The sequence below is a fragment of the Variovorax sp. J31P179 genome (assembly GCF_030316985.1).
In the GTDB taxonomy this organism is placed as follows: Bacteria; Pseudomonadota; Gammaproteobacteria; order Burkholderiales; family Burkholderiaceae_C; genus Variovorax; species Variovorax ginsengisoli_B.
The window spans coordinates 1-55,136 of sequence record NZ_JASZYL010000007.1 but is presented as its reverse complement, the minus strand read 5'-3'; the positions used below and the strand labels follow the sequence as shown (position 1 = coordinate 55,136).

Genomic DNA, 55,136 nt, shown 5'->3' with positions numbered 1-55,136 from the left:
GCGAGGCCAGCGTCGCCCAGAGGGCGATCGCGGCGAGGGCATGGAGGGTCGACGACATGGCCGCCGAGCTTAAGCGCTGCGATCGTCGCGAATCGACGGGACGTCGTCGCGCGACGAGGGTTCGAGGCTTCAGCGCGCGCTGCCCGAACGCCGCATCGCTGCCGTCAGCGCCGACGGCGATCGATAGCCTGTTCTGCGGGCGGCTTCCGCGACGCCGATGCCGCGATCGCGCAACTGGCGCGCATGCAGCAGCCGTTGCGCGCGCAGCCAGTGCATCGCGCTCACGCCCTGTTCGTCGCGGCAGCGCTGCGCGAACTGGCTCGGGCTCAGGCAAGTGACGGCTGCGAGATCCGCGACGCCGAGCGGGCGATGCCAGCGGCTGCGCGCCCAGTCCGACAGACCCTGCCAGTCGATCGCGCGACGGCGGCCATTCGGCACGATCGGCCCCCAGGCTTCGAGCAGCAGTGCCGGTGCATGGTGCAGGGCGGAGGCCGAGGTCGAGGGCGCTGAAACGCACAGCGCCAGATAGCGCGCCAGCGCCAGCAGTTGCGGTGCCAGCGGCGCGCGGCCGGCGCATTGCGCCCACAGGTCCTGGGCGGTGTCGAGGATGAGGCAGCGGCTGCCGTCCTTCGATTCGAAATCGTGCCGGTCGCCGGGCGTCACCACCCAGCCCTCGCCAGCGCCGACGCGGCGGCCCCGGCCTTCGACTTCCAGGTCGAGCACGCCGTCAATGCCGATCAGAACCTGGAAATGGTCGTGCGCGTGGCTGCCGCGCGAGGCGCCGTAGCGCCGCAGCGAAAGTCCCAGCGATGTGGAGTCCGGGGTGTCCATGGAAGTCGACGGATTTTCTCCCGCGCATGCGGCCCGGTCACCCCAGCCGCAGCAGCAGCGCCGAGGCGCCGCACACCAACAGGAACGGGATGCTCAGGCGATGGAATTCGCGCAGCCCGTTCGGCACCTTCGCCAGCCGCAGCGCGATCAGGTTGGCGAGCGAGCCCAGCACGCAGCCGAAGCCGCCGACGCTGACGCCCGCGGCCAGGGCCGGCAGGTCGTGCACGAAGGGATCGAGCACGATCGTGGCGGGCACGTTGCTGATGAACTGCGAGGTGAAGATCGCCGCCAGGTAGGCGCGCCAGCCCTCGCCGATCGGCAGGCCGCCGAGCAGGGTCGCCACCGCCGGCAGTTCGGCCAGCTGCCGCAGGTCCACGAACATCAGCGCGATGATGGCCAGCAACGCCCAGTCGACGCCCAGCAGCACCCGCGGGCGCAGCAGCAGGAAGGCGCCGAAGACCACGCCGAGGCCGGCCAGAAGCCAGTGGCGGTCGAGCGCGATCACGAAGCCGACGAACAGCAGGCCCGACAGCGCCAGCAGCCGCGGCTGCACCGGCGCCGCTTCGGTCGATGGCTTGAGCGCGATCGGGATCCGCGGCACGCCGAACCAGATCGCCGCGAAAAGCCAGAACAGCATCACCCCCACGGTCGGGCCCATCATGGCCACGAAAGAGAGGAAGCTCTCGCCCGAGCGATGCCAGAGGAACAGGTTCTGCGGGTTGCCGATCGGCGTCAGGGCCGAGCCGGCATTGACCGCCAACGCCTCGATCACCACCAGCCGTGCCAGCGGCAGATGGGCCTGGGTCGCCAGCACCCGCGTGAGCGGCACCAGCAGGAACAGGCTGACGTCGTTGGTCACCAGGGCCGACAGAACGGCCGCGCTGGCGGCCAGCAGCAGCACCAGGCTGCGCAGGTCGTCCGTGCGCGCCAGCAGCCGCGCCGCGGCGGCCTGCAGCATGCCGCTGCGCTCGACGCCCTGGGTGATCGCCAGCAGCCCGGCCAATGCCCCGATGGTCTGCCAGTCGACCAGCCGGAGGTAGTCCATCGGTGCGCGCGGCCGGACCAGGGCGAAGAGGACGGCCGCGGCGATCAGCACCCAGAGCAGGCCGTTGCCGCCGCCTTCGTGGGGCGCGGCCTCCGAGGTGGGTTCAGCGCGCGACGAGTTCACGCAGTTCGCGCTTGAGCACCTTGCCGATCGCGCTGCGCGGCAACTCGTCGATGAACTGCAGGCGAGCCAGGCGCTGGGTCTTGCCGAGCTGGTCGTTGGTCCATTGCAGGATCGTGTCGGCGGCCGTGTCGTCGCCGGCCCGGCGCACCACGAAGGCCACCGGCGTCTCGCCCCATTGCTCCGACGGAACGCCGACCACCGCGACATCGGCCACCGACGGATGGGCCCGCACCACGGTCTCGAGGTCGCTCGGGTAGATGTTGAAGCCGCCGCTGATGATCATGTCCTTCTTGCGGTCGAACAGCGTCAGGAAGCCGTCGTCGTCGAAGCGGCCGACGTCGCCGGTGCGGATGAAGCGCTTGCCGCTCGGGTCGAACCATTCGGCCTCGCGCGTCTTGGCGGGCTGACGGTGGTAGCCGACCATCATGCCGGCCGAATGCCCGACCACTTCGCCCGCTTCGCCGCGCGCCACCTCGCGGCCTTCCTCGTCGATCAGCCGGATGTCGCTGCCCTCGGCCGGCTGGCCGACGGTGTGCAGCTTGTCGGGGTGCAGGTGGGCTTCGAGGATGCAGGTGCCGCCGCCTTCGGTCATGCCGTAGAACTCGATCAGTCCGCCGGGCCAGCGCTGGAGCACGTCGGCCTTGAGGGCCGCGTTGAAGGGCGCGCTGGTGCTGAATTTGTACTGGAAGCTCGTCAGATCGTGGGATCCGAAATCGGGCCGGGCCATCAGGCGCTGGTACTGCACCGGCACCAGCATGGTGTGCGTGACGCGGCGGCTTTCGGCGAGCTTCAGATACGCCGCCGCATCGAACTTCGGCATCAGCAGCACGCAGCCGCCGAAGGCCAGGGTCGGGAAGAACACGACCAGCGTGGTGTTGGAGTAGAGCGGCGTCGACAGCAGCGTGACCGTCTCGGGGCGGTACTCGTACCTGGCGCCGCGCTGCACGTGCGCCCAGCGCATGCCGTGGCCCTGGACGATGCCCTTGGGCTCGCCCGTGGTGCCGGAGGAATAGATGATGTTGAAGGGCGACGAGCGCTCCAGCTCGACCGCGGCGGGCCGAACGCCCGCTGGTGCGAGCCAGGCCTCGAAGTCGCCGCCGGCGGCCGAGCCGTCGAGCGCGAGGCGCGGGATGGCGCCCGGCGCTGCCGGCCCGATCACCTCGGCCGCCGCCTGGTCGACGAACAGGATGCGCGCGCCCGCATCCTCGATCATGCGCGCGAGGCTGGCTTGTGTGGAGCCGGGTGCGAGCGGCGCGACCGCGACTCCGGCGCGCAGTGCACCCAGGAACACGGCCGCGTAGTTCACGCTCGATGCGGCGCAGATCGCGATGGAGTCGCCGGCCGCCAGGCCGTCGCGCTGCAGGCTGGCGGCGATGCGGTCCATCAAGGTGTCGAGCGCGCCGTAGCTCAGTTCATGCGTGGCGTCGGCCAGGGCGGGCCGTTCGGGCGCTTGCTGGGCATGGATGGAGATCAGTTCGGCGATCAGGCCGAAATCGCGCTGGATGGCGGCTTCGAAGTTGCTCATTTTTCGGTGGCTTCAATGGATCAGCGGTGGCCGCAAGGGCTGCGCAATCTTACGCGTCGCACCCGTGGAGGGCGGCGGGTGCGATTACGACTTTTCTGATTTCCTTGCCTCTCTCCGACCCCTAGCATCCTGCGTTCGGTCGAGTTCAATCAGCTGTTTTTCCAGGAGTTTCATGTCTTCCAAGAAGGTCAGGGTGGTGGTCCAGGGCGGCGACGGCAGGAACGTCGTCCAGGACCTTGCCTTGCACGGCCAAGCCCCCCGGATCAAGGTCCAGCCCAAGGTCAAGTACCTGCTCCAGGGCCATGACGATGGGTTCGGGCCCGAAAACGTCACGGCGACCCGGGTCGGCCACGCTCTGCATATCGCGCTCGAAGGCGAATCGAGTCCGGGCCTGATCCTCGAGGACGACTTCTCCGGGTCGGATGTCGAGGGTCTCTTCGGCGGCGCCGAGGACGGCCGGTTGCACTCCTACGTGCCCACCGATGGCGGCGAGATCTTCGATCTGGCCGAAGGCGAGCCACTGCCACTGGGCCTGGGCAGCGAATCCCACGGCGCCGGCGCACCCTCTCTGATCGCGGACAGCCAGGACGGCGGCTTCGGCTTCGCGCCGCTGGCGCTGCTGGGCGGGCTGGCGGGGCTCGGCCTGAGCGGGGCTTTCGGTGGCCGCGGCCCCGATGGGGTCGATCATCCCGCCGGGGACGCACCGGCGCCGTCGGCGCCGCTCGAACCCGAGGCGGACGCCCCTGCCACCGAGGACCTCAGCCACCTCGTCACGGAGACCGGCGAATTCGCAGGCCTCGTCTTCGACGTCCAGGCGGGCAGCGAGGTGGACGGAGGCTCGGGCGACGATCTGATGAGGATCACCGCGACCGACTTCTCCCGGCTGGACGGCGGTGGCGGCATCGACACGCTGGTGCTGGATGGCAGCGACATGCGTCTCGACCTCTCGGCACTGGGCTCGAAGGTGCAGCACATCGAGAGGTTCGACCTCGGCGCGGGCCACAACACGCTGGCGCTGAAGGCGGGCGATGTGCTGGCCAACGGACAGCCCGACGTGGTGCTGGAAGACGGCAGGACGCAGATGGTGGTCAACGGCGCGCAAGGCGAGGTGGATCTTCTCGACGGCGTGACCGACGGCTGGAGCAACCATGGCGCGGCCACCGTCGGGGGCGTGACCTACAACGTCTACACCAACCTGGCAGGCACAGCCGAGCTACTGGTCGAAGACCGGGTGCAGGTCGCGATCCTGTAGGCGGAACTTCAACCTTCTTGAATCCCGCAGAGGCTCCTTCGAGCTTCTTGCGTCTTCTCATGCATTCGAAATCCATTCCTTCTCTTGCGCGCCGGGGCGCCGGCCGCCGGTTCCTTGCTTCGGTGCTGTCGCTGCTGTGCCTGGCGGCCGCGCCGGCTGCATCCGCGCGGAGCGGCCCGCGCGACGATGGGCCGGTCTACGTTCCGGTGCCGGCAGTTGCGTCGCACCAGGCCCAGCTGATTCTCTTCCGCGGCGCGGCACCGGATGCCGAAGTCGACAAGCGCGGCCTCGGCGCGCATGTCTACGTGGACGGTGAGTTCCATGGCGCCCTGCTGCCCAACGGCTGGACCCGCCTGTGCGTGGCCCCCGGCGATCATTCGATCGAGGCCTACGTGGGCGACGCACCCCTGTACCGGGGCAAGGCGCGGCCGGCGACCCGTGTCAGCCTCGAAGGCGGCAAGACCTATTTCGCGGGCGTCCTGGAACAAGGCGCTGTGGAGCTCCGGCCCTTCCGTCGCGCCGAAGCCGAGGGCCTGCTCGAGGGCAAGCGCGAGCAGCGCCACCTGCTCAGCCGCGCGAGCGCGGTGGTGCCCTGCGAGGGTCGGCCTGCATCGGCCTCGCTCCAATAGGTATGCAGCTCGAGGATCGCGGCGCGCGACCGGACCCTCGTCCTTCGCCCTAGACGCCCGCGGCGTGCGCCTGCTGGTCCGCGTGGTAGCTCGAGCGCACCATCGCGCCGACGGCCGCATGGCTGAAGCCCATCTTGTAGGCCTCTTCCTCGAACATCTTGAAGGTGTCGGGATGCACGTAGCGGCGCACCGGCAGGTGGCTGTTGCTGGGCGACAGGTACTGGCCGATGGTCAGCATGTCGATGTCGTGGGCGCGCATGTCGCGCATCACCTGCAGGATCTCTTCGTCGGTCTCGCCGAGGCCGACCATGATTCCGCTCTTGGTCGGCACGTCGGGGTGCAGCGCCTTGAACTTCTTCAGCAGGTTGAGGCTGAACTGGTAGTCGCTGCCCGGCCGCGCTTCCTTGTAGAGGCGCGGCGCAGTCTCGAGGTTGTGGTTCATCACGTCCGGCGGTGCGGCCTTGAGGATCTCCAGCGCGCGGTCGTCGCGGCCGCGGAAGTCGGGCACCAGGATCTCGATCTGCGTCGTCGGCGAGAGCTCGCGGATGTTGCGGATGCAATCGACGAAGTGCTGGCTGCCGCCGTCGCGCAGGTCGTCGCGGTCGACGCTGGTGATCACCACGTACTTCAGGCGCAGCCTGGCGATGGTCTTGGCCAGGTTCAGCGGCTCGTCGGTGTCGAGCGGGTCGGGCCGCCCGTGGCCGACGTCGCAGAACGGGCAGCGCCGGGTGCACTTGTCGCCCATGATCATGAAGGTGGCCGTGCCGTTGCCGAAGCACTCGCCGATGTTCGGGCACGAAGCCTCCTCGCACACCGTGTGCAGGTTGCTCTCGCGCAGGATCTGCTTGATCTCGTAGAAGCGGGTGGTCGGCGAGCCGGCCTTGACCCGGATCCACTCGGGCTTCTTGAGCACCTCGCCCTGCACCACCTTGACCGGGATGCGCGACAGCTTGGCCGCGGCCTTCTGCTTGGCGAGCGGGTTGTAGTTTTCGGGGCCTTGTGCGTCGCGGACGACTTCGACGGTGCTCATGGCAACTCTCTTTGACGGGGCTCAGGGCGCGAGGTAGGCGGCCAGCTTGCGGCCAAGCACCTGCGCGGCTTCGTCCCAGGTTGTTCGAACGCCGATTGTAGAAAGATCGACGGTTTCAAGCCCTGCGTAGCCGCAAGGGTTGATGCGGGTGAAGGGTTCCAGGTCCATCGCCACGTTGAGCGCCACGCCGTGGTAGGTGCAGTGGCGGCTGACCTTGATCCCGAGCGCGGCGATCTTGCCCAGGCCCCGGAAAGGGTCGGCGGGATGCTGCGGGCCAGTGAGCGCCGCATGCGAGAACGGGTCGTCCAGCCGCACGTAGATGCCGGGTGCGCCGGCCACCCGGTGCCCCGTGACCTCGAAATGGGCCAGCGTGCGGATCACGGCCTCCTCGATCCGGTAGACGTATTCCTTCACGTAGTAGCCGGCCCGCTTGAGGTCGATCAGCGGGTAGGCCACCACCTGGCCCGGGCCGTGATAGGTCACCTGGCCGCCGCGATCGGTCTGCACCACGCGAATCGGGCCCGGGTTCAGCACGTGGTCGGCCTTGCCCGCCAGGCCCTGGGTGTAGACCGGCGGATGCTCGCAGAGCCACAGCTGGTCGGGACTGTCGGGGCTGCGCGCCTGCGTCGCCTGCTGCATGGCGGCGTAGGTCGGGGCGTAGTCGACGCGGCCGAGCAGCGTCGGCGCGAGCGCTGGGGTCAGAGCACCACCTTCACCATCGGGTGGCTCGACAGCGCGCGATAGATGTCGTCGAGCTGTTCGCGGCTGGTGGCGGTCACGGTGATGGTCACGCCGAGGTAGTTGCCGGCCTTGCTGTTGCGAAGCTCGATGGTGGTGGCGTCGAACGTCGGGTCGAACTGCTCGGCGATCAGCGTCACGGCATGCACGAAGCCATCGGCCTTCGCGCCCATCACCTTGATCGGGAACTGGGAGGGGTACTCGATCAGCGATTCCTTGCGGGCGTCGATCGGGGTGTCGGGGGCTTGGGTCATGCGGGCACTCCTTGAAATCCTTGTCGTTGCGTGCTGCGGGCCTTGGCCTGCTGGTAGCCGGCGTAGAGCGCCTGGTAGATCGGGCCGGGGCGGCCGGCGCCGATGGTGCGGCCGTCGAGCGTCACCACCGGCAGCACTTCCTTGCTGGCGGAGGACAGCAGCAGTTCATCGGCGCCGAACACCTCCTCGCGCGCGATGCGGCGGAGCGTGAACGGGATGCCGGCGTCGGCGCAGATCTGCTCGATCAGGCCGTAGCGGATGCCGGCCAGCACCAGCTGGTCCTTGGGCGGTCCGCTGACGATGCCGTCCTTCACCACCCAGACGTTGCTGGAGGAGGCCTCGCTGAGCCCTTCGTCGCGGAACATGATCGTCTCGGCGGCACCGGCCTCGACGCTGATCTGCCGCGCCAGCACCGCGCCGAGCAGGCTGGTGGCCTTGATGTGCGCTTTCTGCCAGCGGAAGTCGGGTGCGCTCACGCAGGCCACGCCCTGGGCGCGCACCGCGTCGGCGACCGGTTTCATGGGGTTCACCATCACGAACACCGTGGGCGCGAGGCCCTGCGGCATCGCATGGTCGCGCGGCGCCACGCCGCGCGTCACCTGGATGTAGATGCCCTGCATGCCGGCGCGCTGGTCCGGCGGCGCGGCGTCGACCAGCCGCATCGCGATCTCGCGCCATTGCGCGAGCGACAACGGATTGCGAATCTGGAGTTCGGCCAACGAACGCTCGAGCCGTGCCATGTGCAGGTCGAAGCAGAAGGGCTGGCCGTCGTAGGTCGGCACCACCTCGTAGACGCCGTCGCCGAAAATGAAGCCGCGGTCGAGCACGCTGATCTTGGCGTCGCGCAGCGGCGTATAACTGCCGTCGAGGTAGCAGAGGTTGTCCGGGAGGGCGTGGGCGATCGGGTGCATGGAGAATTATGGTGGGGGCGCGCAGAGCTTTCCCAAGCGGGTTCGGAGCGCCCCGGCGCCGGACCGGGGAACTTTTCCTCCGCATCCGTGTGGGCTGGCGGAACGCCATGGGTTTTTACTTATAATCAATGGCTTTGTAGAAATTCTGGTTCGTCATCCGGGCTTCATTCGAAATGAAAACAATCGCCCGCAGTGCATCGAAAGAGGTCCCCGAGGATCCCGAGGATGGCGACGGTCCGGAAGAAGAGTTCAAGCCGCTGACCGCCGAAGAGGCCCAGCGGCTGCGCGAACTGAAGCCGCTGATCTCGCCCTGGCGGGTGATCGCGATTCAGGTCGTTGGGGGGCTGCTGGTGGCATTGGCTGCCTGGGGTCTGACAGGGAGGCAAAATCTGGGGTGGTCCGCCGGATACGGCGCGCTGGCGGTGGTCATTCCGGCGGCGGTGTTCGCACGGGGGCTCACCGGACGTTTTGCATCCCTGAATCCGGGCACTGCGGTGTTCGGGTTCTTCTTGTGGGAAATGGTCAAGATGGCCTTGACGGTGGCGATGCTGATCGCCGCGCCAAGGCTGATTTCGGAACTGAGCTGGCCGGCGATGCTGGTGGGCTTGGTGGTGACAATGAAGGCGGCTTGGGTGGCGGTGATGCTGGCCCCGAGGCGCCTGAAACTTTGAGACGAGTAACGGATGGCTGCTGAAAACGCTGCGGAACACGGTATGACCGCTGGTGAATACATCGTTCACCACTTGACGCACCTGCAAAGCTCCAAGCCTGGAGGTGTGGCCGATCTCTCCGTCTTCAACTTCGACTCGCTGTTTTTCTCGATCCTGCTCGGCGTGCTGGGCTGCTGGATCCTGTGGCGGGCCGCCCGCAAGGCGACTTCGGGTGTTCCCGGGCGCTTCCAGGCCGCGGTCGAGATCCTGGTCGAGGTCGTCGACCAGCAGGCCAAGGGCATCGTGCACAACGTCGAGAGCCGCAAGTACGTCGCTCCGCTGGCGCTGACGATCTTCGTGTGGATCTTCATGCTCAACGCGATGGACCTGTTCCCGGTCGATCTGTTCCCGGCCATCTGGGCCAAGATCTTCGGCATCGCCGGCCACGACCCGGAGCATGCCTACCTGCGCGTCGTGCCGACGGCCGACCTCTCGGTGGCGATGGGCATGTCGGTCACGGTGCTGATCATCTGCCTCTACTACAACATCAAGATCAAGGGCCTGGGCGGCTGGATCCACGAGCTCTTCACCGCGCCTTTCGGCAACCACTGGGCGCTGTACCCCTTCAACTTCGCCATGCAGATGATCGAGTTCATCGCCAAGACGGTCTCGCACGGCATGCGGTTGTTCGGCAACATGTATGCCGGCGAACTGATCTTCCTGCTGATCGCCCTGATGGGCGGCGCCTGGACGCTGTCCGCCACCGGCATCTTCCTGGCGCTCGGCCACATCATCGCGGGCACGGCCTGGGCCATCTTCCACATCCTGATCATCACGCTGCAAGCCTTCGTGTTCATGATGTTGACGCTGGTCTACATCGGCCAGGCGCACGATCACCACTGATCATTCGTTTTCGTTTTCTTTTCTCTTCAACCAAAGTCCTCTAGGAGTCATCATGGAAGTTATCAGCTTTGTCGCACTGGCCGCCGGCCTGATCATCGGTCTGGGCGCTGTCGGTGCATGTATCGGCATCGGCATCATGGGCAGCAAGTACCTCGAATCGGCTGCCCGTCAACCCGAGCTGATGGGCGAACTGCAAACCAAGATGTTCCTGCTGGCCGGTCTGATCGACGCCGCGTTCATCATCGGTACCGGTATCGCGCTGTGGTTCGCAACGGCCAACCCGTTCCTCTCGCAAATCGCCAACCTGCCGAAGTAATCGGGTCCAGGCTTTCTCGTCGAACCCATGTCGTTCCGCGCTGAATGGCCTCGGATTCATTCCCAAAGAGAGGGTGAAAAGTGAGCATTACCGGTACCCTGATCGTCCAGATGATCGTGTTCCTGATCCTTGTCGGGTTCACGATGAAATACGTGTGGCCGCCGATCGCCAAGGCGTTGGACGATCGTGCCCAGAAGATCGCCGAAGGCCTCGCAGCCGCCGACAAGGCCAAGAGCGAACTGTCCGCCGCCAACAAGCGCGTGGAAGTCGAACTCGGCCAGGCGCGCAACGAGTCCGCCCAGCGTCTTGCCGATGCCGAACGTCGTGCGCAGGCCATCGTTGAAGAGGCCAAGGGCCGCGCCACGGAAGAAGGCAACAAGATCGTTGCGGCCGCCCGCGCCGAAGCCGAGCAGCAAGCCGTGAAGGCCCGTGAGGCCCTGCGCGAGCAAGTCGCCGCGCTGGCCGTCAAGGGCGCCGAGCAGATCCTGCGCAAGGAAGTGAATCCGGCCGTCCACGCCGATTTGCTGGCCCGCCTGCAGACCGAACTCTGATCACGCCATGGCCGAACTCGCCACCATCGCACGTCCCTACGCCGAAGCGCTGTTCAAGGCGTCTTCGTCGGACCTCGCCGGAACCGGCGCCTGGCTCGACAACGTCGCCGCCATCGCCGCCAATCCCGAGTTGCTCCAGTTTGCGGACAACCCCAAGGCCACGCCCGAGCAGGTGCTCGGCGTTGTCGCCGCCGCGCACGGTTCGCCGCTGCCGCCTGCGGCGAACAACTTCCTGATGGCGTTGCTCGAGAACGGCCGCTTCACCGCGCTGCCCGAGATCGCCAAGCAGTTCCGCGTGCTGGCCAGCGCGCAGAGCGGCACGTCGGATGCCGTGGTGTACAGCGCCTTCCCGATCGACGGCGCCGCCCTGGGCAACATCTCCGCCGCGCTCGAAAAGCGTTTCGGCCGCAAGCTGCAGTTCACGGTCCAGCAGGACCCGTCGCTGATCGGCGGCATTCGTGTGGTGGTCGGTGACGAAGTGCTCGACACCTCCGTCAAAGCGCGCCTTGAACAAATGAAAGTTGCGCTGGCAGCCGCTTGAGGTCGCCAGCCCCTTACAAAGAAAGAAGGAAAGAGTCATGCAACTCAATCCCGCAGAAATTTCCGAACTGATCAAGAGCCGCATCGAGGGCCTCGGCGTCAGCGCGAACATCCGCAACGAAGGCACCGTGGTGTCGGTGACCGACGGCATCGTGCGCGTGCACGGCCTGTCGGACGCGATGCAGGGCGAAATGCTCGAGTTCCCGCCGTCGGCCGACGGCACGCCGTCGTTCGGCCTGGCGCTGAACCTCGAGCGCGATTCGGTCGGCGCCGTGATTCTGGGCGAGTACGAGCACATCTCCGAAGGCGACACCGTCAAGTGCACGGGCCGCATCCTGGAAGTGCCGGTGGGCCCCGAACTGATCGGCCGCGTGGTGAATGCACTGGGCCAGCCGATCGACGGCAAGGGTCCGATCAACGCCAAGATGACCGACGTGATCGAAAAGGTCGCCCCGGGCGTGATCGCCCGCAAGTCGGTCGACCAGCCGATGCAGACCGGCCTGAAGTCGATCGACTCGATGGTGCCGATCGGCCGTGGCCAGCGCGAGCTGATCATCGGCGACCGCCAGACCGGCAAGACCGCCGTGGCGATCGACGCGATCATCAACCAGAAGGGTCAGAACATGACCTGCGTCTACGTCGCGATCGGCCAGAAGGCTTCGTCGATCAAGAACGTGGTGCGCGCTCTGGAACAAGCCGGCGCGATGGAATACACGATCGTGGTTGCAGCTTCCGCTTCGGAATCGGCCGCCATGCAATACGTGTCGGCCTATTCGGGCTGCACGATGGGCGAATACTTCCGCGACCGCGGCCAAGATGCTCTGATCGTCTATGACGACCTGTCCAAGCAGGCTGTGGCCTACCGCCAGGTCTCGCTGCTGCTGCGCCGCCCGCCGGGCCGCGAAGCCTACCCCGGCGACGTGTTCTATCTCCACAGCCGCCTGCTCGAACGCGCAGCCCGCGTCAACGCCGAATACGTCGAAGCCTTCACCAAGGGTGAAGTCAAGGGCAAGACTGGCTCGCTGACCGCGCTGCCGATCATCGAAACGCAAGCCGGCGACGTGTCCGCTTTCGTTCCGACCAACGTGATCTCGATCACCGACGGCCAGATCTTCCTGGAAACCAACCTGTTCAACGCCGGTATCCGCCCCGCCATCAACGCCGGTATCTCGGTGTCGCGCGTGGGTTCGTCGGCGCAGACCAAGGTCATCAAGGGCCAGTCGGGCGGTATCCGTACCGACTTGGCGCAGTACCGTGAACTGGCTGCGTTCGCGCAGTTCGCTTCCGACCTCGACGAAGCGACCCGCAAGCAGCTCGACCGCGGCGCCCGCGTGACCGAACTGCTCAAGCAGACCCAGTACAGCCCGCTGCCCATCTCGCTGATGGGTGCCACGCTGTTCGCGGTCAACAAGGGTTTCATGGACGACATCGAGATCAAGAAGATCCTGCCCTTCGAACACGGCCTGCACCAGTTCCTGAAGTCCAGCCATGGCGCGCTGCTCGACAAGATCGAGCAGTCCAAGGCGCTCGACAAGGACGCCGAAGCCGAACTGAACACGGCCGTCGCCGCGTTCAAGAAGTCGTTCGCCTGATCGACGACCAAGGAAGAGCTATGAGCCCCCACACTCGCATTCGCTCGTTGCCCCCCGAGGGGGCGCGTACCTCCTTGAGGCGGCTCGGCGGAGGTACCCATGGCAGCTGGTAAGGAAATCCGCGGCAAGATCAAATCGGTGGAGAACACCAAGAAGATCACCAAGGCCATGGAAATGGTCTCGGTTTCCAAGATGCGCAAGGCGCAGGAACGCATGCGCGCGGCCCGCCCCTACAGCGAGAAGATCCGCGACATCGCGGCCAACCTCGGCCAGGCGAACCCGGAGTACACGCACGCCTTCATGAAGACGAGCGAGGCCAAGGTGATCGGGTTCATCGTCGTGACCAGCGACAAGGGCCTGTGCGGCGGCTTGAACACCAACCTGCTGCGCGCCGTGACCGCCAAGATGCGCGAGGCGCAGGCGGCCGGCAAGACGATCGACTCGGTCGCCATCGGCAGCAAGGGCCTGGGCTTCCTGAACCGCATCGGCGCGCGGGTCGTCTCGCACGTCACGCACCTGGGCGACACGCCGCACCTCGACAAGCTCATCGGGCCGGTCAAGGCGCTGCTCGACGCCTACGCCGAAGGCAAGGTCTCGGCCGTGCACCTCTGCTACACCAAGTTCGTCAACACCATCAAGCAAGAGCCGGTGGTGGAGCAACTGCTGCCCCTGGCCGCGGACACGCTGCGCACCGAGTCGGGCCATCACTCGTGGGACTACATCTACGAACCCGATGCGCAAAGCGTGATCGACGAGCTGCTGGTGCGCTATGTCGAATCGCTGGTGTACCAGGCAGTGGCCGAGAACATGGCGTCCGAGCACTCCGCCCGGATGGTGGCCATGAAGGCCGCGACCGACAACGCGGGCAACGTGATCGACGAACTCAAGCTGGTCTACAACAAGACCCGCCAGGCAGGCATCACCAAAGAGCTGTCGGAAATCGTCTCGGGCGCCGCGGCGGCCGCCGGCGTCTGAGCCTTTCGGCCCTCAACAGATTTAAATTTTTATCGGAGCAGACATGGCTCAAGCAGAAGCAGTTCAAGGCAAGATCGTTCAATGTATCGGCGCCGTGGTCGACGTGGAATTCCCGCGCGACAAGATGCCGAAGATCTACGACGCGCTCAAGTTCGAAGGCAGCGCACTGACCCTCGAAGTGCAGCAGCAGCTCGGCGACGGCGTGGTCCGCACGATTGCGCTGGGTTCCTCCGACGGCCTGCGCCGCGGCCTGATCGTGACCAACACGCAAGCCCCGATCACCGTGCCCGTGGGCAAGGGCACGCTGGGCCGCATCATGGACGTGCTGGGCGCGCCGATCGACGAACGCGGCCCGGTCGACCAGACCCTGACCGCCTCGATCCACCGCAAGGCCCCGGCCTACGACGAACTCTCGCCCTCGCAAGACCTGCTTGAAACCGGCATCAAGGTGATCGACCTCGTGTGCCCGTTCGCCAAGGGCGGCAAGGTGGGCCTGTTCGGCGGCGCCGGCGTCGGCAAGACCGTGAACATGATGGAGCTCATCAACAACATCGCCAAGGCGCACTCGGGTCTGTCCGTGTTTGCCGGCGTCGGTGAGCGCACCCGCGAAGGCAACGACTTCTATCACGAGATGGCCGACTCCGGCGTCGTGAACCTGGAGAACCTCGGCGAGTCGAAGGTGGCCATGGTCTACGGCCAGATGAACGAGCCCCCGGGCAACCGTCTGCGCGTGGCGCTGACCGGCCTGACCATCGCCGAGTCGTTCCGCGACGAAGGCCGCGACGTGCTGTTCTTCGTCGACAACATCTACCGCTACACGCTGGCCGGTACCGAAGTGTCGGCACTGCTGGGCCGGATGCCTTCCGCCGTGGGCTACCAGCCCACGCTGGCCGAGGAAATGGGCCGCCTGCAAGAGCGCATCACCTCGACCAAGGTCGGCTCGATCACCTCGATCCAGGCCGTGTACGTGCCGGCCGACGACTTGACCGACCCGTCGCCCGCCACCACCTTCGCCCACCTGGACTCCACCGTGGTGCTGTCGCGCGACATCGCTTCGCTCGGTATCTACCCGGCCGTGGACCCGCTCGACTCGACCTCGCGCCAGCTCGACCCGAACGTGGTCGGCGAAGAGCACTACAACGTGGCCCGCGCCGTGCAAGGCACGCTGCAGCGCTACAAGGAACTGCGCGACATCATCGCCATTCTGGGCATGGACGAACTGGCGCCCGAAGACAAGCTGGCCGTGGCCCGCGCCCGGAAGATCCAGCGCTTCCTGTCGCAGCCCTTCCACGTGGCCGAAGTGTTCACCGGCTCGCCCGGCAAGTACGTGCCGCTGAGCGAGACCATCCGCGGCTTCAAGATGATCGTGAACGGCGAAGCCGACCACCTGCCGGAACAAGCGTTCTACATGGTGGGCAGCATCGACGAAGCGTTCGAAAAGGCCAAGAAGGTCGCTTAAGGAATCCCCATGGCAGGCACCATTCACGTCAACGTGGTCAGCGCCGAGGAGTCGATCTTCTCGGGCGAGGCCAAGTTCGTTGCTCTGCCCGGTGAAGCCGGCGAGCTCGGCATCTACCCGCGCCACACGCCGCTGATCACGCGCATCCGCCCCGGCGCGGTGCGCATCGAGACGGCCGACGGCGGCGAGGAATTCGTCTTCGTGGCCGGCGGCATTCTCGAAGTGCAGCCCACCACCGTGACCGTGTTGTCCGACACCGCGATCCGCGGCAAGGACCTCGACAGCGAAAAGGCCAACGCCGCCAAGGCCGCGGCCGAGGAAGCACTCAAGAGCGCCAAGACCGACATCGACATCGCGATGGCACAGTCGGAACTGGCCGTGATGGCGGCCCAGCTGGCCGCCCTGCGCAAGTACCGCCAGAAGAAGTAGGCGCGCCCGCGCTTTCCGAGTCAAAGCCGCCTTCGGGCGGCTTTTTCGTTTCCGCGCCTGGCAGTCAACAACTTCGGACTTTATTTGGTCGAAGATGGGACTTGTTTGGCTGAAGCCGCGCCCCTAGTATTCGCCATCGTTCAGGCCGGCCCCGGCCAGGCACGACAGAAGAACGAATACCGGAGACAAGCACTTGGCCCCCTGGAGCCGATTGACCGCGGACGAGATGCAGCTGCTGGAGACCACCTTCTGGTCGGCCGGCGGGTCGCGCCACGGCATGGCCGAACAGCTCGGCTTCTCCAAGAGCAAGACCAACGCGCTGATCGCCGGATTGGTTGAACAGGGCCTGCTGGCCGAAGCCGGCCTGCAGCGCTCGTCGGGCGGACGCCGGCCCGAGAACCTCCAGCTGCATGCGGGCCTGGGCGTGGTGGTCGGCATCGACATCGGCGCCACCAGCGTCGATGTGGCGGTGCTCGGTCCCGACCTGGCAGTGCTGGCCCACCATGGCGAGCCGGCGGACGTGCGCGAGGGCCCGGGCGTGGTGCTGGCGCGGGTGCGGGTGCTGGTGCGCGAACTGCTGTCGCGTGCGGGTTTCGCGCCGCGCCAGGTGATCGGCATCGGGATCGGCGTGCCCGGCCCGGTCAATTTCGAGATCGGCCAGCTCGTGAATCCGCCGCTGATGCCGGCCTGGGACAGCTTCTCGATCCGCGACTATCTGCGCGAGGAGTACGCCGCGCCGGTGTTCGTCGACAACGACGTGAACCTGATGGCGCTCGGCGAGTTGTGGCGGCTGCGGCGCTCGCTCACCAACTTCCTGGTGATCAAGGTAGGCACCGGCATCGGCTGCGGCATTGTCTGCCACGGCGAGGTCTATCGCGGCGCCGCCGGCTCGGCCGGCGACGTCGGCCACATCTGCGTCGACCAGGAAGGCCCGCGCTGCCATTGCGGCAACCTGGGCTGCGTCGAGGTGATGGCGGCCGGCCCGGCGATCACGCGGATGGCGGTGGAGGCCGCCATGGCCGGCGAGAGCGCCGCGCTGGCGGAATGCCTGCGTGCCCAGGGCCGGATCGACGCCATCGATGTCGGCGAGGCCAGCCGCGCCGGCGATGCCTCGGCCAATGCGATCGTGCAGCGCGCCGGCAGCCTGATCGGCCAGATGCTGGCGTCGATCGTCAATTTCTTCAATCCCTCGCATGTGTTCATCGGCGGCGGCATCACGCGGATCGGCCCGCTGTTCCTGGCCGCGGTGCGCCAGAGCGTCTACCAGCGCTCGCTGGCGCTGTCGACGCGCCACCTCGAGATCCAGTACACGCCGCTCGGGGCGCAGGCCGGGCTGATCGGCGCCGGCGCGCTCGCGATGCACGAGACGCTCAAGGTGCGGGGGGTGGCGCCATGACGAGCGTGTCGGTCTCGTTCGAGCAGGTGCGCAAGTCCTTCGGCCCGGTGCAGGTGCTGCACGGCGTGTCGTTCGCGCTCGAGCCCGGGCGGGTGTATGGCCTCCTGGGCGAGAACGGCGCAGGCAAATCGACGCTGATGAAGATCCTGGCCGGCTACGAATCGCTCACCGACGGCACGCTGCGCGTGAACGGCGAGGCGCGCCAATTCGCCAGCTCGCGCGATGCCGAGGCGCTGGGCATCGTGCTGATCCACCAGGAGTTCAACCTCGCGGAAGACCTCAGCGTGGCGCAGAACATCTTCCTCGGGCATGAAAAGAAGAAGGGCTGGCTGCTCGACGACGCCGCAATGGAGCGCGAGGCGGCGAGCGCGCTGGCCGCGGTCGGGCTCGATGTCGACCCGAGGACCAAGGTGCGGCGGCTGATCGTGGCCGAGAAGCAGCTGGTCGAGATCGCCAAGGCGGTCTCGCGCCATGCCCGGCTGCTCATCATGGACGAGCCGACGGCGACGCTGACGCCCGGCGAGACCGAACGCCTGTTCAAGCTGATCGCGCAGCTGCGCGCCGAAGGCGTGACCATCGTCTACATCTCGCACAAGCTCGACGAGGTGGAACAGGTCACGGACGAGGTCATCGTGATGCGCGACGGCCGCTTCGTGACCCGGGCGCCGACCGCCGAGGTCACGCGACAGCAGATGGCGAACCTGATGGTCGGGCGCGAACTCGCCGACCTGTATCCGCCGCGCGACGTGGTCGTCACGGCGACGGAACCGGCGCTGCGGGTGCGCGACTTCGTCGTGCCCGGCTGGGCCCGGGACGCGAATTTCGACGTCCGTCCGGGCGAGATCCTCGGCTTCGCGGGCCTCGTCGGCGCCGGGCGCACCGAGTTGTTCGAGGGCGTGCTGGGCCTGCGCCCGGCGAGCGGCTCGGTCGAGATCGACGGCCACGTGCGCAGCTTCCGCAATCCGCGCGACGCCGCCCGCCATGGCCTGACCTACCTGAGCGAGGACCGCAAGGGCAAGGGCCTGCACGTCAACCTGGGGCTGCGCCAGAACCTCACGCTGATGGCGCTGGAACGCTATGCGCAGCCCTGGCTCAAGCCCGACGCCGAGCGCGCCGCGCTGGCCGAGGCCGTGAAGGACTACGGTATCCGCACCGGCGACCTCGACGCCCGCGCCTCGTCGCTGTCGGGCGGCAACCAGCAGAAGCTGGCGCTGGCCAAGGTGCTGCAGCCGCAGCCCAAGGTGGTGGTGCTCGACGAGCCGACCCGCGGCGTCGACGTCGGCGCCAAGCGCGACATCTATTTCCTGATCCAGCGGCTGGCCCGGCAGGGGCTGGCCGTGATCGTCGTCTCGTCCGAGCTGATGGAGCTGATCGGACTCTGCCACCGCGTCGCCGTGATGCGTGCGGGCAAGCTGGTCACCACGCTCGACGCCGAACATCTCACCGAAGAGGAGCTCATCGCCCATGCCACCGGAACAGCTCCCTAGCACCGACACACAGGCCGCGCACCGCCCGGTCGTCCAGCCGCGCTGGACCGAGCGCCTGCATGGCTTCGGTCCGGTCATCGGGCTGGTGCTGCTGTGCATCGCCGGCACCTTGCTGAACGGCGACTTCGCCACGCTCGACAACGCGATGAACGTGCTCACCCGCACCGCCTTCATCGGCATCATCGCGGTCGGCATGTGCTTCGTGATCATCTCGGGCGGCATCGACCTGTCGGTCGGCTCGATGGCCGCGCTGATCGCCGGCTGCGTGATCATGTTCATCAACGCGATGGGCCCGGCGCTCGGCTCGCCGCTGCTCGCGGTGGTGCTCGGCGCGGTGCTGGCCGTGGTGCTCGGCGCCGTGTTCGGCCTGGCGCACGGCCTGCTGATCACCAAGGGGCGGATCGAGCCCTTCATCGTGACGCTCGGCACGCTGGGCATCTTCCGGGCCTACCTGACCTACTTCGCCGACGGCGGCGCGCTGACCCTGGACAACGAGCTGTCGGACCTCTACGCGCCGGTGTACTACGCGAGCCTGCTGGGCATTCCGGTGCCGGTGTGGGTGTTCTTCATCGTCGCGGTGATCGGCGGGCTGATCCTCAACCGCACCGCCTACGGGCGCTACGTGCAGGCCATCGGCTCGAACGAGCAGGTGGCGCGCTACGCCGCGGTGGGCGTCGACAACGTGAAGATCATGACCTACGTGCTGCTGGGCGTGTGCGTCGGCATCGCCACCTTGCTGTACGTGCCGCGGCTCGGCTCGGCCTCGCCCACCACCGGCCTGCTGTGGGAGCTCGAGGCGATCGCGGCGGTGATCGTCGGCGGCACGGCGCTGAAGGGCGGTGCCGGCAGCATCACGGGCACCGTGATCGGCGCGATCCTGTTGTCGGTCATCAGCAACATCCTGAACCTCACCAGCATCATCAGCGTGTACCTGAATGCCGCGGTGCAGGGCATCGTGATCATCGTCGTGGCCTTCCTGCAGCGCGGCAAGCGCTAGGGGCCGAATTCGCTTTCCCGTCCGTTCCACTTCTTTTTCACAACAGGAGACAAGCAGCATGACTTCCCTCACACGACGCCTGGCGCTCGGCGCCATTGCCGCCGCGAGCATCGCGGCCTTCCCGGCGCTGGCGGCCGCCGAGACGGTCAACCTCGGCGTGTCGATCCCGGCCGCCACGCACAGCTTCATGGGCGGCATCAACTACTGGGCCAACCAGGCCAAGAAGGATCTCGAGAAGGAGCACAAGGACCTGAAGATCACGATCAAGACCGCGGCCAACGCGCCCGAGCAGGCCAACCAGCTGCAGGATCTGTCGACCGTGACCAAGATCAACGCCCTGGTGGTGTTCCCGTTCGAATCGGCGGCGCTGACCAAGCCGGTGGCCCAGGTCAAGGCCAAGGGCGCCTACGTCACGGTGGTCGACCGCGGCCTGACCGACACCAGCGCGCAGGACGCCTACGTGGCCGGCGACAACACCGCCTTCGGCAAGATTCCGGCCGAATACATCGCCAAGAAACTGGACGGCAAGGGCAACGTGGTGGCGCTGCGCGGCATCGCGACCACGCTGGACAACGAGCGCATGGACGCCTTCAACAGCGTGCTCAAGAACTACCCCGGCATCACCCTGCTGGACGCCAAGTACGCCAACTGGAACCGCGACGATGCCTTCAAGGTCACGCAGGACTACCTGACGCGCTTCAAGAAGATCGACGCCATCTGGGCCGCCGACGACGACATGGCGGTGGGCGTGCTGAAGGCGATCGAGCAGGCCAAGCGCGACGACATTCTGGTGGTGTTCGGCGGTGCCGGCGCCAAGGGCATGGTCAAGACCATCATGGACGGCAAGGACCCGCGCATCCAGGCCGACGTGAGCTACTCGCCGAAGTTCATCTACGACGCGATCAAGCTCACGGCCGAAGCGCGGCTGAAGGGCGAGAAGCTGCCGGCGACGACGATCATTCCGTCGGTGCTGATCACCAAGGACAACGCGAAGAGCTTCTACCACCCCGACTCGCCATTCTGATGTCTCCGGAGACCTCTGGCCGCAAGCTGCGCTACGCGATGGTCGGCGGGGGGCGCGACGCCTTCATCGGCGCGGTGCACCGCAAGGCGATCGCGCTCGATGGGCAGGCCGAACTGGTGGCGGGCGCGCTGTCCGGGAGCCCGGACAAGGCCAAGGCCTCGGGGCGCGACCTGTTCCTGGCGGACGATCGAAATCATGGCGACTGGCAGGCGCTGCTCGACGATGAGTTGAAGCGCCCGGCCGCCGAGCGCATCGACTTCGTCTCGATCGTCACGCCGAACCATGTGCACTACCCCGTGGCGCAGGCCTTCGTCGACGCCGGCTTCCATGTTGTCTGCGACAAGCCGCTGGTGCATACGCGTGACCAGGCCGATGCACTGGTCGCGGCGGTGGCGCGCCGGGGCACGGTGTTCGGCGTCACCTACAACTACACCGGCTACCCGATGGTGCGGCAGGCGCGCGAGATGGTGCGCGCGGGCGAGCTCGGCGAGATCCGCAAGGTGGTGGTCGAATACAACCAGGGCTGGCTGGCGACCCGGCTCGAGGGCGAGGGCAACAAGCAGGCGGCCTGGCGCAGCGATCCGGCGCGCAGCGGTGCCGCCGGGGCCATCGGCGACATCGGCTCGCATGCGGAGAACCTGGTGGCGACCGTCACCGGCCTCGAGATCGAGAGCCTCTGTGCCGACCTGAGCGCGCTGGTGCCCGGGCGGCCGCTCGACGACGACGGCAGCCTGCTGCTGCGATTCCGCGGTGGCGGGCGCGGGGTGCTGATCGCATCGCAGGTCAACACCGGCCTGGAGAACGACTTGCGGCTGCGCGTCTCGGGCACGCTCGGCACGCTGGTCTGGCGGCAGGAGCAGCCGAGCGAACTCGTGCACTTCCCGCACGACGGCCCGAAGCGCATCTTCACGCGCGGCGCGCCATGGCTGTGCGAATCGGCGCGGCGCGCGAGCCGCCTGCCGAGCGGGCATCCGGAGGGCTTCATCGAGGCCTTCGCCAATGTCTACGGCGGGGTGGTCGCGGACATCCGGGCGAGGCTCGCGGGCCAGGCGGCCGATCCCCTCGCGGCCGACTATCCGCGGGTCGAAGACGGTGCGCGCGGTGTGCGCTTCATCGAACGCACCGTGGCCTCGGCGGGCAGCGAGCAGAAATGGACGGCGTGGTAGGGCGTCGGGCGCGCGCGTAGGCCCCGGCCCACATCGCGTCGCGCCCGAGTCACGGCGCTGCCGGCCCTTGCGCGGCCTACCATGGCGGGAACCATGGTCACTGCGCCGCCCACGTCCTCCGGCGACCTCGTCGTCGCCCGCCCCGAAGGCCTCTACTGCCCGCCGGGCGACTTCTACATCGATCCATGGCGCCCGGTCGACCGCGCCGTCATCACCCACGCGCACTCCGACCATGCCCGCGTCGGCCACGGCCACTACCTGGCGCACACCGACAGCGAAGGCACGCTGCGTACGCGGCTCGGCGAGATCACCTTGCAGACCCTGCCCTACGGCGAGTCGATCGTGCAGAACGGCGTGCGCATCTCGCTGCACCCGGCCGGCCATGTGCTCGGCTCGGCCCAGGTGCGGCTCGAACACGGCGGCCGGGTCTGGGTCGCCTCGGGCGACTACAAGACCGAGCCCGACGGCACCTGCACGCCCTTCGAGCCGGTGCCCTGCGACACCTTCATCACCGAGTCGACCTTCGGCCTGCCGATCTATCGCTGGCCGACGCAGGCGGCGCTGTTCGCCGAGATCAACGACTGGTGGCGCGCCAACGCCGAACAGGGCAGGGCGTCGGTGCTGCTCTGCTATGCCTTCGGCAAGGCGCAGCGGATCCTGCACGGCGTCGATCCGGCCATCGGGCCGATCGTGGTGCACGGCGCGGTCGAGCCGCTCAACGCGGTGTACCGCGCCGCCGGCGTGGCGCTGCCGCCGACCGCTCGCGTGACCGATCCGGGCGTCGAAGCCGCGCTGCTCAGGCGCGCGCTGGTGCTGGCGCCGCCGTCGGCCCAGGGCACGCCCTGGATGCGCCGCTTCGGCAACTATTCGGATGCCTTCGCCAGCGGCTGGATGCAGCTGCGCGGCACGCGGCGTCGGCGCGGCGTCGATCGCGGCTTCGTGATGTCCGACCACGCGGACTGGCCCGGCCTGCAGCAGGCCATTGCGGGCACCGGCGCCGAGCGGGTGTTCGTCACCCACGGCAGCGTCGCGGTGCTGGTCCGCTGGCTGACAGAGAACGGGCTCGAGGCCCAGGGCTTCAAGACCGAATACGGCGACGAGGACACGGAGCCGGTCGCGCCTGCGCCATGAAGCAATTCGCCGCGCTCTATCGCGAACTCGACGCGACCACCTCCAGCCTCGCCAAGCAGGCCGCGCTGCAGCGCTATCTGCAGGACGCACCGGCGCCGGACGCGGCCTGGGCCGTGTACTTCCTGGCCGGTGGCAAGCCGCGCCAGCTGGTGCCCGCCAAGCTCTTGCGGCTGCTCGCGCAGGAGGCCGCGGGCCTGCCCGAGTGGTTGTTCGACGAAAGCTATGAAGCGGTCGGCGATCTCGCGGAGACGATCTCACTGCTGCTGCCGGCGCCGACCGACAGGCACGACATGGGCCTTGCGGAGTGGATCGAGGCGCACCTGCTGCCGCTGCGAAAGACGCCTCCGGACGCCTTGCCCGATGCGCTGCGAGCGCAGTGGCAGCGCCTCGCCATCGACGAGCGGCTGGTCTACTTCAAGCTCATCACGGGCGGCTTCCGCGTCGGCGTGTCCAAGCTGCAGGTCACGCAGGCGCTGGCCGCGGTCGGCGCGCTCGACCCCAAGCGCGTGGCCCAGCGGCTCATGGGATACACCCACATCAGCGGCCAGCCGACGGCCGCCGACTATGCGGCGCTGATCTCGCCGGAGAGCACCGGCGAGCGCGACCAGAAGACCAGTGGCCAGCCCTATCCCTTTTTTCTGGCCCATCCGTTCAACCTGCCGCTCGACCAGTTCGATGCCGCCCTGGGTGCGCCTTCGCAATGGATCGTCGAGTGGAAGTGGGACGGCATCCGGGCCCAGCTGGTCAAGCGCGCGGGCCAGGTCTGGCTCTGGTCGCGCGGCGAGGAGCTGGTGACAGATCGCTTCCCCGAGCTCTCCGTGATGGGCGATGCATTGCCCGACGGCACGGTGCTCGACGGCGAGATCGTGGTCTGGCGCGAGGACCGTGTGCAGCCCTTCGCCGAGTTGCAGAAGCGCATCGGCCGCAAGACGCTCGGGCCGAAGCTGCTGCGTGAGATCCCGGTGGTGCTGCTGGCCTACGACCTGCTCGAATGGCAGGGCCGCGACCTGCGCGCCATGCCTCAGCAGGAGCGCCGCGCGCTGCTCGACGACCTGCTCGCCAGCGTGCGGCATCCGTCGCTGATCGCGAGCCCGATGCTGCACGGCGGCGACTGGCCGGACCTGGCACGGCAGCGCGAGGCGGCGCGCGCCATGGGCGTCGAAGGGATGATGCTCAAGCAGCGCGACGCCCGCTACGGCGTCGGCCGCACCAAGGACGTCGGCACCTGGTGGAAATGGAAGATCGACCCGCTCTCGATCGATGCGGTGCTGGTCTACGCGCAGCGCGGCCATGGCCGGCGCGCCAGCCTCTACAGCGACTACACCTTCGCGGTCTGGGACGGGCCGCCCGAAGCGGCAGAGCGCAAGCTCGTGCCGTTCGCGAAGGCCTACTCGGGCCTCACCGACGCCGAGATGGCGAAAGTCGATGCGGTGATCCGCAAGACCACCATCGAGAGCTTCGGGCCGGTGCGCAGCGTGCGGCCGACGCTGGTGTTCGAGCTCGGCTTCGAAGGCATCGCGCGCAGCCCGCGGCACAAGAGCGGGATCGCGGTGCGCTTCCCGCGCATGCTGCGCTGGCGCGACGACAAGACCGTCGAAGACGCCGATACCCTGCAGACCCTGGCGGCGCTGCTGCCTTCGTGATGACGACGAAACAAGCGCTCGATGCCTGGTTCGCGGCGCGTGGCTGGAAGGCCTTCAAGTTCCAGCGCGCCGTGTGGAAGGCGGTGGCGCAGGGCCGCTCGGGCCTGTTGCACGCGACCACGGGGGCCGGCAAGACCTACGCCGTCTGGCTCGGCGCGCTGTTGGCCTTCGCGTCGCCGCCGCAACGTCCCGGCGGCAAGCGGCCACAAGCCGCGGCGCCGCTCACGGTGCTGTGGCTGACGCCGATGCGCGCGCTGGCGGCCGACACCCTGCGTGCCCTGCAGCAGGCGCTCGACGCCGCCGGTGCCGAGATGCATCCGTGGAGCGCCGGCGCACGCAGCGGCGACACCGGCTCGGCGGAGCGCAGCGCCCAGAACCAGCGTCTGCCGACCGTGCTCGTCACCACGCCCGAGAGCCTGTCGCTGCTGCTCGCGCGCGCCGATGCGCGCGAGGTGCTCGGCACGCTGCGCATGGTGGTGGTCGACGAATGGCACGAACTGCTCGGCAACAAGCGCGGCGTCCAGGTGCAGCTGGCGCTGGCGCGCCTGCGGCGCTGGAACGACCGGCTCTGCGTGTGGGGCATGTCGGCCACGCTCGGCAATCTCGAAGAGGCGATGCGCACCCTGCTGGGCGACGAGCCGGGCCTGCTGGTGCAGGGCGAGGTGCCGAAGAAGCTGGTCGTCGACTCGCTGCTGCCGGGTCGGGCCGAGGGTTTTCCGTGGGGCGGCCACCTGGGCCTCACGATGCTGCCGCAGGTCATCGAGGAAATCGCCGCCAGCACCACTACGCTGGTCTTCACCAACACCCGCTCGCAGTCCGAGATCTGGTATCAGGCGATGCTCGAGGCGCGGCCCGACTGGGCCGGGCAGATCGCGCTGCATCACGGCTCGCTCGACCGCGCGGTGCGCGAGTGGGTCGAACTGGGCCTGAAGAACGGCGAGCTCAAGGCGGTGGTCTGCACGTCGAGCCTCGACCTGGGCGTCGACTTCCTGCCGGTCGAGCGCGTGCTGCAGATCGGCTCCCCGAAGGGCGTGGCCAGGCTGCTGCAGCGCGCGGGCCGCTCCGGCCACGCGCCGGGCCGGCCATCGCGCGTCACGCTGGTGCCGACCCACAGCATCGAGATGGTGGAGGGCGCGGCGGCGCGCGCCGCGATCGCGGCCGGCCACATCGAATCGCGCCGCTCGCCCGAGCATCCGCTCGATGTGCTGGTGCAGCACATGGTCACGGTGGCGCTCGGCGGCGGCTTCGTGCCCGACGCGCTCTACGACGAGGTGCGCAGCACGGCCGCCTATGCCGCGCTCTCGCGCGAGAGCTGGCAGTGGTGCCTGGACTTCGTCTCGCAGGGTGGCGCATCGCTGGCCGCCTACCCGGACTACCGGCGCGCGGTGCCCGACGCGGAAGGCGTCTGGCGCGTGCCCGATGCGCGGCTGGCGCGCCGTCATCGCATGAACATCGGCACCATCGTGAGCGACGCCAGCCTGTCGGTGCAGTACCTGGGCGGCGCGAAGATCGGCAGCGTCGAGGAGGGCTTCGTGGCGCGCATGAAGCCGGGCGACTGCTTCCTCTTCGGCGGCCGCCTGCTCGAACTGGTGCGCATCCACGACATGACCGCCTGGGTGCGGCGCGCCAGCGGCAAGCGCTCCGCGGTGCCGCGCTGGAACGGCGGCCGGATGCCGCTGTCGAGCACGCTGGCCGACGCGGTGGTGCAGCAGCTCGCCCTCGCCGACGAAGGCCGCTATGAAACGCCGGAACTGCAATGCGTGCGTCCGCTGCTCGAGATCCAGCAGCGCTGGTCGGCGCTGCCCACACCCGAGACGCTGCTGGCCGAAGTACACAAGTCGCGCGAGGGCTGGCACCTGTTCCTGTATCCCTTCGCGGGCCGGCCGGTGCACCTCGGGCTGGCGAACCTGGTCGCCTGGCGCGTCGCGCAGCACCAGCCGCGCACCTTCTCGATCGCGGTCAACGACTACGGCTTCGAGCTGCTCAGTGCCACCGAGGTCGACTGGCCGACCCTGCTGCCGAAGGTGCTGGTGGCCGGGCACGATGCCGAGGCCCAGGATGCGATCGCGCATGACGACGAGCGCACGGCACTGCTGCATGAGGTGCTGGCCTCGCTGAACGCCACCGAGCTTGCGCGCCGCCGTTTTCGCGAGATCGCGCGAGTCTCCGGGTTGATCTTCCAGGGCTATCCGGGCGAGAAGCGCAGCAACAAGCAGCTGCAGGCGTCGTCGTCGCTGTTCTACGAGGTGTTCCGCAAGTACGACCCCGCCAATCGGCTGCTGCAGCAGGCCGAGGCCGAACTGCTGGCGCAGGAGCTCGAGATCGGCCGCCTGCGGGCCAGCCTGGTGCGCATGCGTGCGCAACGTCTGGTGCTGCGCACGCTCGCCAAGCCCACGCCCTTCGCGTTCCCGCTGATGGTCGAGCGATTTCGCGAGAAGCTTTCGAACGAGAGCGTGGCCGACCGCATCGCGCGCATGGTGCAGCAGTTCGAAAGCGCGGCCGCTGGCCATTGAAGCCGCCGCGCCGCTTTCTGGGAAACTCGAACCGTGACCTCGCCGCTCGCTGCCTGCCGGATCGAACTGGCCGGCGAAACCATCGAACTGCTGCCCGAACGCGCACTCTGGTGGCCGGCTGCCGGCGTGCTGTTCGCGGCCGACCTGCACCTGGGCAAGGCAGCCACCTACCGGGCGCTGGGCCAGCCGGTCCCCGGTGGCACCACGCAGGAGAACCTGGCGCGGCTCGACCGCCTGATCGAGCGGCTGGCGCCACGCGAGATCGTCTTCCTCGGCGATTTCCTGCATGCGGCGCAGGCCCGCACGGCCACGCTGCTGGCGGCGGTGGCGGCCTGGCGCGACCGCCACGCCGCACTGGCCTGCACGCTGGTGCGCGGCAACCACGACAGCCGCGCCGGCGACCCGCCGGCCGCGCTGCGCTTCCAACTGGTCGACGAGCCGCATCGGATCGGCCCCTTCGCGGCCTGCCATCACCCGCAGCGTCATCCGACCCATTTCGTGCTGGCCGGCCATCTTCATCCGGCCTGCAGGCTGCATGGCCGTGGCCGCGACAGCCTGCGCATGCCCTGCTTCGTGCGCGAGGGCGAACAACTGATCCTGCCCGCCTTCGGCGAATTCACCGGTGGCTGGCAGGTGGAGCCGGCGCCCGGGCGACGCTTCTACGCGGTTGGCGGCAATGGCGTCTGGGCGCTTCCCGGCCTGGCCTGAAGGGCGGCGCGGTCAGGACAGGTGCCGCGTCCCCGCCAAGGTGGCGGCCACCACGGCCTCGAGGTGGATGCGCAGCCAGCGGTGGATCGGATCGACCTGGTGGCGCTGGTGCCAGGCCATGTACATCGGCATCGCCGGCGTGTGCAGCGGCACCGGCACCGATGCCAGCCCGCGCAAGGCGCCCTCGATCAGCAGCGAGGGGGCGGTGGCCAGCCACGGCCCGCCGCGCACCAGCGCGCCCAGCCCGGCCATGCCGGGGACGCTGGCCACGATGCGGCGCTCCACATGGCGTTGCGCGAACAAATCGTCGATGTCGAGCCGCCGCAGCGGTTCATAGAGGACGCTCACGTGTTCGGCGGCGAGGTAGTCGGCCTCGGTGGTTGGCGCGGCGCGGCATTCGGCGTCGAAGTAGACGCGGTAGTGGTCCTCGAACAGCCGCTTCTGCATGATGTCCGAGCCCTCGGGCGGACGCGGCGTGATGATCAACTGGCAGGCCTGTTCCCGCAGCATCGCGGGCACCGGCGCGCCCGATGCGATGACCCGCAGCGTGACGCCGGGCGCCTCGGCCCGAAGGCGGCGCAGCAGCGCCGGCACCAGCAGGTCGCGCTGCAGGTCATTGGCGGCCACGGTGAAGCAGGCCGTGAGCCGGGCGGGCTCGAAGCCGGCCGCGGTGCTGAAGGCGCGCAACTCGTCGAGCAGCACGCGGGCGCGCCCGGCCAGCAGTTCGGCCTGCGCGGTCGCCACGATGCCGCGGCCGGACTTGACGAACAGCGGGTCGCCGACGATGGCGCGCAGCTTGTCCAGCAGATGGCTCACCGCCGATTGGGTGACGCCCAGGCGCTGCGCCGCGCGCGTGATAGAGCCTTCCTCGTGCACCGCGAGCAGCAGGCGCAGCAGGTGGCCGTCCAGATCCAAATGATCGAATTCGCTCATGGATGGCATGAGTATGTCGGCCTTTATCGGCGCGTCGATTGCCGGAACACTGCGCAGGCCGGTCTGGAGTGCACGCGATTGATCCAGGTCAAGCATTTGCCCAATCGACCCATCCAGGAGACCTTCATGTGCACCCCCGACATTCCCGGCACGACCCTGTTCGACGGCCGACAGGCCCGCAAGGGCTACGCGCTGAACAAGATGTGCTTTTCCTTCAACCAAGCCGCCAACCGCGAGGCCTTCGTGCGCGACGAGGACGCCTACTGCGCAGCCTACGGATTGAACGCGCAGCAGCGCGAAGCCATTCGCGCCCGCAATGTGCTGCAGCTGATCGAGGCCGGCGGCAACGCCTACTACCTCGCCAAGTTCGCCGGCATCTTCGGCCTCGACATGCAGGACATCGGCGCCCAGCAGACCGGCCTGACGAAGGCCGAGTTCCAGGCCCGGCTCCTGGCCGCCGCCTGACCCGCCCGGAGACACCCGCCATGGCCAATCTCGTTGGTGCCATCACCACCTCCCACGTGCCGGCGATCGGCCGCGCGATCGCCCGCAACCTGCAGCAGGAGCCCTACTGGCGCCCCTTCTTCGATGCCTTCGCGCCAGTGCACCGCTGGCTGGCCGAGACCCGGCCCGAAGTGCTCGTGGTGTTCTACAACGACCACGGCCTCAACTTCTTCCTCGACAAGATGCCGACCTTCGCGGTCGGTGCCGCACCGGTCTACAGCGGCGCCGACGAAGGCTGGGGCCTGCCGGTCATGGCCTCGTTCGAGGGCGAGCAGACGCTGTCGTGGCAACTGATCGACGCGTTGGTGCAAGACGAGTTCGACATCACGAGCTGCCAGGAGATGCAGGTCGATCACGCCTTCGCGCTGCCGATGGCGCTGCTGTGGCCGGACCAGGCCTGGCCCGTGAAGGTCGTGCCCGTGTGCATCAACACGGTCCAGTTCCCGCTGCCTTCGGCCAGGCGCTGCTACGCGCTGGGCGAGTCGGTCGGCCGCGCCATCCGCGGCTGGGACAGCGACGCCCGGGTCGCCGTGATGGGCACGGGCGGCCTGTCGCACCAGCTGGACGGCCAGCGCGCCGGCTTCATCAACAAGGACTTCGACCTGCGGTTCATGGACAGCCTGGTTGACGACCCGAAATGGGCGACGCAGTTCAGCACCCATGAGCTGGTCGAGAAGGCCGGCACCCAGGGCGTCGAGCTGCTGATGTGGCTGGCCACCCGCGGCGCCCTCGGGTCAAGCGCCCGCTGCCTGCATCGGAACTACCACCTGCCGATCTCCAACACGGCCTCGGGCCTGATGCTTCTGGTGCCCTAAAGCACCACCGGCGCGTCCGGCAGTTCGTTGCGGTCGGCCTGGCCCTCGGCCAGCGGAAAGTGCGCGACCAGCAGCGCCGACACTTCTTCCAGCGCCTGGGTCAGCCCGTCCTCGAAGCGCCCCTCGCGAAAGGCGGCGCCCATGCGCTGCGCCAGGGCCGCCCATTGCGCGTCGTCGACCCGCGCATCGATGCCGCGGTCGGCGACGATCTCGATCGCGTGCTCGGCCAGCAGCAGGTAGATCAATACGCCGTTGTTGTGCTCGGTGTCCCAGACGCGCAGCTTGCCGAACAGCATGATGGCGCGCTCCCGCGCCGGCGCATCCCGCCACAGGTAGGACAGCGGCAGGCCGGCCTCGGCGCAGATGCGGATCTCGCCGGTGTGGCGCTTTTCGCTGGCGGATACGCGGCGCGTCAGGCGATCGAGCAGGTCGGCCGGCAGCGCGCGGCGCAGGTCGGCTTCGTCGGTCCAGCGATGGCGCCAGATGCGGGCGAGGCGTGCGAACAAGGCCATGACTACCAGTCTCCCGAGGCGCCGCCGCCGCCGAAATCGCCACCGCCGCCGGAGCCGAAACCGCCGCCGAAGCCACCGCCGCCACCGCCACGAGAAGATCCGCCACCCCAGCCGCCCAGGCCGCCGGCGCCCAATCCGCCGCCCAGGCCGCCGCCGAAGCCGCCGCCGCGCCGGCCGATCGTGGGCCCGGCACCGAAGGCGGTCGACAGCAGCGTGAAGAGCAGGGCGCCCAGCGCGGCCAGCACCGCGATCACGAGGCTGGATGTCAGCACCATCACCACCACGCCGGTCAGGCCGCCGAGCGCCAGCGAGCCCGGGATCTTGCCCAGGATGCGGCGCGCGATCGGGCCCCCCACGAGCACCACCGCGAACAGGAAGATGCCCAGGTCCTGCCAGTTGAAGCCGCTGCCGCCGCGCGGGGCCTCGCCGAAGTCGCCGCCGCGGGCGTCGACCTCGGGCAGCGCCTCGCCGTTGACCCGGGCGATCAGCTGGTCGGCCGCGGCATCGAGGCCGCCGGCGAAATCGTTCTGGCGGAAGCGCGGCTTCATCGCCTCGTCGATGATGCGGGCCGCGGCCAGGTCGGGCACCGCGCCCTCGAGCGCCTTGGCGACCTCGATGCGCATCTTGCGGTCGTCCTTGGCGACCACCACCAGGATGCCGTCGCCGACCGCCTTGCGGCCGATTTTCCAGGCGTTTCCGACCCGGTTGGCGTAGCTCGCGATGTCCTCGGGCTGGGTGGTCGGGACCATCAGCATCACGATCTGCGAGCCCTTCTTCTGCTCGAAGGCCTGCAGCTTGGCGTCGAGCGCGCTGCGCTGCGCGGCGCTCAAGGTGCCGGTCTGGTCGATCACGCGGGCGTCGAGCGCGGGCACCGGCAGCAGGCCCTGCGCCCGCGCGCCCAGCAGCGCCGCCGCCACCAGGAGGAGGGCCGTCAGTGCCTGCCGGATGCGGGCCGCCGTCATCGCCTGGCTGCCGCGCCTACTTCTTCGGGGCGCTGAAATCGACCGTCGGCGGCGCCGAGATCTGGGCTTCGTTCTGGACCGTGAAGTTGGGTTTGGGCTGGTAGCCCAGCACCTTGGCCGTCAGGTTGGTCGGGAAGCTGCGGGCCAGCACGTTGTACTCCTGCACCGTCTGGATGAAGCGGTTGCGCGCCACCGTGATGCGGTTCTCGGTGCCCTCCAGCGTCACGCGCAGGTCGCGGAAGGCCTGGTTGGCCTTCAGGTTCGGATACTGCTCCGACACCGCCATGAGCCGCGACAGCGCGCCCGACAGCTCGCCCTGCGCCTGCTGGAAGCGGGCGAAGGCCTCGGGGTTGTTGAGCGTCTCGGGCGAGACCTGGATCGAGGTCGCCTTGGCCCGCGCCTCGATCACCTTGGTGAGCGTCTCCTGCTCGAAGTTGGCTTCGCCCTTGACCGTGGCGACGATGTTGGGCACCAGGTCGGCGCGCCGCTGGTACTGGTTGAGCACCTCGCTCCAGGCCGACTTGCTGGCCTCGTCGAGGCGCTGGAAGTCGTTGTAGCCGCAGCCCGCGAGCGACAGCGCCGCGATCAAGATCAGTAGCCAGCGTTTCAACATGTCCGAGCCCTCTCTGTACGAAGTCGGCAAAGGTAGCATAGAAGGATGGCGCCCGATCCGCTCCAGGCCCTGCAGGCCGCGAACCGGCGACCCTCCGATGGCCGGCCGTCGAAGGGCGCGCTGCTGATCGCCGGCGCCACCGGCGTGCTGGGCCACGAACTGGTGCGGCGGCTCGCGGGCCGCCATCGCTTCGACCATACCTACGTGCTCGCGCGCGAACCCATCCGCGACGGCCTGCCCGGCGTCGAGACCGTGCAGGTGCCGGACCTGCCGATGGCGCAGTGGCCGCCGGTGGCCGCCCGCACGGCGCTGGTGCTGTTCGAGCCGCCGCGGCTTTTCTACGACCGCGAACGGGCGCTGTGGACGCCCGAGCCGGCGCAGCTGCCGGCGCTGGCCGGCTGGCTGCGGTCGTGCGGCGTCCAGACGCTGGCGGTGGTGCTGCCGCACGACCAGGGCCGGCTGCCCGAGGCGCTGAAGCGAGGCCTGGCCAGCCTCGACGAGCAGGCGGTGGTGGCGCTGGGCTTCGAGCGCGTGCTGCTGGTGCGCTCGGCGCAGAAGCCGGTGGCGCGGCGCCTGGCCCATCCCGCCGAGCGGCTGGCGGCCTGGATGCTGTCGATCGCCCGTTTCATGGTGCCGCCCAGCGAGCAGCCGGCGCGGGCCTCCAAGGTGGCCGAGCTGGTCGACGTCGCATTGGCGCTGGCGCCGCCCGGGGTGCACGTGGCGGCGCCCGAACTGGTCTGGCGCGCCACCCAGGGCGAACTGCGCTCGGTGGTGCAAGGCTGGGTGGCCGCCGGCCCTTGAGGCGTCGCGCGACCGAGGCAAAATCGCTACTTCCGGCAGCACCACCATGTCCACCAAAGCCAAACTCCGCGCCAGCACCATCGGCGGCACCGCCGACGATGTCGAAGCCGCCTTCTACGAAGCCCTGCAGCGGGGCGACGTCGACGCCCTCATGGATTGCTGGGCCGACGAGGAAGAGGTGTTCTGCGTCCACCCGGGCGGCCCGCGCCTGGTCGGGGCCGAGGCGATCCGCGCCGCCTTCGAGCACATGTTCGGCAACGGCGCCATCCAGGCCACGCCGGCGCGGGTGCGCAAGGTCGAATCGCTCGCCAGTGCGGTCCACAACGTGCTGGAGCGCATCGAGGTGCTGACCGCCGAGGGGCCGCGCCATGCCTTCGTGCTGGCCACCAACGTCTATCACCGCACGGCACAGGGCTGGCGCATGGTCGCGCACCATGCGAGCCCCGGCAGTGCGCACGAGCCCGGCGACGCCAGCGAGGCGCCGCAGACGCTGCATTGAGCGCGGCCATGCAGTACGTCGCCCCACGCTGGCTGCCCGGCGGCAACCTCCAGACCATCTGGCCCGCGCTGTACGCGCGGCGCGCCGAGGCACCGTTGCCGGCCTACCGGCGCGAGCGCTGGGACACGCCCGACGGCGACTTCGTCGACGTCGACTTCCTGGATGCCGCGGTGGCCGGCCCGAGGCCGCTGCTGGTGCTGTTCCACGGCCTCGAGGGGTCGTCCAGAAGCCACTACGCCGAGGTCTTCGGCGCCTACGCTCATGCCCGGGGCTGGGACTATGCCGTGCCGCATTTCCGCGGCTGCAGCGGCGAGCTCAACCTGGCGCCGCGGGCCTACCACTCGGGCGACTTCGAGGAGGTCGGCTGGATCCTGGCCCGCCTGCGCGCGCAGCGCGACCCGGCCCAGCCTCTGCTGGCGGCGGGTGTCTCGCTCGGCGGCAATGCGCTGATGCGCTGGGCCGAGGAGGCCGGGTCCGAGGCCGCCAAGGTGGCCAGCGCGGTCGCCGCGATCTCCGCCCCGCTGGACCTCGCGGCCGGCGGCGCCGCCATCGGCCGCGGCTTCAACCGGCTGGTCTACACACGCATGTTCCTGTCGACCATGAAGCCCAAGGCGCTGGCCAAGCTGGCCCAGCACCCGGGCCTGTTCGACCGCGAGAAGCTGCTCGCGGCGCGCGACCTCTACGCCTTCGACGATGTCTTCACCGCGCCGCTGCACGGCTTCCGCGGCACCGACGACTACTGGTCGCGGGGCTCGGCCAAGCCGCACCTGCACCAGATCCGGATCCCGGCGCTGGTCGTGAATGCCGTCAACGACCCGTTCGTGCCGGCCGCGAGCCTGCCGCGCCAGGGCGAAGTCGGCAGCCACGTGACGCTCTGGCAGCCCGCTCACGGCGGCCACGTGGGCTTCCCGCTCGGTGCACCTCCGGGCCACGTGCGGGCCATGCCCGAGCGCGTGGTGGCCTGGCTGAACGAACACCGCTGAGGCACAGACCCGCACGGCGCAAAATGGCGCCATGGATGAGATCGTTCTGAAGGCCCTTGCCAAGTGGCCCAACGTGCCGCACTGCTACGGCTGGCTGGGGCTCGACGCCCGCGGCAACTGGTTCCTGCGCGACGACCGCACCCAGGCCCTGGGGCCGTTCAGCCAGGCCAGGGGCTCGCAGCTTCGGCACGACAAGCTGATCGACTTCATCCAGCGCAACTACGAACACGACGACCGGGGCCAGTGGTTCTTCCAGAACGGGCCCCAGCGGGTCTACGTCGAGCTCGAGGCCGCGCCGTGGATCTGGCGGGTGTCGGAGGATTTGTCGGTCCGCTCGCATTCCGGTCTGCCGATCGAGCCCACGGCCTGCCTGCTCGACGGCGAAGGCCGGCTCTACCTGGTGGCGGACATCGGTCTCGGCCTGGTCCATACGCAGGATGTCGGTCTGGCGGCCGAGGCGATCGAGCAGGGGCGATGGGTCCCCGAGGATGTCCGCGCCGAAGACCTTCCGGCCCGTTTCGGCCATGTGCTGAGCCCGTCCGCCGGCCAGCCGTCGCTCCGACCATGAAAAAAGCCCGCATCGCGCGGGCTTTGGGTCGGGTCGCGGCGGCTTACTTGCCGCTGGCCACCGCGGGGGCCGCATCGGCCGGGGCTGCGCCCTCGGCCGCCGGGGCCGCGGCCGGACGGTCGGGCACCGGGAAGGTGGCGCCGCCCGCGTTGGCCATGTAGACCACCGCGCGACCGATCTCGATGTCGTCGAAGTCGCCGCCGCCCTGGGCCGGCATCGCGCCCTTGCCCTTGAGCGCGTGCTCGACCAGCGTGGCGTAGCCCTGGCCGATGCGCGGGCCCCAGGCTGCGGCGTCGCCGTAGTGCGGCGCGCCCGGGATGCCCGGCGCACCGTGGCAGGCCACGCACTGGGCCTTGAACACGGCCTCGCCGGTGGCCAGCGGCCGGTTGGCGTCGCGGATCTCGATCGAGCCGACCTTCTTCAGGCGGTCGGCGATGTCGCGGTCGCGGGTGTCCTTGGAGACGCCGTACAGCGACATGCTGTCGCCTTGCGCCGAACCCGAGGGATGGGTGCCCGAGACGACGAACGACACGAGGCCGACGATGATCAGGATGGGAGCGATGAAGGAGAAAAAGACCGCGAGCAGCAGTTGCTTCGGATTCTTGATCGGGCCGGTGTGGGCTTCTTCTGTGGCCTGGTAGTGCGGGTCGTCGCTCATTGCGTCCTCAGTATCGGGGGCTTTATTCGGATCAACGGCGGATTATAGAGAGGCCCCCGGACCCGGCCGCCTCAGGCCGGACCCGGGGCGTCCCGCGGCCCTACCGGGTGGCCCAGCCGCCACCCAGGGTCTTGTAGAGCACGACCTGGTTCTGCAGGCGCTGCTGCCGGATCTGAGCGGTCGCGAGCTGAGAGGTGAACAGCGAACGCTGGGCATCCAGCAGGTCGAGCCCACTGGCGACGCCACCGCGATAGCGCATGTCCGACAGCTGGAAGCGGGCTTCCTCGGCCTTGGACTGGGCCACCAGCGCGCGCAGTTCCTCGTCGTAGGTGGCGCGGCCGGCCAGCGCGTCGGCGACCTCGCGGAAAGCCGACTGGATCGACTTCTCGTACTGCGCCACCGCGATCTTCTGTCCGGCGCGGGCCGAGTCCAGGTTGGCCTGGTTGGCGCCGGCGTTGAAGATCGGCAGCGTTATCTGCGGCGCGAAGGCCCAGGCCTTCGTGCCGCTGCTGAACAGGTTGGAGAACTCCGAGCTCGTGGTGCCGATCGAGGTGGTCAGCGTGACCCGCGGGAAGAAGGCGGCGCGCGCGGCACCGATGTTGGCGTTGGCCGCGATCAGCTGCTGCTCGGCGGCACGGATGTCGGGCCGCTCGACCAGCAGGTCGGACGGCAGGCCCGCCGGCACCTCGGGCATCGGCGCCAGCGCCTGCAGTCCCTCGGCGGCGCCGACGATGGTCTCCGGCGGCACCGGGGCACCGAGCAGCAGTGCCAGCGCGTTCTCGTCCTGCAGCCGCAGCCGCTGCTGCTGGGCGTAGGTGGCGCGCGCGGTCTCGGCTTGCGCCTCGGCGAAGCGGTAGTCGATCTCGGAAGCCACGCCGTTGTCGAAGCGCAGCTTGGTCAGCTTGAGCGAGTCGTCGCGCGTGACCATGGTGCGGCGCGTGATCTCGAGCGCCTCGTCGTCGCCGAGCACCGCCAGCCAGCCGTTGGCCACGGAGGCGATCAGGCTGATCTGGGTCGCCTTGCGGGCTTCCTCGGTCGCCAGGTACTGGGCCAGCGCGGCATCCTTCAGGCTCGCCACGCGGCCGAAGAAATCGAGCTCCCAGGCCGTCACGCCCAGGCCCACCGAATAGACGGAGCTCACGCCGTCGCCGACCAGCGACGGACGCTGGCGCGTGCCGCTCGCGCTGGCGTTGAGCGCCGGGTACAGCGCCGCGCGCGTGATCTGGAACTGCGCCCGCGCCTGCTCGATGTTGAGGATCGACACCTGCAGGTCGCGGTTGTTCGTGAGCGCGAGGTGGATCAGCTGCTGCAGCCGCGGGTCGGTGAAGTAGTCCTGCCAGGCCACGGTCGCGGCCAGCGGCTGGCCGGGCGCGGTCGGCGCCGCCGCCGCGTTCGGGAAGGTGGCCGGCACCGGGGCCGCCGGGCGCTCGTAGGTCGGGATCAGCGAGCAGCCCGCCAGCATCAGGGCGGCGGCGCCTGCCAGCGCGGTGGTGATGAATCGCTTAGTCATGTTTTTCTTCCTCGATGCCGGCGGCCTGGGCGTGCCGCTTGTCGGCCTCGTGCTGTCGGGCGCTGCCCTTGAAGAATCCGCGCACCACCACGAAGAACACCGGCACGAAGAACACCGCGAGGGTGGTGCCGGTGATCATGCCGCCGAGCACCCCGGTGCCGATCGCGCGCTGGCTCGCCGAGCCGGCGCCGGTGGCGAAGGCCAGCGGCATCACGCCCAGGCCGAAGGCCAGCGAGGTCATGATGATCGGCCGGAACCGCAGGTGTGCGGCCGCCAGCGCCGATTCGACGACGCCCTTGCCCTGCGCCTGCAGGTCCTTGGCGAACTCGATGATCAGGATCGCGTTCTTCGCCGACAAGCCGATGATGGTGATCAGCCCGACCTGGAAGTACACGTCGTTGGAGTAGGCCCGCAGCATCGTCGCCAGCAGCACGCCCAGCACGCCCAGCGGCACCACCAGGATCACCGCCAGCGGGATCGACCAGCTCTCGTAGAGCGCCGCGAGGCACAGGAACACCGCCAGGATCGCGAAGCCGTACAGGATGATGGCCTGCGAGCCGGCGAGCTTTTCTTCCCGCGACTGGCCGGTCCATTCGTAGCCGAAGCCGGGCGGCAGCTGGGCGGCAAGCCGCTCCATCTCGGCCATCGCCGCGCCGGTGCTGTAGCCCGGCGCCGCGTCGGCGCTGATGCGCATCGCGGGATAGCCGTTGTAGCGCACGGTCTGCTGCGCGCCGGTGATCCAGCGCGTGGTCGCGAAGGCCGACAGCGGCACCGGCTTGCCCTGCGCATTGGCCGCGTTCAGCTTGAGCAGGTCCTCGGGCTGCATCCGCGCCGGGGCGTCGGCCTGCACCACCACGCGCTGCAGGCGGCTCTGGTTCGGGAAGTCGTTGACATAGCTCGAGCCGAGCGCGGTCGACAGCGTCGCGTTGATCGCATCGAAGGTCACGCCCAGCGCATTGGCCTTGTCGCGGTCGATGTCGATCTGCAGCTGCGGTGCGTCCTCGAGGCCGTCGGGCCGGGTCTGCGTCAGGATCTTGCTCTGCGACGCCATGCCCAGCAGCTGGTTGCGGGCGTTGACCAGCGCCTCGTGACCCGCGCCGGAGCGGTCCTGCAGGCGGAAGGTCACGCCGCTGGCATTGCCCAGTTCGGGGATCGGCGGCGGGCTCAGCGGGTAGATGAAGGCATCGCGGACGCCCGACAGCGCACCGAAGGCACGGCCTGCCAGGGCCGAGGCGGATTCGCCCTCGCCCTTGCGTTCCTTCCAGTCCTTGAGCGTCACGAAGGCGAGGCCGGCGTTCTGGCCCTGGCCCGAGAAGCTGAAGCCCATCACGCCCACCATGCTCTGCACTTCGGGCTGCTTGAGGATGAAGCCCTCGACCTGCTTCATGACGTCGAGCGTGCGCTCCTGGGTCGCGCCCGGCGGCAGCTGCACGTTGACGATGATGTTGCCCTGGTCTTCCTGCGGCAGGAAGGAGGTCGGCACCCGCAGGTAGGCGATCACCACGACGCCGATGATGGCCGCGTAGATCACCAGGTAGCGCAAGGCGCGGCGCAGGATGCGCGCCACCAGGCCTTCGTAGCCCTTGGCGGTGCGCGAGAAGCCGCGGTTGAACCAGCCGAAGAAGCCGGTCTTCTCGTGGTGGTGGCCGGCTTCGACCGGCTTCAGCAAGGTCGCGCAGAGCGCCGGCGTGAGCGACAGCGCCATGAAGGCCGAGAAGCCGATCGACGCCACCATCACGGCCGAGAACTGGCGGTAGATGTTGCCGGTCGAGCCGGCGAAGAAGGCCAGCGGCACGAACACCGAGATCAGCACCACGGTGACGCCGATGATGGCGCCCGAGATCTGCTTCATCGCCTTGCGCGTGGCCTCCAGTGGCGGCAGCCCTTCCTCGCTCATGATGCGCTCGACGTTCTCGACCACCACGATGGCGTCGTCCACCACGATGCCGATCACCAGCACCATGCCGAACATCGTCAGCACGTTGATCGAGAAGCCCAGCGCGAGCAGCACACCGAAGGTGCCCAGCAGCGCGATCGGCACCACGATGGTCGGGATGATGGTGTAGCGCCAGTTCTGCAGGAACAGGAACATCACCAGGAACACCAGCACCACGGCCTCGACCAGCGTCTCGGCCACCTGCGAGATCGAGATCTTGACGAAGCGCGAGCTGTCGTACGGGATCTCCCACTTCACGCCCTGCGGGAAGAAGCGCGACAGCTCCTCCATCTTGGCGCGCACCAGCTTGGCCGATTCGAGCGCGTTGCCGCTGGGCGCCAGCTGCACGCCGATACCGACCGCAGGCTCGCCGTTCAGGCGCGCCGAGGTCGAATAGGCCTGGCCGCCGAGCTCGATGCGGGCGACGTCGCGCAGCCGCACGGCCGAGCCGTCGGTGTTGGCGCGCAGCACGATGTTGCGGAACTGCTCGACATTGGTGAGCTGGCCGTTGACCACCACCGTGGCCGCGATCGCCTGGCCGGCCACGTTCGGCAGGTCACCGATGGTGCCCGAGGCCACTTGCGCGTTCTGCCCCTTGATGGCGTTGGTGACGTCGCTCGACGACAGGTTGAAGCCCTGCAGCTTCGCCGGGTCGATCCAGACCCGCATGGCCCGCTCGGTGCCGAACAGCTGCGCCTGGCCGATGCCCTTGACGCGCTGCAGTTCGGGCACGACATTGCGCGAGGCGTAGTCGCCCAGCGCGATCGGGTCGAAGGCCGGGTTGTCGGATGAAAGAATCGTGAACAGCAGGAAGTTGGAGCGCGACTTGTCGACCCGCACCCCCTGCTGCGTCACCGCCGCGGGCAGCCGCGGGGTGGCGCGCGAGAGCCGGTTCTGCACGTCCACCTGCGCCAGGTCGGCGTCGGTGCCGGGCGCGAAGCTGATCGTGATGGCGCCGGTGCCGTCGGCCTGCGCCACCGACTCCATGTAGATCATGCCGGGCGAGCCGTTCATCTCGCGCTCGATGACCGACAGCACGCTGTCCTCGAGCGTCTGGGCGGAAGCACCGGGGTAGGCGGCGTTGATGACGATGGCCGGCGGGGCCACCGGCGGGTACTGGGCGATCGGCAATTGCGTGATCGCCACACCGCCCACCACGAGGATGAACAGTGCGATCACCCACGCGAAGATCGGACGGTCGATGAAGAACTTGGCCATGCGGGCGGGCTCCTTACTTCGCGGCCGCAGCCGGGGCGGCCGCAGCGGAAGCAGCCGGCGCCGGGGCGGTGGCGCCCTGCGGCCCGGTCCACGGCACCGCCTTCACGGGCGTGCCGGGCGGCATCATCTGCAGCTTCTGGAAGCCGTCGACCATCACCTGCTCGCCGGCCTTCAGGCCGTCGAGCACCACCCACTGGTTGTTCTGGGCGGCGCTGATCTTCACCGTGCGCTTGCTCAGCTTGCCGTCGGCGCCCACCACCGTGAGGGTGTCGCCCTGCTGGGTGCGCGTGACCGCCTGCTGCGGCACCGTGATCGCGTTGGTGGCCTGGGCCTGCTCGATGCGCACGCGCACGTACAGGCCTGGCAGCAGGTCGCCCTTCGGGTTCGGCACTTCGGCGCGCAGCGTGACCTGGCCGGTGGTCTGGTCGACCGTCAGGTCGGAGAACAGCAGCCGGCCCGGGTGCGCGTATTCGGTGCCGTCCTCGAGCGCGATGCGCACGCTGGCGGCCTCGCCGCCGGCGCGCTTGAACTGGCCGTCCTGCAGCGCGCGGCGCAGCCGCAGCACCTCGGTGGCCGACTGCGTGAAGTTCACATACAGCGGGTCGATCTGCTGGATCACTGCCAGCGCCGTGGCGTCGCCCTGGCCCACCAGTGCGCCTTCGGTCACGAGCGAGCGGCCGATGCGGCCCGAGATCGGGGCCGTCACGGTCGCATAGCCGAGGTTGATCTTGGCGGTCTGCAGCGCGGCGCGGCCGACCGCGATGTCGGCTTCGGCGGTCTTGGCCGCGGCGACCGCGTTCTGGTATTCCTGCTTGCTGACCGCGTTGGCCGCGACCAGCGGCTTGTAGCGCTCGGCCAGGGCCCGGGCCTGCACCGCATTGGCTTCGGCGCGCGCCAGGCTGGCCTCGGCGCTCGCCGCCGCGGCGGCGTAGGGGGCGGGGTCGATGCGGTAGAGCACCTGGCCGGCCTTCACGTCGCTGCCTTCCTGGAACACACGCTGCATTAGGATGCCGGCGGCGCGGGCGCGCACCTCGGCCACCCGGGTGGACTCGAGCCGGCCCGGCAGTTCGGTCACCAGCCCGACGTTGGTCGGGGTCGCGACCACCACGCCCACCTCGGGTGCCGGATGGCCGCCGCCACCCGCGGCCTTCGGGGCTTCTCCCTTGCCGCAGGCGGTCAGCGCGAGCAGCATGACGGCGGCGGCGGCAATGGTGGCGGGGCGGCGCGGCGAGAACAACGAATGGCGCGAGACATGCAAGTCGGGCATGTGATTCCTTTGAAGGAGGGACGGGAGATTGGCGCGACCGCGCGGGTGCCTAGAGCAACGGGGCGATCTTGACTATCGGGGAAAGGGCTCTATCTTACATACATTCATGAATGTATAGTGTCACCTTTCCCAGCCGGTGGATTTTAAGAAGGGAGTCTCTGAAAAATGGTCAGACGAACCAAGGAAGAGGCCCAGGAGACGCGCAACCGCCTGCTCGACGCGGCGGAGGTCCTGTTCCAGGCCCAGGGCGTGTCGCAGACTTCACTGCAGCAAATTGCGCACCAGGCCGGCGCGACCCGCGGCGCGATCTATTGGCACTTCAAGGACAAGGCGGCGCTTTTCAACGCCATGATGGACCGCGTCACGCTGCCGCTCGAGGCCGAGGTGGCCCGGGCCTCCGCCGGCAGCGGCGCCGAGCCCATGGGCGAGGTCGAGCACCAGATGGTCGAGGCGCTGAAGCTCATGACCAGCGACATGCAGGTGCGCCGGGTGTTCGACATCGCCACCCACAAGGTCGAGTACACCCACGACATGGAGTCGGTGCAGCAGCGCCACCTGTCGGCGCGCAACGGCTGCGTGACCGAGTTCGAGAAGGCCATGGTGGCCGACGCCCGCCGCACCCGCAGGCGGCTGCCGATCCCGGCGCCGGCGGCGGCCCAGGGCCTGCATGCGCTGATCAGCGGGCTGATCCAGAACTGGCTGCTGGACCCGTCCGCTTTCGACCTCGTGGAAACGGGGCGCCAAGCCTTCCGGGTTTACCTCACGGGCCTCGGATTTCCCCCCAATGTGCCGGGCGCCGTCCGATAGGCGATAATAGAGAGCTTCCGATGTTTCGGAAGCCCCTCTCGCTGTATTTCAACGGATAGAATTCGGCCCTCCGAAGGCTGAGATCCAGGTTCGATTCCTGGCGGCGGGACCAAATTTGAGGCCGGAAGCATCCCAATTGCTTCCGGCCTTTTCACATCTGCGGCCCTGATCGATGCGGTGCTTCTCCAAGGCGCAGGGCGATCCGCTATCGTGCGGTACATGTCTTCCTCCGAGTTCCCTGCGCCTGGCACCGTCGGCCGCCCGACGCTCGACGTCGCGGTCGTGATGCGCCGCGAGCGCCTGCACGGCCCGTCGAGCCACTGGCAGCCCTGGCGCTGGACGCTCGACAGCGTGATCCCCGACGCGCCAGGCTTCGGCGCCGGGCCCCGGCTGCTGCACGACGACGACGGCGCGCAGCGATGGCTCCATCCCGGCTACAAGGTCGAGCTGTTCCGCGACGAAGCCGAGGGCTACCACCTGAACGCGACCACCCCGGCGCCCTGCTGGTTCGTGCTCTGGCGCATGGACGAGGAGGCGACGCTCGGCCCCGAGCCGATCCCGCGCCCGGTCGTCGTGACGCTCAGCTACTACGAGGCCGGCCGCTGGCTGGATGCGCAGGAGACCGTCGAACAGGTGCCGGCCCCGCCCGAGGTGATCGACTGGGTGCGCGACTTCGTGGATGCGCACTACGTGATCGAGCCCAAGCGCCGCCGGCGGCCCGAGAGCTTCCGGCCGCTGGTCGATCGCTTCGGCAACGCGGCCAGCGTGACGACCGAAAAGAAGCGCGGACCGGGAGCCGGCGATGTCTGAGGGATTTCTGGGCCGGTGGTCGCGCCGCAAGCAGGCCGAGCGCGCCGGCCAGGTGCCGGACGAGCAGCCGCCGACACCGCCGGCGCCACCGCAGGACACCCCGCCTGCGACGCTCGAAGCGAGCACGACGCCTGCCGATCCCGCGCCCGAACCGCCGCCGCTCACGCTGGCGGACGCGCAGGCGCTCACCATCGAGTCCGACTTCAGGCCGTTCGTCGCCCGGGAGGTGGCGCCCGAAGTCAAGAACGCTGCCTTCAAGAAGCTGTTCGCCGACCCCCACTTCAACGTGATGGACGGCCTGGACACCTACGTCGACGACTATTCCAAGCCGACTCCCCTGCCCGACAGCGTGCTGCGCCAGATGGCAAGTGCGAAATTTCTGAACCTCTTCGACGAAGAGCCCGAGCAGACATCCCGCGACGATGGATCGCCAGACGTGGCACAGTCGAGCGATCCAGGGGACCTTTCCAGCCAGCCGGTTGCCGATGCGCAACCCGCCAGCCAAGATGCCGATGACCACCACGCTGATCTGCGACTGCAACAAGACGATGCCGCTCGAGCCGAAGACGCTCGGGACGGCCCTGGCTGAGTCACTCCCCCTTCATTCCTCGCTCTGCCGCCGCGAGGCGGCATCGTTCCAGCGAGCCGTCCAATCCGGCGACGAGGTGGTGGTCGCCTGCACCCAGGAGAAGCGGCTTTTCGCGGAGCTGGCGGCGCAGGTGCCGGCGGCCACGTCGCCGATCCGCTTCGTCAACATCCGCGAAACCGGCGGCTGGAGCCGCGACGCCAGGAGCGCGATGCCGAAAATCGCTGCCCTCCTCGCCGCCGCCCGGCTGCCCGAGCCCGATCCGGTCTCGACCGTGCGCTATGTCAGCCAGGGCCGCCTGCTGATCGTCGGTCCGCTGGACGAGGCCGAGAAGGCGGCGGCGCTGGTCGCCGATTCCCTCGACGTGACGATCTTCTCGCAAGGCGCGGGCGCGGCCGGCGGTGCGCAGGAGCGGCGCTGGCCCGTGCTCGCCGGGCGCATCGATTCGCTGGCGGGCTGGCTCGGCGCGTTCCGGCTGCAGTGGACTCGCGACAACCCGATCGACCTCGACCTCTGCACCCGCTGCAACGCCTGCGTGGCCGCGTGTCCCGAACAGGCCATCGGCCTGGACTACCAGATCGACATGGCCAAGTGCAGCGCGCACCGTGATTGCGAGCGCGCCTGCACCGCGGCCGGTGCGATCCGCTTCGACCGGCCGCCGGAAGCGTTCGACGGCGACTTCGACCTCGTGCTCGATCTCGGCGCTGCGCCCCAGATCGATTGGCATGCGCCGCCGCAGGGCTATTTCCACCTGCCGGGCGGCGTGGCGCCTCCCCAGGGCCCGCAGACCCTGCTGCGGCTGCGCGACATGGACGGCGAATTCGAGAAGCCGAAGTTCTTCGACTACAACCAGAAGCTCTGCGCCCACAGCCGCAACGAGGTGGTCGGCTGCAGCGCCTGCATCGACGTCTGCTCGGCCCACGCCGTGAGCAGCGCCAAGGAACGCCAGCGCATCGTCGTCAATCCCCATCTCTGCGTCGGCTGCGGCGCCTGCACGACCGTGTGCCCGACGGGCGCGCTGGGCTATGCCTATCCGCGCGCCCCCGACCAGGGGCTCAAGCTGCGGACGCTGCTGTCCACCTATGCGGGTGCGGGTGGACGCGACGCGGTGCTCCTGCTGCACAGCGAGGAGGGCGGCCAGGCGCTGGTGGCGCAGCTGGGGCGGCAGGCGCAGCTCGGCAAGGCGCAGGGCGTGCCGGCGAACGTGATCCCGGTCGGGCTCTTCCACGCGGCAAGCACCGGCATCGACCTGTGGCTGAGCGCCGTGGCGTTCGGCGCGTCGCAGGTGTGCGTGCTCGTCACCGGCGAGGAAGCGCCGCAGTACCGCGCCGCACTCCAGACACAGGCGGCGCTTGCCCAGTCGCTGCTGCACGGGCTGGGCTACACGGGCACTCACTTCCGCATCGTCGAAGCGGCGTCGGTCGCCGCGCTCGACGGCGCGCTCGGCGCACTGCGCGACACCCGGCCGCAGGTGCCCGACAAGGTCGCCCGGTTCGCGGTCGGCGGCGACAAGCGCAGCACGCTCGAACTCGCGCTCGATCACCTGACGGAGGCCGCGCCGGCGCTGAAGGCGCAGCCCGACACGCCGATCGCCATCCCGTTGCCGCCAGGCGCGCCCTTCGGCACCGTCGCAGTCGACAAGGACAAGTGCACCTTGTGCCTGGCCTGCGTCGGCGCCTGCCCGGCGGGCGCACTCCAGGATAACCAGAACGCGCCGCAGCTTCGCTTCATCGAGAAGAACTGCGTCCAGTGCGGGCTGTGCGAAACGACCTGTCCCGAGCGCGCGATCTCGCTGGTGCCGCGGTTCCTGGTGGCGCCCGAGCGCAAGCAGCCGGTGGTGCTCAACGAGGCCAGGCCCTGGTCGTGCATCCGCTGCGCGAAGCCCTTCGGCACCCAGAAGGCCATCGAAGCGATGCTCGGCAAGCTGGCCGGCCATGCCATGTTCCAGGGCGAGGCCCTGGAACGGCTCAAGATGTGCAGCGACTGCCGGGTGATCGATCTGTACAGCGCGCAGGGCGAAATGAAGATCACAGACCTATGAGCCAAAGCTTCCCCGCCTCCTCGGCACTCGACGAAGAGATCGCCCGCGCGGAACTCTACGGACTGCTGGCGCGCCTCTGGTACGCCGCACCCGATGCCGAACTGCTCGAGGCCGTCCAGGTCGCACCGACCGAAGCGCCGGCCGCGGGCGCGTTCCTGGAGGAGCCGTGGCGCACCCTGGTGGGCGCGTCACGCGACACCGACGCGGCGGCGCTTCGCAACGAATACGACGCGCTCTTCGGCGGGATCGGCAAGCCGGAGGTCTATCTGTTCGGCTCGCACTACCTGAGCGGATTCCTCAACGACAAGCCGCTGGTGCACCTGCGCCGCGATCTCGAGCGGATCGGCCTCGCGCGCGACGAATCGATGCCCGAGACCGAGGACCACATTGCCTGTCTCTTCGAGGTCATGCGCTACCTGATCGCCGGAGAAGACATCGAGGTCTCGAACCTCCCGGCCCAGCAGGCCTTCTTTTCGACCCATGTGCAGCCATGGCTGCCGGCCATGTGCGACGCCGTGGCGCAGCACCCCAAGGCGCGCTTCTACGCCGCCCTGGCCGGCCTGACCTCGGCCTTCGCGGAGGTCGAACGCCAGGGCTTCGACATGCTGGACTGAGATCGAAGGACATTGACGACGACCTATTAGGGTCAGGACTAGTATCCAAACGTACGCAACTGGTTTTATATGTGGGTTCGCCCAGCCACTCCTGGAGTTGACATGCAGGACAGCCAAAACGCCGCCCCTCAGCGGGCGTCGCGAAGGGGATTCTTTTTCGGCGCCGCCACGGTCGGCGCCGCCGCCGCGGCGGTCGCCGTGCTGCCCGGGGTCGCCCCGGCGCCCGACGCCACGGCGGCGCCCGAGCTCCCGCCACCGCCCGCGAAGGGCGGCGGCTACTCGCTGAGCGAACACGTCAAGCGCTACTACAAGACCACGTCCGCCTGAGCACGAAGGCACCTGCGATGCTACTGACCAAAAAATCGACCGGCGCCCCGCATGGCGGCGCCGCTTCTTCCTCGTCGTCCCTTGTCCACAGCTTGCGGCGCGGCCTCTCGAGCGCGCTGCCGACCATGGACCGGCGCGCCTTCCTGCGCCGATCGGGCCTGGGCGTCGGCGCCGGCCTGGCGGCCGGCCAGCTCACGTTGCTGCGCAAGGCCAATGCCGCCGAAGGCCGTCCGACCGCGGTGGGTGCGGGCAAGGTCGAGGTCCGGCGCACCATCTGCTCGCACTGCTCGGTCGGCTGCGCCTCCGACGCCGTGGTCGAGAACGGCGTCTGGGTCCGCCAGGAACCGGTGTTCGACTCGCCGATCAACCTGGGCGCGCACTGCGCCAAGGGCGCCGCCCTGCGCGAGCACGGCCACGGCGAATACCGCCTGCGCTATCCGATGAAGCTGGTGAACGGCAAGTACGAGCGCATCAGCTGGGACACGGCGCTCGACGAGATCACCGCCAAGCTCAAGGATCTCTCGAAGGCCAGCGGCCCCGATTCGGTCTACTGGATCGGCTCCAGCAAGCACAGCAACGAGCAGGCCTACCTGCTGCGCAAGTTCGTGAGCTTCTTCGGCAGCAACAACTGCGACCACCAGGCGCGCATCTGCCACTCGACCACGGTCGCGGGCGTGGCGAACACATGGGGCTACGGCGCCATGACCAATTCGTACAACGACATGCGCAATGCCAAGGTGGCGCTGTACATCGGTTCGAATGCGGCCGAGGCCCATCCGGTGAGCATGCTGCACATGCTGCATGCCAAGGAAAACGGCTGCAAGATGATCGTGGTCGATCCGCGCTTCACGCGCACCGCGGCCAAGGCCGACGAGTACGTGCGGATCCGCTCGGGCTCCGACATTCCCTTCCTCTTCGGTGTGCTGCACCACATCTTCAAGAACGGCTGGGAAGACAAGAAGTACATCAACGACCGCGTCTTCGGCATGGACGAGGTGCGCGCGGAGGTCATGGCCAAGTGGACGCCCGACAAGGTCGAGGAGGCCTGCGGCGTCAACGAGGCGCAGGTGCTCAAGGTCGCGACCTGGCTCAACGAGAACCGTCCGGGCACCATCGTCTGGTGCATGGGCCAGACGCAGCACACGATCGGCAACGCGATCGTGCGTGCCTCCTGCATCCTGCAGCTGGCGCTGGGCAATGTCGGCACGGCGGGCGGCGGCACCAACATCTTCCGCGGCCACGACAACGTGCAGGGCGCCACCGACGTGGGCCCGAACCCCGATTCGCTGCCCGGCTACTACGGCCTGGTCGAAGGATCATGGAAGCACTTCGCCGCCACCTGGGGCGTGGATTTCGACTGGATCAAGAGCCGCTTCGCCTCGCCCGCGATGATGAGCAAGCCCGGCATCACCGTGTCGCGCTGGATCGACGGCGTGCTCGAGAAGAACGAGCTGATCGACCAGGACTCGAACCTGCGCGGCGTCGTCTATTGGGGCCACGCGCCCAACTCGCAGACCCGCGGCCTCGAGATGAAGCGGGCGATGGACAAGCTCGACCTGCTGGTGGTGGTCGATCCGTATCCGTCGGCCACCGCGGCCATGGCCGCCATGCCCGGCCGGGCCGAAGACCTCAATCCCAACCGCGCGGTCTACCTGCTGCCGGCCTGCACCCAGTTCGAGACCAGCGGCTCGGTGACGGCCTCCAACCGCTCGCTCCAGTGGCGCGAGAAGGTGATCGAGCCGCTGTGGGAAAGCCGCAGCGACCACATGATCATGCAGCAGTTCGCCGACCGGCTCGGCTTCGGCAAGGAGCTCAGCAAGAACTACAAGATGCAGCAGGTCAAGGGCATGGACGAGCCCGTGCCCGACGACATCCTGCGCGAGATCAACAAGTGCTGCTGGGCGGTCGGCTACACCGGCCAGAGCCCCGAACGGCTGCAGGCCCACATGCGCAACATGGCCGCCTTCGACGTCCGAACGCTCAAGGCGAAGGGCTCGGTCAAGGACAAGGTCAACGGCTACGACATCGCGGGCGACTACTACGGCCTGCCCTGGCCCTGCTACGGCACGCCCGCGTTGAAGCACCCCGGCTCGCCGAACCTGTACGACACCTCCAAGCACGTCATGGACGGCGGCGGCAACTTCCGCGCCAACTTCGGCGTCGAGCGCAACGGCAAGAACCTGCTGGCCGAAGACGGCTCCCATTCGCTCGGCGCTGCCATCACGACCGGCTACCCCGAACTCGACCACCTGCTGCTCAAGAAGCTCGGCTGGTGGGACGAGCTCACCGAGGCCGAAAAGGCCAAGGCCGACGGCAAGAACTGGAAGACCGACAGTTCGGGCGGCATGATCCGCGTGTTCATGCAGAACCACGGCTGCCATCCCTTCGGCAACGCGAAGGCGCGCGCCGTGGTGTGGAACTTCCCCGATGCGATCCCGCAGCACCGCGAGCCGCTCTACGGGACCCGGCCGGACCTGGCGGTGAAGTACCCCACGCACGACGACAAGATGGCCTTCTGGCGTCTGCCCACGCTCTACAAGAGTATTCAGCAGCGCAACATCGCCGACAAGATCGCGGAAAAGTTCCCGTTCATCATGACCTCCGGCCGCCTGGTCGAATACGAGGGCGGCGGCGAGGAGACGCGTTCCAATCCCTGGCTGGCCGAGCTGCAGCAGCAGATGTTCATCGAGATCCATCCGCGGGTGGCGGCCGAGAAGGGCATCCGCAACGGCGAGCGCGCCTGGGTCCACACGCCCACCGGGGCGCGGCTCAACGTGCAGGCCCTGGTGACCGAGCGCGTCGGGCCTGACACGGTCTTCATGCCTTTCCACTTCTCCGGCCACTGGCAGGGGGCCGACATGCTGGCCTACTACCCGGCGGGCGCGCATCCGATCGTGCGCGGCGAAGCGATCAACACCAGCACCACCTACGGGTACGACAGCGTCACGATGATGCAAGAAACCAAGACGACGGTCTGCAACGTCGAGAAGGCATAGAGGACTCAGTATGGCAAGAATGAAGTTCGTCTGCGATTCCGAACGCTGCATCGAATGCAACGGCTGCGTCACGGCCTGCAAGAACGAGAACGAGGTGCCGTGGGGCGTGAACCGCCGCCGCGTCGTGACGCTCAACGACGGCGTGCCCGGCGAGCGCTCGATCTCGGTGGCCTGCATGCATTGCTCCGACGCACCCTGCATGGCGGTCTGCCCGGTCCAGTGCTTCTACCGCACTGAAGAAGGCGTGGTGCTGCACGACAAGGATGTCTGCATCGGCTGCGGCTATTGCTCGTACGCCTGCCCGTTCGGCGCGCCGCAGTTTCCGTCGCAGGGCACCTTCGGCGCCCGCGGCAAGATGGACAAGTGCACCTTCTGCGCCGGCGGCCCGGAAGAAAACGGCTCGCAGGCCGAGTTCGAGAAGTACGGCCGCAACCGCCTGGCCGAAGGCAAGCTGCCGGCCTGCGCCGAGATGTGCTCGACCAAGGCCCTGCTGGCGGGCGACGGCGACGTGGTCGCCGACATCTTCCGCACCCGCGTGGTCCATCGCGGCAAGGGTGCCGAAGTGTGGGGCTGGGGCACCGCCTACGGCTCGCAGACAGCCGGCACGCCGACCAACGGGGTCGCGAAATGAGGCGCCTTTCCGCAACGGTGGCGCTGGTCTCGGCGCTGGTGCTGCTGGCGGCCTGCACCGAGAAGCCGCAGACCAACGCCCATGGCGTGCGGCTGGATGCCGCCCCATGGACCGGCACCGGCACCAAGCCCGACACCGGCACGGCGTTCACCGCCAGCGGCTGGCAGATCGGCGACCGGTCGTCCTGGGAGCAGCACCTCAAGACGCGCGCCCAGAACCAGAACGAATACAACCGGATCAACTGAGCCGGAGGTTGCATGAGACAAGCGCTTAACGCCCTGGCGATGGCCGCCGTGCTGGGTTGCAGCATCGCCGCCCATGCCCAGACGCCGGAACCGCCGGCCGCAGCCACCGCGCCGGCAGTCGCCACACCGGCGCCGGTCGCGCCTGCCGCGCCGGTCGCGGGCGGCATCCGCAGCCAGAACATCTTCGACGTCAAGCCGGAAGCCAGCGCCGACCCGAACTACCTCAACCAGACCAATGGCGAACGCCAGCGGGTCCAGCCGGGCAACAACGCGCCGATGTGGCGCCAGGTGAGCGGCGGCGTGACCGGCTTCAGCAGCCTGCCGGCCAGCGAAGCGCCGGAGGCCGGCAACCTGATCCAGGGCTTCGTGAAGTACCCGGGCTCGCTGTACACCAACGCCGGCGAAGCCTGGCGCCAGGTGCGCAACAACTGGATCATTCCCTACGGCGCCGCGCTGCTCTTCGTGACCTTGCTGGCGCTGGCGATCTTCTATTTCACCCGCGGGCCGATAGGGCTGCACGGCCGCGAGACCGGCCGCAAGATCGAGCGCTTCACCCCGTTCGAGCGGGCCACGCACTGGTCGAACGCGGGTGCCTTCGTGGTGCTGGCCATCTCGGGCATCGTGATGGCCTTCGGCAAGTTCTTCCTGCTGCCGGTGCTGGGCGGGGCCTTGTTCGGCTGGCTGGCCTACGTCCTCAAGACCGTGCACAACTTCGTGGGTCCGCTGTTCGTGGTGACGACGATCTTCATGATCTTCACCTTCATTCGCAGCAACTGGCCCAGCAAGGACGACTGGACGTGGCTCAAGCGAGGGGGCGGCCTGTTCGGGGGCAAGGAGCCGCCTTCGCATCGATTCAACGCGGGCGAGAAACTGGTGTTCTGGGGTGGCGTGATGCTGCTTGGCAGCCTGGTCATCGGATCGGGGCTGTTCCTCGACAAGCTGCTGCCGGGCTTCGTCTACACGCGCGGCGAGATGCAGGTCGCGCACATGATCCACGCCGTCGCGACGCTGTGCATGATGGCGCTGATCATGGGCCACATCTACATCGGCACGCTGGGCATGAAGGGCGCCTACTCCGCCATGCGCGAGGGCTCGGTCGACGAGACCTGGGCCAAGGAACATCACCCGCTCTGGTATGCCGACATCGCGGCCGGCAAGATCCCGGCGCAGCGCAGCGTGCAGGCACGCGAGCATGCGCCAGTCGCCAACGTCCGGGTCGAAGGAAGTCCCTCATGAAGAACGCGCTGAAACTTTGCGGCCTGTCGTTGGCCTTGGCTTTTGCATCCTCTGCGCTGGCCAGGTTGCCCGCACCGCCTGCCACGCCCGAAGCCAAGGCCAAGGCGGCCGAGGCGGCGGCCAGGACCGCCTGGAGCGCCAAGGTCGACAGCTACCAGCTCTGCCAGGCGCAGACGCGGGTCGCGGACCATGTCCGCGAAGGACTGGTCGCCGCGGGCAAGCCGGTGCCGGTCGCCACGCCGACGCCGCCATGCACCGACCCGGGCCCCTTCGCCTTTGCGCCGCCGACCGAGGAAGCGAAGCCGATCGAAGCCTCGGGCGCCCATTCGCCCGCAACCACCGCCGCTTCGCCGCCGAGCTCCAACCAGACCTCGGCCGAGACCAATCCCGCCCCCAAGAAATGAGGCACGCCACGACCGCCACTGCACCTAAGTGCAAGTGACAGCCCGCCTCGGCCCGCGTATGGTCGCTTCGACTTCCTTCCACAACGCAGGTCCAACATGAAAAACCTCCAAAGACAGGCATTGCTCGCGGCGTGCGCCGCGTTGACTCTTTGCGCCGGCGTCGCCAGCGCACAGACCGAGGCTCCGAGACGGAGCATCGAGGTCGAGGACGCCCGGGGCGGCTCGGCGGTGCTGTCCGTCACCGGCGAGATCACCGCCGTGGATGTCGCGAACCGCATCGTCTCGATCAAGGGCCCGAGGGGCAACATCAACGACCTGCGGGTCGACCCGGCGGTGCGCAATCTCGAGCAGGTCAAGGTCGGCGACCGGGTTCGCCTGAGCTACCGCATCGGCGTCGCCGTGGCGCTGGTGAAGGGCGGCGACGGCATTCGCGAGCGGGTCGAGACCGATGCGGCCGCGGTGGCCCAGAAGGGCGCGCGGCCGGGCGGCGTGGCCGTCAACCGCACCACCATCGTCGCCAACGTCTTCTCGCTCAATCGCAAGAAGAACATCGTCACGCTGCGGGGCACCAGCGGCCAGCTGGTCGACGTCCACGTGCGCGATCCGAAGGCCCTGAAGGACGTGAACGTCGGCGACCAGGTGGTGGCCAACATCACGGAATCCGTGGCGCTGCGGGTGACGCCGGCACCGGCGAAGTGAGCCGGCGGGGCGGAGCTTGTCGGGCTGCGCTCGCGCCCGCCCGATAATCCGCCCATGACCTCGCCCGCCCTGGACCGCTTCATCGCCGAAGCCGCGGCACGCAGCCGCGTGCATTCGCTCGCCGCCGACCGCGTACTCGCGCTGGCACCGCTGATGCTGGACCTCATCGAGGACGCCGAGAGCTTCCTGGAGCCGCAGCACTACCGCAGCGACCCGGACCGCTACACGCGCAACCTGATCCGCGACGACCCCGACCACGGGTTGTCTCTCTATGCGCTGGTCTGGCGCCCCGGCCAGTGGACACCGGTGCACGACCACGGCAGCTGGGGCGTGGTCGGCATCGTCGAAGGCGTGCTCGAGGAGCGCAACTACCTGCGGGTCTCGCCCGAGGGCGGCGATCAGGACATCGACCTGGTGCGCGGCGGCCTCCAACTGCTCACGCGCGGCGCGGTGACGAGTTTCGTGCCGAACCCCGACCACATCCATGTCACGGGCGTTCCCGTCGAGCGCGCCCAGGCCGTCAGCCTGCACCTGTATGGGCGCACGATGAAGGACTTCAACATCTACGACGTCGCGGCACGCACGCGCCGCCGCGTGCAGGTCGCGCACAACGAGAGCTGAGGCCGGCGAGCGTGGCGAATCAGAAGAACGCGCGCAGATAGTTGACCGGCGAGTGGTCGGTCAGGGCCCGGGCGGGAAGGGCATCCGGGCGTGGCTGCGCGAGCACGCGCGCGGCGTGCGCGGCCTGTCCCGTGAGCCGGTCCTTGAGCACGAACGGGGTTTCCGGGTTGTCGTGCAGCACGCCGTCCTTGTCGATGTAGAGCAGCCTGCCGACATGGTGGTAGGAGGTGATGCCGGGCGGCAAGGTCGGCACGACGTCGGCGCAGTTGACGATGCGCGTCATGGCGCGCGCCGGCAGCGAATCGATGAAGTCGATGTCGCCGACGCGCGGAGAGCCGATCGTGATGACGTCGGTCGGTTCGATCAGGCCGGCGAATATCGTCGCCACGGCCGCCCCGAGGCTGTGGCCGCAAAGCAGCAGCCGCCTGCGGTGCGGGGCGCCGTTCGAAAGCCATTGCAGCACCTGCGTCTCCAGCGATTCGGCCGCCCGGCCGAATCCCGAATGCACGTGGCCGCCGGCCCAGGGCGTCGGCAGCAGGGCCAGGTCGGCCAGCAGGTCCTTCGGATCGTCGGGCTGGGTGCCGCGGAAGGCGATCATCGCCAGCCCGTCTGCGGCCCGCAGCGACGCGTAGCCGTAGGCCCCGGTGGACCGGTCGGCGAAGTGGGCAGGTTCCGCGAAACCCGCCAGGCGCAGCGCGTCCGCCAGCCTGCGCGATTCGGCCGGATCCGACTCGGCATGCAGGTAGGCCAGGCGCGCTGCTTCGACCGCCAGTCCGGGCAATGTGACATCCGGGCGCCCGACGAACATCGTGGGCCGCTTCTCTGGATGGAACAGTGCATCGGGGGATGCGTCGTATTCGATGGATACCTTCGCATCGGCCCCGCTACTCATCGCTTCGCCTCCATGGTGTGGCTGGCATTGTGTGATGGACCGATTGCGGCCGGCAAGCGCGCAGGGTCCCGGGGCTTCGGTTCCTCCCCAATATGTGGGAGGCGCGGGCGCGTCGCCTTTTTGTCAGGGCGTCGGCTGAGACAGCACCCAGTCGGCGAGCAGCCTGGCCTGCGCCTCGTCGACCTGGGACTGGCGCGGCATGATGACGCGGCCCCAGTTGCCGACGCTGCCGTTGCGGATCCTGCCGGCCAGCCGCGCCGGTGCGGCGGGGTCCTCGCGGTAGCGCGCGGCCACCTGGGCGAAGCCGGGGCCGACCTGCTTGTGGACCATGCCATGGCAGGCCATGCAGCCGTTGGCCCGGGCCAGCGCCAGGGCCTGTTCGGCCGGCGCTGCGGCCGCGGCGCCGGCGAACTGCACCAGCCCGCCGATCGACAGCACCAGGGTTCGAATAATCGTCAAGCGCATCGGTTCGGATTCTCGGCCCCAACTCGAAGTGGTGGACGCGCAGGGCCGAACTTTCTGAAATGAAACGTCCTCACTTAAGTCGGAGTGACCTGCACGGCGTAGCCGATTTGCTGAAGTCGTCGGATGAGGCGGTTGGCAGTTTTGTGAGCGTCGGCGCGGTCGAAG

The 55,136-nt window shown here is 68.6% G+C and carries 57 protein-coding genes and 1 tRNA gene (1 of these 58 running past the window's edge); 40 read left to right on the top strand and 18 right to left on the bottom strand.

The genetic code is table 11. The features are described 5' to 3' along the window. The 4 genes from QTI17_RS19050 to QTI17_RS19035 all read right to left on the bottom strand — a co-directional run. Positions 1–58 carry the beginning of a DMT family transporter gene (locus QTI17_RS19050; RefSeq protein WP_286534977.1) on the bottom strand. 788 nt of this gene lie to the left of the window's left edge, so the window shows 58 of its 846 coding nt (coding positions 1–58); it begins with the start codon at positions 56–58; the stop codon falls past the left edge of the window. Between the two features lie 71 nt (positions 59–129). After that, a complete protein-coding gene (locus tag QTI17_RS19045) occupies positions 130–831 on the bottom strand; it encodes an AraC family transcriptional regulator (RefSeq protein ID WP_286534976.1) in 702 nt (233 codons plus the stop codon). 37 nt (positions 832–868) lie between these two features. Further along, positions 869–1,999 (bottom strand): SLC13 family permease, encoded by a 1,131-nt coding sequence (locus QTI17_RS19040; RefSeq protein WP_286534975.1) that lies wholly within the window; start codon positions 1,997–1,999, stop codon positions 869–871. After that, positions 1,980–3,524 (bottom strand): class I adenylate-forming enzyme family protein, encoded by a 1,545-nt coding sequence (locus tag QTI17_RS19035; RefSeq protein ID WP_286534974.1) that lies wholly within the window; start codon positions 3,522–3,524, stop codon positions 1,980–1,982. Before QTI17_RS19035 ends, QTI17_RS19040 begins: the two co-directional genes overlap by 20 nt. A 172-nt stretch (positions 3,525–3,696) precedes the next feature. Here QTI17_RS19035 and QTI17_RS19030 point away from each other — a divergent pair, with 172 nt between their 5' ends. Both QTI17_RS19030 and QTI17_RS19025 read left to right on the top strand, forming a co-directional pair. Beyond that, entirely contained in the window at positions 3,697–4,776 is a 1,080-nt protein-coding gene (locus tag QTI17_RS19030; RefSeq protein WP_286534973.1) for a hypothetical protein, read from the top strand. Between the two features lie 59 nt (positions 4,777–4,835). Beyond that, on the top strand, positions 4,836–5,405 hold the full coding sequence (locus QTI17_RS19025) for a hypothetical protein (protein WP_286534972.1): 570 nt from the start codon (positions 4,836–4,838) through the stop codon (positions 5,403–5,405). Positions 5,406–5,454: 49 nt separating this feature from the next. On the opposite strand, the gene lipA is transcribed toward QTI17_RS19025, so the two are convergent. From lipA to QTI17_RS19005, 4 genes are read right to left on the bottom strand one after another with little or no spacing between them, the layout of a single operon-like run. Further along, on the bottom strand, positions 5,455–6,435 hold the full coding sequence (lipA, locus tag QTI17_RS19020; RefSeq protein WP_286534971.1) for a lipoyl synthase: 981 nt from the start codon (positions 6,433–6,435) through the stop codon (positions 5,455–5,457). Between the two features lie 21 nt (positions 6,436–6,456). Beyond that, positions 6,457–7,137 carry a lipoyl(octanoyl) transferase LipB gene (lipB, locus tag QTI17_RS19015; protein WP_286535341.1) on the bottom strand — a complete coding sequence of 227 codons (681 nt, stop codon included), beginning with the start codon at positions 7,135–7,137 and terminating at the stop codon, positions 6,457–6,459. Further along, entirely contained in the window at positions 7,134–7,427 is a 294-nt protein-coding gene (locus QTI17_RS19010) for a YbeD family protein (protein ID WP_286521897.1), read from the bottom strand. The genes lipB and QTI17_RS19010 overlap by 4 nt, the downstream gene beginning before the upstream one ends. Then, a complete protein-coding gene (locus tag QTI17_RS19005; RefSeq protein WP_286534970.1) occupies positions 7,424–8,338 on the bottom strand; it encodes a D-amino acid aminotransferase in 915 nt (304 codons plus the stop codon). Before QTI17_RS19005 ends, QTI17_RS19010 begins: the two co-directional genes overlap by 4 nt. 173 nt (positions 8,339–8,511) lie before the next feature. On the opposite strand from QTI17_RS19005, the gene QTI17_RS19000 reads away from it, so the two are divergent. From QTI17_RS19000 to pdeM, 18 genes are all read left to right on the top strand, one after another. Further along, positions 8,512–9,009, top strand: coding sequence for an ATP synthase subunit I (locus QTI17_RS19000; protein ID WP_286534969.1), 498 nt, complete (start codon positions 8,512–8,514; stop codon positions 9,007–9,009). 12 nt (positions 9,010–9,021) lie between these two features. Continuing rightward, positions 9,022–9,891, top strand: coding sequence for a F0F1 ATP synthase subunit A (gene atpB, locus QTI17_RS18995; RefSeq protein WP_286534968.1), 870 nt, complete (start codon positions 9,022–9,024; stop codon positions 9,889–9,891). Positions 9,892–9,943: 52 nt separating this feature from the next. Then, positions 9,944–10,207, top strand: coding sequence for a F0F1 ATP synthase subunit C (atpE, locus tag QTI17_RS18990; RefSeq protein ID WP_019657641.1), 264 nt, complete (start codon positions 9,944–9,946; stop codon positions 10,205–10,207). Between the two features lie 80 nt (positions 10,208–10,287). Further along, entirely contained in the window at positions 10,288–10,758 is a 471-nt protein-coding gene (locus QTI17_RS18985; protein WP_286521901.1) for a F0F1 ATP synthase subunit B, read from the top strand. Between the two features lie 7 nt (positions 10,759–10,765). Next, positions 10,766–11,299 (top strand): F0F1 ATP synthase subunit delta, encoded by a 534-nt coding sequence (locus QTI17_RS18980; RefSeq protein ID WP_286534967.1) that lies wholly within the window; start codon positions 10,766–10,768, stop codon positions 11,297–11,299. A gap of 37 nt (positions 11,300–11,336) precedes the next feature. Continuing rightward, positions 11,337–12,890, top strand: coding sequence for a F0F1 ATP synthase subunit alpha (gene atpA, locus QTI17_RS18975; RefSeq protein ID WP_286535340.1), 1,554 nt, complete (start codon positions 11,337–11,339; stop codon positions 12,888–12,890). Positions 12,891–12,989: 99 nt separating this feature from the next. Further along, positions 12,990–13,865, top strand: a complete 876-nt coding sequence (gene atpG / locus QTI17_RS18970) for a F0F1 ATP synthase subunit gamma (RefSeq protein WP_286534966.1) — start codon at positions 12,990–12,992, stop codon at positions 13,863–13,865. A 43-nt stretch (positions 13,866–13,908) separates the two neighbouring features. Continuing rightward, complete coding sequence (atpD, locus tag QTI17_RS18965) at positions 13,909–15,324, top strand: F0F1 ATP synthase subunit beta (RefSeq protein ID WP_286534965.1); 1,416 nt, start codon at positions 13,909–13,911, stop codon at positions 15,322–15,324. 9 nt (positions 15,325–15,333) lie between these two features. Further along, positions 15,334–15,753, top strand: a complete 420-nt coding sequence (locus QTI17_RS18960; protein ID WP_286506402.1) for a F0F1 ATP synthase subunit epsilon — start codon at positions 15,334–15,336, stop codon at positions 15,751–15,753. Positions 15,754–15,979: 226 nt separating this feature from the next. Further along, the gene (locus QTI17_RS18955) at positions 15,980–17,149 is read left to right on the top strand and encodes an ROK family protein (RefSeq protein ID WP_286535339.1); all 1,170 of its coding nucleotides are present in this window, start codon (positions 15,980–15,982) and stop codon (positions 17,147–17,149) included. Next, positions 17,146–18,636, top strand: coding sequence for a sugar ABC transporter ATP-binding protein (locus QTI17_RS18950; protein ID WP_286534964.1), 1,491 nt, complete (start codon positions 17,146–17,148; stop codon positions 18,634–18,636). The genes QTI17_RS18955 and QTI17_RS18950 overlap by 4 nt, the downstream gene beginning before the upstream one ends. After that, complete coding sequence (locus QTI17_RS18945) at positions 18,614–19,633, top strand: ABC transporter permease (RefSeq protein WP_286521907.1); 1,020 nt, start codon at positions 18,614–18,616, stop codon at positions 19,631–19,633. The genes QTI17_RS18950 and QTI17_RS18945 overlap by 23 nt, the downstream gene beginning before the upstream one ends. 58 nt (positions 19,634–19,691) lie before the next feature. Continuing rightward, on the top strand, positions 19,692–20,657 hold the full coding sequence (locus QTI17_RS18940) for a substrate-binding domain-containing protein (protein ID WP_286534963.1): 966 nt from the start codon (positions 19,692–19,694) through the stop codon (positions 20,655–20,657). Continuing rightward, the gene (locus QTI17_RS18935) at positions 20,657–21,823 is read left to right on the top strand and encodes a Gfo/Idh/MocA family protein (RefSeq protein WP_286534962.1); all 1,167 of its coding nucleotides are present in this window, start codon (positions 20,657–20,659) and stop codon (positions 21,821–21,823) included. The genes QTI17_RS18940 and QTI17_RS18935 overlap by 1 nt, the downstream gene beginning before the upstream one ends. A gap of 93 nt (positions 21,824–21,916) precedes the next feature. Further along, a complete protein-coding gene (locus QTI17_RS18930; RefSeq protein WP_286534960.1) occupies positions 21,917–22,954 on the top strand; it encodes a ligase-associated DNA damage response exonuclease in 1,038 nt (345 codons plus the stop codon). Then, positions 22,951–24,597 (top strand): ATP-dependent DNA ligase, encoded by a 1,647-nt coding sequence (locus tag QTI17_RS18925; protein WP_286534959.1) that lies wholly within the window; start codon positions 22,951–22,953, stop codon positions 24,595–24,597. Before QTI17_RS18930 ends, QTI17_RS18925 begins: the two co-directional genes overlap by 4 nt. Further along, entirely contained in the window at positions 24,597–27,110 is a 2,514-nt protein-coding gene (locus QTI17_RS18920; RefSeq protein WP_286534957.1) for a ligase-associated DNA damage response DEXH box helicase, read from the top strand. Before QTI17_RS18925 ends, QTI17_RS18920 begins: the two co-directional genes overlap by 1 nt. A gap of 33 nt (positions 27,111–27,143) precedes the next feature. Beyond that, positions 27,144–27,818, top strand: coding sequence for a ligase-associated DNA damage response endonuclease PdeM (gene pdeM, locus QTI17_RS18915; RefSeq protein WP_286534956.1), 675 nt, complete (start codon positions 27,144–27,146; stop codon positions 27,816–27,818). A gap of 12 nt (positions 27,819–27,830) precedes the next feature. On the opposite strand, the gene QTI17_RS18910 is transcribed toward pdeM, so the two are convergent. Next, positions 27,831–28,751 (bottom strand): LysR family transcriptional regulator, encoded by a 921-nt coding sequence (locus QTI17_RS18910; protein ID WP_286534955.1) that lies wholly within the window; start codon positions 28,749–28,751, stop codon positions 27,831–27,833. Between the two features lie 126 nt (positions 28,752–28,877). On the opposite strand from QTI17_RS18910, the gene QTI17_RS18905 reads away from it, so the two are divergent. Further along, entirely contained in the window at positions 28,878–29,216 is a 339-nt protein-coding gene (locus tag QTI17_RS18905; protein WP_286534954.1) for a protocatechuate 4,5-dioxygenase subunit alpha, read from the top strand. A gap of 20 nt (positions 29,217–29,236) precedes the next feature. Beyond that, positions 29,237–30,070: a class III extradiol dioxygenase family protein gene (locus QTI17_RS18900; protein WP_286534952.1), complete on the top strand. Its 834-nt coding sequence runs from the start codon at positions 29,237–29,239 to the stop codon at positions 30,068–30,070. On the opposite strand, the gene QTI17_RS18895 is transcribed toward QTI17_RS18900, so the two are convergent. From QTI17_RS18895 to QTI17_RS18885, 3 genes are read right to left on the bottom strand one after another with little or no spacing between them, the layout of a single operon-like run. Further along, positions 30,067–30,582, bottom strand: a complete 516-nt coding sequence (locus tag QTI17_RS18895; protein ID WP_286534951.1) for a TPM domain-containing protein — start codon at positions 30,580–30,582, stop codon at positions 30,067–30,069. The two genes, QTI17_RS18900 and QTI17_RS18895, sit on opposite strands and share 4 nt — an antisense overlap. A gap of 2 nt (positions 30,583–30,584) precedes the next feature. Next, positions 30,585–31,544, bottom strand: coding sequence for a TPM domain-containing protein (locus tag QTI17_RS18890; RefSeq protein WP_286534950.1), 960 nt, complete (start codon positions 31,542–31,544; stop codon positions 30,585–30,587). A gap of 16 nt (positions 31,545–31,560) precedes the next feature. Further along, positions 31,561–32,157: a LemA family protein gene (locus tag QTI17_RS18885; RefSeq protein ID WP_478140819.1), complete on the bottom strand. Its 597-nt coding sequence runs from the start codon at positions 32,155–32,157 to the stop codon at positions 31,561–31,563. 45 nt (positions 32,158–32,202) lie between these two features. Here QTI17_RS18885 and QTI17_RS18880 point away from each other — a divergent pair, with 45 nt between their 5' ends. Genes QTI17_RS18880 through QTI17_RS18865 form a run of 4 tightly spaced genes read left to right on the top strand, consistent with a single transcriptional unit; the run spans position 32,203 to position 35,008 of the window. Further along, positions 32,203–32,958, top strand: coding sequence for a hypothetical protein (locus QTI17_RS18880; protein WP_286534948.1), 756 nt, complete (start codon positions 32,203–32,205; stop codon positions 32,956–32,958). Between the two features lie 46 nt (positions 32,959–33,004). Further along, a complete protein-coding gene (locus QTI17_RS18875; RefSeq protein ID WP_286506421.1) occupies positions 33,005–33,457 on the top strand; it encodes a YybH family protein in 453 nt (150 codons plus the stop codon). 8 nt (positions 33,458–33,465) lie between these two features. Then, positions 33,466–34,440, top strand: a complete 975-nt coding sequence (locus QTI17_RS18870; RefSeq protein WP_286534947.1) for a YheT family hydrolase — start codon at positions 33,466–33,468, stop codon at positions 34,438–34,440. Positions 34,441–34,471: 31 nt separating this feature from the next. Further along, positions 34,472–35,008 carry a DUF2946 family protein gene (locus QTI17_RS18865; protein ID WP_286534946.1) on the top strand — a complete coding sequence of 179 codons (537 nt, stop codon included), beginning with the start codon at positions 34,472–34,474 and terminating at the stop codon, positions 35,006–35,008. Between the two features lie 43 nt (positions 35,009–35,051). On the opposite strand, the gene QTI17_RS18860 is transcribed toward QTI17_RS18865, so the two are convergent. From QTI17_RS18860 to QTI17_RS18845, 4 genes are all read right to left on the bottom strand, one after another. Beyond that, complete coding sequence (locus QTI17_RS18860) at positions 35,052–35,666, bottom strand: c-type cytochrome (protein ID WP_286534945.1); 615 nt, start codon at positions 35,664–35,666, stop codon at positions 35,052–35,054. Between the two features lie 100 nt (positions 35,667–35,766). After that, the gene (locus tag QTI17_RS18855; protein WP_286534944.1) at positions 35,767–37,176 is read right to left on the bottom strand and encodes an efflux transporter outer membrane subunit; all 1,410 of its coding nucleotides are present in this window, start codon (positions 37,174–37,176) and stop codon (positions 35,767–35,769) included. Further along, a complete protein-coding gene (locus QTI17_RS18850; RefSeq protein WP_286534943.1) occupies positions 37,169–40,330 on the bottom strand; it encodes an efflux RND transporter permease subunit in 3,162 nt (1,053 codons plus the stop codon). The genes QTI17_RS18855 and QTI17_RS18850 overlap by 8 nt, the downstream gene beginning before the upstream one ends. A 13-nt stretch (positions 40,331–40,343) precedes the next feature. Beyond that, entirely contained in the window at positions 40,344–41,597 is a 1,254-nt protein-coding gene (locus QTI17_RS18845; RefSeq protein ID WP_286534942.1) for an efflux RND transporter periplasmic adaptor subunit, read from the bottom strand. A gap of 165 nt (positions 41,598–41,762) precedes the next feature. On the opposite strand from QTI17_RS18845, the gene QTI17_RS18840 reads away from it, so the two are divergent. From QTI17_RS18840 to QTI17_RS18775, 14 genes are all read left to right on the top strand, one after another. Beyond that, positions 41,763–42,404: a TetR family transcriptional regulator gene (locus tag QTI17_RS18840; protein WP_286534941.1), complete on the top strand. Its 642-nt coding sequence runs from the start codon at positions 41,763–41,765 to the stop codon at positions 42,402–42,404. 37 nt (positions 42,405–42,441) lie between these two features. After that, a tRNA-Arg gene (locus tag QTI17_RS18835) sits at positions 42,442–42,516 on the top strand. 107 nt (positions 42,517–42,623) lie between these two features. Continuing rightward, positions 42,624–43,214 (top strand): DUF3305 domain-containing protein, encoded by a 591-nt coding sequence (locus tag QTI17_RS18830; RefSeq protein WP_286534940.1) that lies wholly within the window; start codon positions 42,624–42,626, stop codon positions 43,212–43,214. Beyond that, positions 43,207–43,803, top strand: coding sequence for a DUF3306 domain-containing protein (locus QTI17_RS18825; protein ID WP_286534939.1), 597 nt, complete (start codon positions 43,207–43,209; stop codon positions 43,801–43,803). The genes QTI17_RS18830 and QTI17_RS18825 overlap by 8 nt, the downstream gene beginning before the upstream one ends. Beyond that, complete coding sequence (locus QTI17_RS18820; protein ID WP_286534938.1) at positions 43,727–45,841, top strand: 4Fe-4S dicluster domain-containing protein; 2,115 nt, start codon at positions 43,727–43,729, stop codon at positions 45,839–45,841. Before QTI17_RS18825 ends, QTI17_RS18820 begins: the two co-directional genes overlap by 77 nt. Beyond that, on the top strand, positions 45,838–46,455 hold the full coding sequence (locus QTI17_RS18815; RefSeq protein ID WP_286534937.1) for a TorD/DmsD family molecular chaperone: 618 nt from the start codon (positions 45,838–45,840) through the stop codon (positions 46,453–46,455). Before QTI17_RS18820 ends, QTI17_RS18815 begins: the two co-directional genes overlap by 4 nt. 102 nt (positions 46,456–46,557) lie before the next feature. After that, positions 46,558–46,782 (top strand): formate dehydrogenase, encoded by a 225-nt coding sequence (locus tag QTI17_RS18810; protein ID WP_286534936.1) that lies wholly within the window; start codon positions 46,558–46,560, stop codon positions 46,780–46,782. A gap of 17 nt (positions 46,783–46,799) precedes the next feature. After that, entirely contained in the window at positions 46,800–49,778 is a 2,979-nt protein-coding gene (locus tag QTI17_RS18805) for a formate dehydrogenase subunit alpha (RefSeq protein ID WP_286534935.1), read from the top strand. A gap of 10 nt (positions 49,779–49,788) precedes the next feature. Further along, positions 49,789–50,409 carry a formate dehydrogenase FDH3 subunit beta gene (gene fdh3B, locus QTI17_RS18800; RefSeq protein WP_286534934.1) on the top strand — a complete coding sequence of 207 codons (621 nt, stop codon included), beginning with the start codon at positions 49,789–49,791 and terminating at the stop codon, positions 50,407–50,409. Next, positions 50,406–50,654 (top strand): hypothetical protein, encoded by a 249-nt coding sequence (locus QTI17_RS18795; protein ID WP_286534933.1) that lies wholly within the window; start codon positions 50,406–50,408, stop codon positions 50,652–50,654. Before fdh3B ends, QTI17_RS18795 begins: the two co-directional genes overlap by 4 nt. Before the next feature lie 12 nt (positions 50,655–50,666). Then, positions 50,667–51,890 carry a formate dehydrogenase subunit gamma gene (locus tag QTI17_RS18790; RefSeq protein WP_286534931.1) on the top strand — a complete coding sequence of 408 codons (1,224 nt, stop codon included), beginning with the start codon at positions 50,667–50,669 and terminating at the stop codon, positions 51,888–51,890. Continuing rightward, a complete protein-coding gene (locus QTI17_RS18785; protein ID WP_286534930.1) occupies positions 51,887–52,294 on the top strand; it encodes a hypothetical protein in 408 nt (135 codons plus the stop codon). Before QTI17_RS18790 ends, QTI17_RS18785 begins: the two co-directional genes overlap by 4 nt. 96 nt (positions 52,295–52,390) lie before the next feature. After that, the gene (locus QTI17_RS18780; protein WP_286534929.1) at positions 52,391–52,993 is read left to right on the top strand and encodes a hypothetical protein; all 603 of its coding nucleotides are present in this window, start codon (positions 52,391–52,393) and stop codon (positions 52,991–52,993) included. A 54-nt stretch (positions 52,994–53,047) separates the two neighbouring features. Beyond that, the gene (locus tag QTI17_RS18775) at positions 53,048–53,614 is read left to right on the top strand and encodes a cysteine dioxygenase family protein (RefSeq protein WP_286534928.1); all 567 of its coding nucleotides are present in this window, start codon (positions 53,048–53,050) and stop codon (positions 53,612–53,614) included. A 19-nt stretch (positions 53,615–53,633) separates the two neighbouring features. Here the strand turns inward: QTI17_RS18775 and QTI17_RS18770 are convergent, their stop codons facing one another. After that, a complete protein-coding gene (locus QTI17_RS18770) occupies positions 53,634–54,506 on the bottom strand; it encodes a lipase family protein (protein ID WP_286534927.1) in 873 nt (290 codons plus the stop codon). 123 nt (positions 54,507–54,629) lie between these two features. After that, on the bottom strand, positions 54,630–54,971 hold the full coding sequence (locus QTI17_RS18765) for a c-type cytochrome (RefSeq protein ID WP_286534926.1): 342 nt from the start codon (positions 54,969–54,971) through the stop codon (positions 54,630–54,632). Positions 54,972–55,136: the final 165 nt, after the last annotated feature.

Coding starts and splice junctions, on each gene's coding strand:
- QTI17_RS19045 (WP_286534976.1), bottom strand. CDS start 831: ATGGACACCCCGGACTCCACATCGCTGGGACTTTCGCTGCGGCGCTAC.
- QTI17_RS19035 (WP_286534974.1), bottom strand. CDS start 3,524: ATGAGCAACTTCGAAGCCGCCATCCAGCGCGATTTCGGCCTGATCGCC.
- QTI17_RS19030 (WP_286534973.1), top strand. CDS start 3,697: ATGTCTTCCAAGAAGGTCAGGGTGGTGGTCCAGGGCGGCGACGGCAGG.
- QTI17_RS19025 (WP_286534972.1), top strand. CDS start 4,836: ATGCATTCGAAATCCATTCCTTCTCTTGCGCGCCGGGGCGCCGGCCGC.
- lipA (WP_286534971.1), bottom strand. CDS start 6,435: ATGAGCACCGTCGAAGTCGTCCGCGACGCACAAGGCCCCGAAAACTAC.
- QTI17_RS19010 (WP_286521897.1), bottom strand. CDS start 7,427: ATGACCCAAGCCCCCGACACCCCGATCGACGCCCGCAAGGAATCGCTG.
- QTI17_RS19005 (WP_286534970.1), bottom strand. CDS start 8,338: ATGCACCCGATCGCCCACGCCCTCCCGGACAACCTCTGCTACCTCGAC.
- QTI17_RS19000 (WP_286534969.1), top strand. CDS start 8,512: ATGAAAACAATCGCCCGCAGTGCATCGAAAGAGGTCCCCGAGGATCCC.
- atpB (WP_286534968.1), top strand. CDS start 9,022: ATGGCTGCTGAAAACGCTGCGGAACACGGTATGACCGCTGGTGAATAC.
- atpE (WP_019657641.1), top strand. CDS start 9,944: ATGGAAGTTATCAGCTTTGTCGCACTGGCCGCCGGCCTGATCATCGGT.
- QTI17_RS18980 (WP_286534967.1), top strand. CDS start 10,766: ATGGCCGAACTCGCCACCATCGCACGTCCCTACGCCGAAGCGCTGTTC.
- atpA (WP_286535340.1), top strand. CDS start 11,337: ATGCAACTCAATCCCGCAGAAATTTCCGAACTGATCAAGAGCCGCATC.
- atpG (WP_286534966.1), top strand. CDS start 12,990: ATGGCAGCTGGTAAGGAAATCCGCGGCAAGATCAAATCGGTGGAGAAC.
- atpD (WP_286534965.1), top strand. CDS start 13,909: ATGGCTCAAGCAGAAGCAGTTCAAGGCAAGATCGTTCAATGTATCGGC.
- QTI17_RS18960 (WP_286506402.1), top strand. CDS start 15,334: ATGGCAGGCACCATTCACGTCAACGTGGTCAGCGCCGAGGAGTCGATC.
- QTI17_RS18955 (WP_286535339.1), top strand. CDS start 15,980: ATGCAGCTGCTGGAGACCACCTTCTGGTCGGCCGGCGGGTCGCGCCAC.
- QTI17_RS18950 (WP_286534964.1), top strand. CDS start 17,146: ATGACGAGCGTGTCGGTCTCGTTCGAGCAGGTGCGCAAGTCCTTCGGC.
- QTI17_RS18945 (WP_286521907.1), top strand. CDS start 18,614: ATGCCACCGGAACAGCTCCCTAGCACCGACACACAGGCCGCGCACCGC.
- QTI17_RS18940 (WP_286534963.1), top strand. CDS start 19,692: ATGACTTCCCTCACACGACGCCTGGCGCTCGGCGCCATTGCCGCCGCG.
- QTI17_RS18935 (WP_286534962.1), top strand. CDS start 20,657: ATGTCTCCGGAGACCTCTGGCCGCAAGCTGCGCTACGCGATGGTCGGC.
- QTI17_RS18930 (WP_286534960.1), top strand. CDS start 21,917: ATGGTCACTGCGCCGCCCACGTCCTCCGGCGACCTCGTCGTCGCCCGC.
- QTI17_RS18925 (WP_286534959.1), top strand. CDS start 22,951: ATGAAGCAATTCGCCGCGCTCTATCGCGAACTCGACGCGACCACCTCC.
- QTI17_RS18920 (WP_286534957.1), top strand. CDS start 24,597: ATGACGACGAAACAAGCGCTCGATGCCTGGTTCGCGGCGCGTGGCTGG.
- QTI17_RS18910 (WP_286534955.1), bottom strand. CDS start 28,751: ATGAGCGAATTCGATCATTTGGATCTGGACGGCCACCTGCTGCGCCTG.
- QTI17_RS18905 (WP_286534954.1), top strand. CDS start 28,878: ATGTGCACCCCCGACATTCCCGGCACGACCCTGTTCGACGGCCGACAG.
- QTI17_RS18900 (WP_286534952.1), top strand. CDS start 29,237: ATGGCCAATCTCGTTGGTGCCATCACCACCTCCCACGTGCCGGCGATC.
- QTI17_RS18895 (WP_286534951.1), bottom strand. CDS start 30,582: ATGGCCTTGTTCGCACGCCTCGCCCGCATCTGGCGCCATCGCTGGACC.
- QTI17_RS18890 (WP_286534950.1), bottom strand. CDS start 31,544: ATGACGGCGGCCCGCATCCGGCAGGCACTGACGGCCCTCCTCCTGGTG.
- QTI17_RS18885 (WP_478140819.1), bottom strand. CDS start 32,157: ATGTTGAAACGCTGGCTACTGATCTTGATCGCGGCGCTGTCGCTCGCG.
- QTI17_RS18880 (WP_286534948.1), top strand. CDS start 32,203: ATGGCGCCCGATCCGCTCCAGGCCCTGCAGGCCGCGAACCGGCGACCC.
- QTI17_RS18875 (WP_286506421.1), top strand. CDS start 33,005: ATGTCCACCAAAGCCAAACTCCGCGCCAGCACCATCGGCGGCACCGCC.
- QTI17_RS18870 (WP_286534947.1), top strand. CDS start 33,466: ATGCAGTACGTCGCCCCACGCTGGCTGCCCGGCGGCAACCTCCAGACC.
- QTI17_RS18865 (WP_286534946.1), top strand. CDS start 34,472: ATGGATGAGATCGTTCTGAAGGCCCTTGCCAAGTGGCCCAACGTGCCG.
- QTI17_RS18860 (WP_286534945.1), bottom strand. CDS start 35,666: ATGAGCGACGACCCGCACTACCAGGCCACAGAAGAAGCCCACACCGGC.
- QTI17_RS18855 (WP_286534944.1), bottom strand. CDS start 37,176: ATGACTAAGCGATTCATCACCACCGCGCTGGCAGGCGCCGCCGCCCTG.
- QTI17_RS18850 (WP_286534943.1), bottom strand. CDS start 40,330: ATGGCCAAGTTCTTCATCGACCGTCCGATCTTCGCGTGGGTGATCGCA.
- QTI17_RS18845 (WP_286534942.1), bottom strand. CDS start 41,597: ATGCCCGACTTGCATGTCTCGCGCCATTCGTTGTTCTCGCCGCGCCGC.
- QTI17_RS18840 (WP_286534941.1), top strand. CDS start 41,763: ATGGTCAGACGAACCAAGGAAGAGGCCCAGGAGACGCGCAACCGCCTG.
- QTI17_RS18830 (WP_286534940.1), top strand. CDS start 42,624: ATGTCTTCCTCCGAGTTCCCTGCGCCTGGCACCGTCGGCCGCCCGACG.
- QTI17_RS18825 (WP_286534939.1), top strand. CDS start 43,207: ATGTCTGAGGGATTTCTGGGCCGGTGGTCGCGCCGCAAGCAGGCCGAG.
- QTI17_RS18820 (WP_286534938.1), top strand. CDS start 43,727: ATGACCACCACGCTGATCTGCGACTGCAACAAGACGATGCCGCTCGAG.
- QTI17_RS18815 (WP_286534937.1), top strand. CDS start 45,838: ATGAGCCAAAGCTTCCCCGCCTCCTCGGCACTCGACGAAGAGATCGCC.
- QTI17_RS18810 (WP_286534936.1), top strand. CDS start 46,558: ATGCAGGACAGCCAAAACGCCGCCCCTCAGCGGGCGTCGCGAAGGGGA.
- QTI17_RS18805 (WP_286534935.1), top strand. CDS start 46,800: ATGCTACTGACCAAAAAATCGACCGGCGCCCCGCATGGCGGCGCCGCT.
- fdh3B (WP_286534934.1), top strand. CDS start 49,789: ATGGCAAGAATGAAGTTCGTCTGCGATTCCGAACGCTGCATCGAATGC.
- QTI17_RS18795 (WP_286534933.1), top strand. CDS start 50,406: ATGAGGCGCCTTTCCGCAACGGTGGCGCTGGTCTCGGCGCTGGTGCTG.
- QTI17_RS18790 (WP_286534931.1), top strand. CDS start 50,667: ATGAGACAAGCGCTTAACGCCCTGGCGATGGCCGCCGTGCTGGGTTGC.
- QTI17_RS18785 (WP_286534930.1), top strand. CDS start 51,887: ATGAAGAACGCGCTGAAACTTTGCGGCCTGTCGTTGGCCTTGGCTTTT.
- QTI17_RS18780 (WP_286534929.1), top strand. CDS start 52,391: ATGAAAAACCTCCAAAGACAGGCATTGCTCGCGGCGTGCGCCGCGTTG.
- QTI17_RS18775 (WP_286534928.1), top strand. CDS start 53,048: ATGACCTCGCCCGCCCTGGACCGCTTCATCGCCGAAGCCGCGGCACGC.
- QTI17_RS18770 (WP_286534927.1), bottom strand. CDS start 54,506: ATGAGTAGCGGGGCCGATGCGAAGGTATCCATCGAATACGACGCATCC.
- QTI17_RS18765 (WP_286534926.1), bottom strand. CDS start 54,971: ATGCGCTTGACGATTATTCGAACCCTGGTGCTGTCGATCGGCGGGCTG.